Annotated in this window: 54 protein-coding genes, 1 pseudogene, 1 riboswitch and 2 other annotated features (2 of these 58 cut by a window edge); of the genes and pseudogenes, 33 read left to right on the top strand and 22 right to left on the bottom strand. The window is 31.6% G+C overall.

All coding sequences use genetic code 11. The features are described from left to right. Both ACJDU8_RS07500 and ACJDU8_RS07495 read right to left on the bottom strand, forming a co-directional pair. Window positions 1-56: the beginning of a YibE/F family protein gene (locus tag ACJDU8_RS07500; protein ID WP_406791528.1), read on the bottom strand. It extends 439 nt beyond the left edge of the window; the window shows 56 of its 495 coding nt (coding positions 1-56); the start codon lies at window positions 54-56; the stop codon falls past the left edge of the window. Window positions 57-467: 411 nt separating this feature from the next. Continuing rightward, window positions 468-1211, bottom strand: coding sequence for a hypothetical protein (locus ACJDU8_RS07495; protein ID WP_406791527.1), 744 nt, complete (start codon window positions 1209-1211; stop codon window positions 468-470). A gap of 285 nt (window positions 1212-1496) precedes the next feature. On the opposite strand from ACJDU8_RS07495, the gene ACJDU8_RS07490 reads away from it, so the two are divergent. Further along, entirely contained in the window at window positions 1497-2360 is an 864-nt protein-coding gene (locus tag ACJDU8_RS07490) for a polysaccharide deacetylase family protein (RefSeq protein WP_406791526.1), read from the top strand. Between the two features lie 154 nt (window positions 2361-2514). Beyond that, window positions 2515-3525: a glycerophosphodiester phosphodiesterase gene (locus ACJDU8_RS07485; protein ID WP_406791525.1), complete on the top strand. Its 1011-nt coding sequence runs from the start codon at window positions 2515-2517 to the stop codon at window positions 3523-3525. 127 nt (window positions 3526-3652) lie between these two features. Here the strand turns inward: ACJDU8_RS07485 and ACJDU8_RS07480 are convergent. The 4 genes and pseudogenes from ACJDU8_RS07480 to ACJDU8_RS07465 form a co-directional block, all read right to left on the bottom strand. After that, a pseudogene (locus ACJDU8_RS07480) lies at window positions 3653-4200 on the bottom strand (YhfC family glutamic-type intramembrane protease). Between the two features lie 260 nt (window positions 4201-4460). Continuing rightward, window positions 4461-5309 (bottom strand): hypothetical protein, encoded by an 849-nt coding sequence (locus ACJDU8_RS07475; protein WP_406791524.1) that lies wholly within the window; start codon window positions 5307-5309, stop codon window positions 4461-4463. Between the two features lie 61 nt (window positions 5310-5370). Further along, entirely contained in the window at window positions 5371-6210 is an 840-nt protein-coding gene (locus tag ACJDU8_RS07470) for a cell wall-binding repeat-containing protein (protein ID WP_406791541.1), read from the bottom strand. Between the two features lie 700 nt (window positions 6211-6910). Continuing rightward, on the bottom strand, window positions 6911-8017 hold the full coding sequence (locus ACJDU8_RS07465) for an AI-2E family transporter (RefSeq protein ID WP_406791523.1): 1107 nt from the start codon (window positions 8015-8017) through the stop codon (window positions 6911-6913). Between the two features lie 335 nt (window positions 8018-8352). Between ACJDU8_RS07465 and ACJDU8_RS07460 the strand changes: the two genes are divergently transcribed. Together ACJDU8_RS07460 and ACJDU8_RS07455 are read left to right on the top strand one after the other, a co-directional pair. Beyond that, on the top strand, window positions 8353-9549 hold the full coding sequence (locus tag ACJDU8_RS07460) for a DNA polymerase IV (protein WP_406791522.1): 1197 nt from the start codon (window positions 8353-8355) through the stop codon (window positions 9547-9549). A 653-nt stretch (window positions 9550-10202) separates the two neighbouring features. Next, window positions 10203-10574 (top strand): hypothetical protein, encoded by a 372-nt coding sequence (locus tag ACJDU8_RS07455; protein WP_406791521.1) that lies wholly within the window; start codon window positions 10203-10205, stop codon window positions 10572-10574. 101 nt (window positions 10575-10675) lie between these two features. Here ACJDU8_RS07455 and ACJDU8_RS07450 read toward each other — a convergent pair whose 3' ends face one another. Then, entirely contained in the window at window positions 10676-10867 is a 192-nt protein-coding gene (locus ACJDU8_RS07450) for a hypothetical protein (RefSeq protein WP_406791520.1), read from the bottom strand. Between the two features lie 83 nt (window positions 10868-10950). On the opposite strand from ACJDU8_RS07450, the gene ACJDU8_RS07445 reads away from it, so the two are divergent. The 6 genes from ACJDU8_RS07445 to ACJDU8_RS07420 all read left to right on the top strand — a co-directional run bounded on the left by ACJDU8_RS07445 (window position 10951) and on the right by ACJDU8_RS07420 (window position 16350). Beyond that, window positions 10951-11094 (top strand): hypothetical protein, encoded by a 144-nt coding sequence (locus ACJDU8_RS07445; protein ID WP_406791519.1) that lies wholly within the window; start codon window positions 10951-10953, stop codon window positions 11092-11094. A 354-nt stretch (window positions 11095-11448) separates the two neighbouring features. Further along, complete coding sequence (locus ACJDU8_RS07440; RefSeq protein ID WP_406791518.1) at window positions 11449-11640, top strand: hypothetical protein; 192 nt, start codon at window positions 11449-11451, stop codon at window positions 11638-11640. 185 nt (window positions 11641-11825) lie between these two features. After that, on the top strand, window positions 11826-12170 hold the full coding sequence (locus ACJDU8_RS07435; protein ID WP_406791517.1) for a hypothetical protein: 345 nt from the start codon (window positions 11826-11828) through the stop codon (window positions 12168-12170). 72 nt (window positions 12171-12242) lie between these two features. Then, on the top strand, window positions 12243-14120 hold the full coding sequence (locus tag ACJDU8_RS07430) for a cell wall-binding repeat-containing protein (protein ID WP_406791516.1): 1878 nt from the start codon (window positions 12243-12245) through the stop codon (window positions 14118-14120). Between the two features lie 297 nt (window positions 14121-14417). Beyond that, window positions 14418-15857 carry a hypothetical protein gene (locus ACJDU8_RS07425; protein ID WP_406791515.1) on the top strand — a complete coding sequence of 480 codons (1440 nt, stop codon included), beginning with the start codon at window positions 14418-14420 and terminating at the stop codon, window positions 15855-15857. A gap of 295 nt (window positions 15858-16152) precedes the next feature. Further along, a complete protein-coding gene (locus ACJDU8_RS07420; RefSeq protein WP_406791514.1) occupies window positions 16153-16350 on the top strand; it encodes an alpha/beta-type small acid-soluble spore protein in 198 nt (65 codons plus the stop codon). 83 nt (window positions 16351-16433) lie between these two features. Here the strand turns inward: ACJDU8_RS07420 and ACJDU8_RS07415 are convergent, their stop codons facing one another. Both ACJDU8_RS07415 and ACJDU8_RS07410 read right to left on the bottom strand, forming a co-directional pair. Next, entirely contained in the window at window positions 16434-16871 is a 438-nt protein-coding gene (locus ACJDU8_RS07415) for a DUF6442 family protein (RefSeq protein ID WP_406791513.1), read from the bottom strand. Next, window positions 16868-17071 carry a helix-turn-helix transcriptional regulator gene (locus ACJDU8_RS07410; protein ID WP_406791512.1) on the bottom strand — a complete coding sequence of 68 codons (204 nt, stop codon included), beginning with the start codon at window positions 17069-17071 and terminating at the stop codon, window positions 16868-16870. The genes ACJDU8_RS07415 and ACJDU8_RS07410 overlap by 4 nt, the downstream gene beginning before the upstream one ends. A 388-nt stretch (window positions 17072-17459) precedes the next feature. Between ACJDU8_RS07410 and ACJDU8_RS07405 the strand changes: the two genes are divergently transcribed. After that, window positions 17460-18218, top strand: coding sequence for an ABC transporter ATP-binding protein (locus ACJDU8_RS07405; protein ID WP_406791511.1), 759 nt, complete (start codon window positions 17460-17462; stop codon window positions 18216-18218). Next, entirely contained in the window at window positions 18208-20121 is a 1914-nt protein-coding gene (locus ACJDU8_RS07400; protein WP_406791510.1) for an FtsX-like permease family protein, read from the top strand. The genes ACJDU8_RS07405 and ACJDU8_RS07400 overlap by 11 nt, the downstream gene beginning before the upstream one ends. 135 nt (window positions 20122-20256) lie before the next feature. On the opposite strand, the gene ACJDU8_RS07395 is transcribed toward ACJDU8_RS07400, so the two are convergent. Next, window positions 20257-21861, bottom strand: coding sequence for a PocR ligand-binding domain-containing protein (locus tag ACJDU8_RS07395; protein ID WP_406791509.1), 1605 nt, complete (start codon window positions 21859-21861; stop codon window positions 20257-20259). A 523-nt stretch (window positions 21862-22384) separates the two neighbouring features. On the opposite strand from ACJDU8_RS07395, the gene ACJDU8_RS07390 reads away from it, so the two are divergent. The 3 genes from ACJDU8_RS07390 to ACJDU8_RS07380 all read left to right on the top strand — a co-directional run bounded on the left by ACJDU8_RS07390 (window position 22385) and on the right by ACJDU8_RS07380 (window position 26136). Further along, window positions 22385-24274, top strand: a complete 1890-nt coding sequence (locus ACJDU8_RS07390) for an endonuclease MutS2 (RefSeq protein ID WP_406791508.1) — start codon at window positions 22385-22387, stop codon at window positions 24272-24274. A 244-nt stretch (window positions 24275-24518) separates the two neighbouring features. Then, window positions 24519-25088 carry a nitroreductase family protein gene (locus tag ACJDU8_RS07385; protein ID WP_406791507.1) on the top strand — a complete coding sequence of 190 codons (570 nt, stop codon included), beginning with the start codon at window positions 24519-24521 and terminating at the stop codon, window positions 25086-25088. A 118-nt stretch (window positions 25089-25206) separates the two neighbouring features. Next, complete coding sequence (locus ACJDU8_RS07380) at window positions 25207-26136, top strand: aminoglycoside phosphotransferase family protein (protein ID WP_406791506.1); 930 nt, start codon at window positions 25207-25209, stop codon at window positions 26134-26136. Between the two features lie 219 nt (window positions 26137-26355). Here ACJDU8_RS07380 and ACJDU8_RS07375 read toward each other — a convergent pair whose 3' ends face one another. After that, complete coding sequence (locus ACJDU8_RS07375) at window positions 26356-26967, bottom strand: TetR/AcrR family transcriptional regulator (RefSeq protein WP_406791505.1); 612 nt, start codon at window positions 26965-26967, stop codon at window positions 26356-26358. Between the two features lie 155 nt (window positions 26968-27122). On the opposite strand from ACJDU8_RS07375, the gene ACJDU8_RS07370 reads away from it, so the two are divergent. After that, window positions 27123-28592, top strand: a complete 1470-nt coding sequence (locus tag ACJDU8_RS07370) for an MDR family MFS transporter (RefSeq protein ID WP_406791504.1) — start codon at window positions 27123-27125, stop codon at window positions 28590-28592. Window positions 28593-28853: 261 nt separating this feature from the next. Here ACJDU8_RS07370 and ACJDU8_RS07365 read toward each other — a convergent pair whose 3' ends face one another. Both ACJDU8_RS07365 and ACJDU8_RS07360 read right to left on the bottom strand, forming a co-directional pair. Further along, the gene (locus ACJDU8_RS07365; protein WP_406791503.1) at window positions 28854-29033 is read right to left on the bottom strand and encodes a hypothetical protein; all 180 of its coding nucleotides are present in this window, start codon (window positions 29031-29033) and stop codon (window positions 28854-28856) included. Window positions 29034-29072: 39 nt separating this feature from the next. After that, entirely contained in the window at window positions 29073-29408 is a 336-nt protein-coding gene (locus tag ACJDU8_RS07360) for a thermonuclease family protein (protein WP_406791540.1), read from the bottom strand. 459 nt (window positions 29409-29867) lie between these two features. On the opposite strand from ACJDU8_RS07360, the gene ACJDU8_RS07355 reads away from it, so the two are divergent. Beyond that, window positions 29868-31244 carry a leucine-rich repeat domain-containing protein gene (locus tag ACJDU8_RS07355; protein ID WP_406791502.1) on the top strand — a complete coding sequence of 459 codons (1377 nt, stop codon included), beginning with the start codon at window positions 29868-29870 and terminating at the stop codon, window positions 31242-31244. Between the two features lie 275 nt (window positions 31245-31519). Here ACJDU8_RS07355 and ACJDU8_RS07350 read toward each other — a convergent pair whose 3' ends face one another. Beyond that, window positions 31520-31765 (bottom strand): hypothetical protein, encoded by a 246-nt coding sequence (locus ACJDU8_RS07350; protein WP_406791501.1) that lies wholly within the window; start codon window positions 31763-31765, stop codon window positions 31520-31522. 194 nt (window positions 31766-31959) lie between these two features. On the opposite strand from ACJDU8_RS07350, the gene ACJDU8_RS07345 reads away from it, so the two are divergent. Both ACJDU8_RS07345 and ppsA read left to right on the top strand, forming a co-directional pair. Continuing rightward, window positions 31960-32574: a TetR/AcrR family transcriptional regulator gene (locus tag ACJDU8_RS07345; protein WP_406791500.1), complete on the top strand. Its 615-nt coding sequence runs from the start codon at window positions 31960-31962 to the stop codon at window positions 32572-32574. Next, on the top strand, window positions 32571-35195 hold the full coding sequence (ppsA, locus tag ACJDU8_RS07340; protein ID WP_406791499.1) for a phosphoenolpyruvate synthase: 2625 nt from the start codon (window positions 32571-32573) through the stop codon (window positions 35193-35195). The genes ACJDU8_RS07345 and ppsA overlap by 4 nt, the downstream gene beginning before the upstream one ends. 232 nt (window positions 35196-35427) lie before the next feature. Here the strand turns inward: ppsA and ACJDU8_RS07335 are convergent, their stop codons facing one another. Then, the gene (locus tag ACJDU8_RS07335; RefSeq protein ID WP_406791498.1) at window positions 35428-35640 is read right to left on the bottom strand and encodes a zinc ribbon domain-containing protein; all 213 of its coding nucleotides are present in this window, start codon (window positions 35638-35640) and stop codon (window positions 35428-35430) included. Between the two features lie 409 nt (window positions 35641-36049). Between ACJDU8_RS07335 and ACJDU8_RS07330 the strand changes: the two genes are divergently transcribed. Continuing rightward, complete coding sequence (locus tag ACJDU8_RS07330; protein WP_406791497.1) at window positions 36050-37246, top strand: sensor domain-containing diguanylate cyclase; 1197 nt, start codon at window positions 36050-36052, stop codon at window positions 37244-37246. Between the two features lie 8 nt (window positions 37247-37254). On the opposite strand, the gene ACJDU8_RS07325 is transcribed toward ACJDU8_RS07330, so the two are convergent. The 3 genes from ACJDU8_RS07325 to ACJDU8_RS07315 form a co-directional block, all read right to left on the bottom strand. Then, window positions 37255-38547: a methyl-accepting chemotaxis protein gene (locus ACJDU8_RS07325; RefSeq protein ID WP_406791496.1), complete on the bottom strand. Its 1293-nt coding sequence runs from the start codon at window positions 38545-38547 to the stop codon at window positions 37255-37257. 324 nt (window positions 38548-38871) lie between these two features. Beyond that, window positions 38872-39054: a hypothetical protein gene (locus ACJDU8_RS07320; protein WP_406791495.1), complete on the bottom strand. Its 183-nt coding sequence runs from the start codon at window positions 39052-39054 to the stop codon at window positions 38872-38874. A 272-nt stretch (window positions 39055-39326) separates the two neighbouring features. Further along, a complete protein-coding gene (locus tag ACJDU8_RS07315; protein WP_406791494.1) occupies window positions 39327-39758 on the bottom strand; it encodes a hypothetical protein in 432 nt (143 codons plus the stop codon). 182 nt (window positions 39759-39940) lie between these two features. On the opposite strand from ACJDU8_RS07315, the gene ACJDU8_RS07310 reads away from it, so the two are divergent. The 8 genes from ACJDU8_RS07310 to ACJDU8_RS07275 all read left to right on the top strand — a co-directional run bounded on the left by ACJDU8_RS07310 (window position 39941) and on the right by ACJDU8_RS07275 (window position 46503). Beyond that, a complete protein-coding gene (locus tag ACJDU8_RS07310; protein WP_406791493.1) occupies window positions 39941-40138 on the top strand; it encodes an alpha/beta-type small acid-soluble spore protein in 198 nt (65 codons plus the stop codon). Between the two features lie 343 nt (window positions 40139-40481). Beyond that, window positions 40482-40850, top strand: a complete 369-nt coding sequence (locus ACJDU8_RS07305; RefSeq protein ID WP_406791492.1) for a hypothetical protein — start codon at window positions 40482-40484, stop codon at window positions 40848-40850. A 101-nt stretch (window positions 40851-40951) separates the two neighbouring features. Then, window positions 40952-41233: a binding site (T-box leader), on the top strand. A 78-nt stretch (window positions 41234-41311) separates the two neighbouring features. Beyond that, the gene (locus ACJDU8_RS07300) at window positions 41312-41887 is read left to right on the top strand and encodes a 2-oxoacid:acceptor oxidoreductase family protein (RefSeq protein ID WP_406791491.1); all 576 of its coding nucleotides are present in this window, start codon (window positions 41312-41314) and stop codon (window positions 41885-41887) included. Continuing rightward, the gene (locus ACJDU8_RS07295; protein WP_406791490.1) at window positions 41887-42186 is read left to right on the top strand and encodes a 4Fe-4S binding protein; all 300 of its coding nucleotides are present in this window, start codon (window positions 41887-41889) and stop codon (window positions 42184-42186) included. Before ACJDU8_RS07300 ends, ACJDU8_RS07295 begins: the two co-directional genes overlap by 1 nt. Window positions 42187-42197: 11 nt before the next feature. Further along, window positions 42198-43379 carry a pyruvate ferredoxin oxidoreductase gene (porA, locus tag ACJDU8_RS07290; RefSeq protein WP_406791489.1) on the top strand — a complete coding sequence of 394 codons (1182 nt, stop codon included), beginning with the start codon at window positions 42198-42200 and terminating at the stop codon, window positions 43377-43379. Between the two features lie 13 nt (window positions 43380-43392). After that, window positions 43393-44337 (top strand): thiamine pyrophosphate-dependent enzyme, encoded by a 945-nt coding sequence (locus ACJDU8_RS07285; RefSeq protein ID WP_406791488.1) that lies wholly within the window; start codon window positions 43393-43395, stop codon window positions 44335-44337. Window positions 44338-44567: 230 nt separating this feature from the next. Then, on the top strand, window positions 44568-45740 hold the full coding sequence (locus ACJDU8_RS07280; RefSeq protein WP_406791487.1) for an iron-containing alcohol dehydrogenase: 1173 nt from the start codon (window positions 44568-44570) through the stop codon (window positions 45738-45740). Window positions 45741-45879: 139 nt separating this feature from the next. After that, window positions 45880-46503: an HAD family hydrolase gene (locus ACJDU8_RS07275; RefSeq protein ID WP_406791486.1), complete on the top strand. Its 624-nt coding sequence runs from the start codon at window positions 45880-45882 to the stop codon at window positions 46501-46503. A 45-nt stretch (window positions 46504-46548) separates the two neighbouring features. Here ACJDU8_RS07275 and ACJDU8_RS07270 read toward each other — a convergent pair whose 3' ends face one another. The 3 genes from ACJDU8_RS07270 to lysS all read right to left on the bottom strand — a co-directional run bounded on the left by ACJDU8_RS07270 (window position 46549) and on the right by lysS (window position 50196). Further along, on the bottom strand, window positions 46549-47796 hold the full coding sequence (locus ACJDU8_RS07270; RefSeq protein WP_406791485.1) for a radical SAM protein: 1248 nt from the start codon (window positions 47794-47796) through the stop codon (window positions 46549-46551). 27 nt (window positions 47797-47823) lie between these two features. Continuing rightward, window positions 47824-48273 (bottom strand): helix-turn-helix transcriptional regulator, encoded by a 450-nt coding sequence (locus tag ACJDU8_RS07265; protein ID WP_406791484.1) that lies wholly within the window; start codon window positions 48271-48273, stop codon window positions 47824-47826. Window positions 48274-48675: 402 nt separating this feature from the next. Continuing rightward, entirely contained in the window at window positions 48676-50196 is a 1521-nt protein-coding gene (lysS, locus tag ACJDU8_RS07260) for a lysine--tRNA ligase (protein ID WP_406791483.1), read from the bottom strand. A gap of 84 nt (window positions 50197-50280) precedes the next feature. Next, window positions 50281-50536 (bottom strand) — a binding site (T-box leader). 315 nt (window positions 50537-50851) lie between these two features. On the opposite strand from lysS, the gene ACJDU8_RS07255 reads away from it, so the two are divergent. Continuing rightward, a complete protein-coding gene (locus tag ACJDU8_RS07255; protein WP_406791482.1) occupies window positions 50852-52078 on the top strand; it encodes a macrolide family glycosyltransferase in 1227 nt (408 codons plus the stop codon). Between the two features lie 181 nt (window positions 52079-52259). On the opposite strand, the gene ACJDU8_RS07250 is transcribed toward ACJDU8_RS07255, so the two are convergent. Beyond that, entirely contained in the window at window positions 52260-52814 is a 555-nt protein-coding gene (locus ACJDU8_RS07250; protein ID WP_406791481.1) for a flavin reductase family protein, read from the bottom strand. A 636-nt stretch (window positions 52815-53450) separates the two neighbouring features. Between ACJDU8_RS07250 and ACJDU8_RS07245 the strand changes: the two genes are divergently transcribed. The 4 genes from ACJDU8_RS07245 to eno all read left to right on the top strand — a co-directional run. After that, window positions 53451-54641, top strand: coding sequence for an aminotransferase-like domain-containing protein (locus ACJDU8_RS07245; RefSeq protein ID WP_406791480.1), 1191 nt, complete (start codon window positions 53451-53453; stop codon window positions 54639-54641). 193 nt (window positions 54642-54834) lie between these two features. Next, a complete protein-coding gene (locus ACJDU8_RS07240; protein ID WP_406791479.1) occupies window positions 54835-55395 on the top strand; it encodes a DNA-3-methyladenine glycosylase I in 561 nt (186 codons plus the stop codon). Between the two features lie 254 nt (window positions 55396-55649). Continuing rightward, window positions 55650-55829 carry a small, acid-soluble spore protein, alpha/beta type gene (locus ACJDU8_RS07235; protein WP_406791478.1) on the top strand — a complete coding sequence of 60 codons (180 nt, stop codon included), beginning with the start codon at window positions 55650-55652 and terminating at the stop codon, window positions 55827-55829. Between the two features lie 651 nt (window positions 55830-56480). Further along, a riboswitch (Fluoride riboswitch) is annotated at window positions 56481-56540 on the top strand. 150 nt (window positions 56541-56690) lie between these two features. After that, on the top strand, window positions 56691-57671 hold the 5' portion of the coding sequence (gene eno / locus ACJDU8_RS07230; protein WP_406791477.1) for a phosphopyruvate hydratase. It continues 285 nt past the right edge of the window; the window shows 981 of its 1266 coding nt (coding positions 1-981); its start codon is at window positions 56691-56693; its stop codon lies beyond the right edge, outside the window.

Here is a 57671-nt window from a genome sequence, read left to right as displayed (position 1 = left end):
TCACCTTCATGTTTTCCACTTAAAATTTGTATTTTTAATGTCTGTTCTTCTACCACAATATTTTTATCACCTGCATTAACATTCTCTTTTTTAATAGATACTATTTGTACAACTTTAGCTCTAATAGAATCTGTATTTATGGCTTTTCAATCATCATCTGCAAATACTTTTGAAGGAATTATGCTTTGTATAATAAAAAAGAAAAAAATCACCAGGTAAAAGAAGGCTTTCTTACTTTCTTTGGCAAACAATTTTAACATCTCCTTTTACTATTGTAATTTACTTAACTATTTATATGAGAAAATTAAATTGTTTATTACCTGATTTTTAACTTGAAAGAAGATTATAAGCTTAGACTTAACTTCTATAGGAATCGGAGAATGTCATAATTTTCCGAGGTATTTGTCAAAGATTTTATCATTTGTTATAAACCGGATTGTAGTAACTAAAATTTTTTCAAGTAAGTATTAAGTTAATGTCATCAATCTAATTGGAATATAGCCATCCTTTATGAGGTTACTTTTAAGCCGTATATCTCTCCTTGCTGTGGGAACAGATATAAAAGGAACTATAGTTTGTATGTTTTGTTCATACACATTTAATTCATTGCTATTTTTTTGGTTTGTATTAATATACATTATAATATGTCCTTTGCCTTTACCATTATCAACCAACAGGGCATCTCCAGGTTTTAAATCTTGCCACGAAATCTCATTTATGGTTTTTCCATCAATTTTATTATGATATTTAACAGCATCAAGTAAGGAAAGGGTAGTTTGTCTATGTATTTCCCAGCATGCACTTACGAAACCAGCACAATCATTTCCGTATATAATTTTAGAATTGCTTATTTTTGATAAAAAATCACCAATAGAAGTTGTTTGATAATAGGACATACTGTATGGTATTCCATAGTATATTTTGCCCTTTATGAAAGTGTAGTGGCCGTATTTATCAAATAGATTATATTTAGGGCTCCATCTAACTTTAGTCATCTCATATGCTTTATCCAGTACTTTTTTACGGGTAATACTATAGGTGGAAATACTATGTTTATCGTATTTTATATCATTGTTACTTAAATTAAAGTTAGGTATGTTAATGTTGGGATTATTTCTTCTAATACTGGCAGATGTTGTAGATATAAATATAACTGTTATAAGTAAAAAAATGAGGAAAATACTTATCAATAATTTAATATATTTAATCATAATTTAAAATCTCCTATTCTTATGTATATATTATAGTTAAAGAGAATCTAGGATATATACTATAACTAAAATACAGAATCCTCACTATCCTTATCGTGATTTTTTTGATAAATTTAATTCTTACTTTTGTAGAATTCAGCAGGAATATAAAAATTTATGGAGAACTATTACTTAGGTAAGGGGAATATGGTGTAAAATTCGCTATTAATTGTCAGAAATTTAATGAGCTGCATAAGTTGTATATTTCATAATTCCCACTAGTAAAAATCGAAGGGATGATATATTGTGCCACAATACAAAATGTATAGGAGAACTAAAAGAAGAAGGACTAAAAAAAATAAGAAAAATATATTAATACTTGTATCAGCATTTTTGTTTTTATCTTTGGTGGGATTCATTTCAGGTGACAGAATATCTAGTACAAAGTCATATAAAATAAAGGCTGATACTATGGCAACTACTAAAATAAAAGCTGGAAAATATATGGATAATAAGAAAACTAAAGTACAAGCTGCTAATATAAAGGGTACGGATACAAGTGAATTTAATCCATATAAACCGGACGGAAGGAAGGTAGTTTATTTAACATTTGATGATGGGCCTTCACCTAACAATACTCCGCAAATACTAAAGATATTAAAGGATTATAACATAAAAGCTACATTTTTTTTAATTGGGAAAAATGCAGAAAAAAATAAAGATATTGTAAAAGAGGAAGTAGCAGAAGGTCATACGGTTGCCAATCATACCTATTCTCATGACATGAATTACATATACTCAGATCCAAAAGTTTTTATAAACGATGTAAATAAATGTAATGATATATTAAAGTCTATTCTAGGCAATAATTATAATTCAAAACTTATAAGATTTCCTGGAGGTTCTTTTGGAAAAAAATTAGAACCATTTAGAGAAGAAGCCAAAGAAAACGGATATAGTTATGTTGATTGGAATGATTTAACGGGTGATGCTGAATATAATAGAGTACCTGTAGATAAACTAGTTAGTACTGTAGAGCGATATTCTAATCAGGAACATCTAGTTGTGCTAATGCATGATGCATCTACTAAAGCTACCACAGTACAAGCACTTCCTGAAGTAATAGAATATTTTAGATCAAAAGGATATATATTTGAAACATTAAAGTAAAGTATAACATCAATACATTTGTAGTTGAGTATATAATCAGTTTGGAGACTAATAGGATGTTTTCAATAGATTTTTCCGACAAAATATTTAATTTTTGATATATGTTAATGTATAATAAGAGTATGGTTGCAATTATATTTATGGGGATGATACTATGTATAAGAAAATAATAGCAACAATTATTATTTCACTAGTCATATTAACTCTAGGAACAAATATCGCAGTATCAAATCATGGTAATACTTACAAGGATTTTTCAAAAGTTTCCCATGTAATGACAAATGGGAAGTTAAAATTAGTTAGTAACAAAGATACTTATAATAGTTTAGCAGATGTAAGAATAAAACAAAGGTATAATTTTGTAAATTTGAGTAAACCAACTTTAGTGGCTCACCGTGGTGCAAGTAGTATTGCACCAGAAAATTCTATTCCTGCAATTGACGAAGCAGCTAAGATAGGCTATTGGGGTGTAGAATTAGATATATGCTCATCATCTGATGGTACACTGTATTTATTGCATGATGGAATGCTTGATAGAACCACAAATGGACATGGCCTAATAACAACAAAGAGTTCGCATCAAATAGATAGGCTTATAGTTAACAAAGGAGCTAATATATCCTCCTATCCTGACTTGAGATTGCCTAGATTTAAAGATGCACTTGTAGAGTGTAGAAAGGATAATCTCATACCAGTATTTGATATTAAGTATCTTAGTGAAGAAAATAGGGACTTGAATACATTTTTAAAAATTATATATAAATATGGTGATGAGAAAAAGTTGTTAGTTCATGCATTTAACTATAAATATTTAGAGTATTTGCGCAGTAAAGATAAACAAATTATCTTAATGCCCATGGTAGATCCACAAAGTATAATATATGGTTATAATTATATAAAATCATTTGGCTTTACAGGAGTTGATTCTAATATTGACTATCTAAATAAAAAAATTGTACAGCAGGCACATAGAGATGGCCTAAAAGTGTTCTGTTGGACAGTTGATACCCCTTTAGAATTAAATAAGGCCTTAAATTTAGGTGTAGATTTTATATATTCTGATACTTTCTATCCCAATGATATAAAATCTTTAAAAAAGACATTTAATTCAAATCAGCATATCAAACCAGTGCATAAGGCAAGTAATAGGACATACAAATTATAGAAGGCTAACTACCTAGAAGGTGCTAAATTCTGCCTTGAAATAGTGTTTGCACACATAATAACTATACAAAATTTTCATTTTGTATAGTTATTACTATGAAACTACATCCTTACTTATTTTTAACTATTTAAGATCTACCTTGAAAAATATTCTTTTTGATTTTACTATTTGCAAATAGATAAGATGGAGAAGTTAATGAAACCTTCAATGATTTGACTTGAGCAGCAGATAACCTTCCAGCAAATGAACTTTCCAAAGTGCCTGAGTTTAGCATACTTGCATATATTATATACTGCACATTGCTCACCAGTCCTATTAGTAGGGCTTCAAATCCACCATGTCCAATTCCAAAGCCATGCCATTCTTCCATTCTCTCTTATTCTTGAGAAAAATCTTAAATGCAGTAAATCTTCCAACTTCCTCAAAGATACCTGCTGTTAAAGCGCCATATATGGAAAATAAAAGAGGGTATTTAATAAGCATTGTATTCATAACAAATATATGTAGAGTTTTTTCTAACATTTGGGTAAACGCAAACCAAATTAATGCTCCTACAATAACGGGTCTAAAAGATATTTTCTCCCTTTTCCTGTAATATATTAGTAATATTGCAGGGAATGCTACTGACAATGCAGCAGAAAAAACTAGTAGCACTATAGATAAATTGCTGACCATAATTTATACCTCCATTTGGCGTTTAATTGTAAAGTTGGATGTTTTTTATCCTCACGATTTTTCCTTTAACAATCGTATAGTAGAACAATTATTTGAGGATAGGTCTTAAGCACCTAAAAAGAGAACTCTCATTGGTGTAACCCTTCTCTCCTAAACTAAATTCATATGTATTATGTTAGACATATTTTCATGTATACAATTAAAATATCTTCCTTTCAAGACATAAATTTAATGATCATTACTATACTTTTTTATCTTTATTAATTATTTTTAAACTTATAAAAGTTACTATCCATTTCATCAAAATCCCAATAACCAGTATTATTAAAATTATATTTGGCATAGGCATTATAATCGTCTAAACTAATATTGTAAGTTTGTATACTAGGGTATATCGGATTGTTCAGATTATAATTTTTGTAATCACTTAACATTTTATCTATGCAGTTATTAATTGACCACTGCATTTCGCACCAATAACATTGAGGAGAGACAAAATTACAATATTTATTAAAAATTGAATAAGGTATGTCTTGATGATAACTTGCTATAGGGAAAGTGGTATAACCTATAATAGCATTAGGATGTTTACTCCTTACAAGTTCACATATTTCTTCTGTCTGACTTGTTTTACCTGCAACATCACTTTCCGCATCAAAGATATAATAATCACTATTGTCAAGAGCTTCATTTATCAAACTAGCTTCATCTTCAACATAATTAAAGTAATTGTAACCCCATGTACCTACTTTAAATCCTGCATCTTTAAAATTTTTTACATATTTTAGAAATGAGTCTCTATAGTTTACACCTCCTCCTATGGGACTTGAACCTTCATGGTATTTAATACATACATTTGTTATTCCTAGAGATTTTAATTTTGATATTAAGTTATCTATACTTCCATAGTTATTTACATCATCTTGAAGCTCCCATATCCATGTAAAATTCGCATCCGTTCCCATAAATACTGGATTATTAGCTTGTCCTGTTGTTGTGCTAGGTGTTGGTGTACTGGATGCTGCTGTGCTAGGTGTTGTTGTATTGGATGCTGTTGTGCTAGGTGTTGGTGTACCACTAGATGTTGTACACAAAAAAAGACTTTGCACTAAAGTATCTGGTATAACAGCGCTACCACCAAATATATTGACTGTAGATATAGCATTTAAATTAGACTATAGGCTCCTTAGTGTTAGAAGAACCATTTACTAAAATAATAGGAGAAGACGTTATTGCTGCAGCCGCAGAACCAGATAAAGCATCCGCAAAACCTTCCCCATTTGCTAAATATGTATTAGTAAAATGTATGCTATCTGAAAATTCATTTATTATTGCGGAATTTGTGCCGTACCTATCATCTCCACTTAATCTTTTACAGTTATTAAGAGCATTTATAGAACTGTCACTTATAGCAGAAGTTCCTCCAACTACATAATATTTACTAATATTATTGTTATTAATAAAGTTTTTAACACTATCTGGTAAGTTATCAGATGTTGTGAGAAGTATAGGCATCTGCTTTGCCGCAGTAATAGGCGCTACAGATACCGCATCCGGGAAATTTTCTCCTGATGCAATCACTATGCCATTGCTTGTACCTATAATTTGAGCTACTTTTACACTAGTTTCATATTTGTCTTGCCCCTGGATCCTAGTACAACTTATATTAAGACTACTTAATTGATTTTGAACACTTTGGTGTACTACACTAGTTTCCTCTATTATAAATGCATTTTTAGCATTCAATCTTTGTATTTCTTGTTGTGCACTATCGCTTACGCTATTACTCTGTGTTAATAAAATAGGTGCATTATATTTCTTTGCTAGAGGTGCTGCACAAAGGGCATCAGGAAAATTTTCTCCCGACACTATTACAACATAATCTGATCGTTTCCAATTACTTTGGGAAATCTGTATTGAAGTCTCATACCTATCATTCCTCCAAACCTCTGAGTTGCTGGAGCAGCTGCAACCCTGAATGTAGATACAAAAAGCAAGGATAGAAAACAACAAATAAATAGTATAAAGTTTTTTCTATTAAACAATATATTCATTTCCTTAACAAGTTTGTCCACTACATCTTACCATGAAATTTGATATATTTCTCATAATTTACGCTTTCTTAACATTTTTCCACAACAAAGTCAAGGCTTATCCGCAAACAATTTCTTATATTACTCAATTCAGTGGGGATTAAAAAAACTGGCTCCTGCTCAATACAGAAACCAGCGTATAATTGCCTAGCTTTTTTCAAAATGTCCTTGACATAGGGCCCATTTCATTGGGGTTGTGGGCTTTTTTATATACTTTTTTTATCTCTAATTTTTCATCTTCAGTGTATTCCTTTTGAAGTCTTCCTATTTTTTTTATAATTTAGACACTCCTAAAATGTAGAAACTCCGATAACTAAATAGTATGGCAAGAAGTAAATTTGCCATACTATTGCCATACTAAGATAAAAAACCTTATGTCTACATATTTTTATTTTATAGAACGTATATAACTGCAACCGTAGGTATATCAATGTTTATCAAAGATTTGTTTGAATTTAATTTTATATATTTTTACTACATAAATATAATACAGAACTCGGCTTATGGACTTACCCATACTACTCAGCTATATTTATCAAACCAACATCATTTAAGATATTTGGACTGCCCTCCATTTTTTTCAGTTATTAATATTACCAAGTGTATATTGATAATTATTATTGCATACTTTTAACTTTTTCAATCCTTTGTGTAGTCTTCTGCAGCTTAATATTAAATATGTCCAGTACAAACATAAATAACGGTATACCAAGTAAAAGCCCCCACAAACCCATGTATTTTTCTGATAATATTAAAACAACAAACACTAAAAATTTCGGAATTTTTGTACTATCTGACATGAGCTTGGGTATTAATACATAATTCTCAATTAAATGGAGTATCACCACCATCATTAATACTTGAAATATTTTTACAAAACCACCTATTTGAAAAGCAATTAAAGAAAGTGGTGCAAGTGCAATCATTATGCCAACTACAGGAATTTGCACTAAAACAAATATCATTAGACCTAAGCCTAATACTTGTGGAAAGCCGAGTATTACCAGACCAATTGCTGAAAGTGTGGCATCAAAAAGTCCTATGATTAGTTGAGTCCTTATGACTTTACCAAATGAATCTGTAAAACTTTTTCCATAGGATTTAAGATATTTAAATATGCTTAGGTTACTGCTCTCCTCTGCATTATTAAATGCTTCTCCCAGATTTCCCCTTTCCATGTTAAAGACTATACTTAATACTAATGCGAGAATTACGTTTAAGCTAAATTGGCCTATATCGGAAATTGTACTTAGTAGTGTATTACTGTATTTTTGAATTATTTGAGGTATATTCCAATTTTCAATATATGATTTAATAAATTCTATAACTTTATTATTACTATTTAAATTTAGATTTATATTTGTTATTTGTATAACTAATGTAGCAACCTGATCTATAGCTTTAGGAATATAATTATACAGTAATAAAATAATGGATAATATTAAAGTAATATATATCATCACAGAAAATAACTTTCGTATTAGCGGGGTTAACTTACATAATAATCTGCCAACAACTTTATTCATGGTATATATTAAATAAGAAAATAGAAAAGTGAATAATATTAAGTGTATAGAACTACGAAGAAAGTACAAAATTATAATGATAAATGATATGGCTATAATTTTTTGAGTAGTTTCAAGTTTAAAGATGCTTTTTAGGCTATTAATAAACAAATATATTTGCCTCCTTTTGTATAATGTAATTGTAATATTTCTCAGCATATAGAAAATACATGTTTTTCTAATTTCATTAATGGTATAAGCGTGTTTCTCTATAAAAACTCTAGAATTAGGTGAATTTATACAATTTATATCTAGATTATAACCAGAAACTCTAAACAAAGCAAAAACATTTGTAACTCCTTAATTTTAAAAATGCAATGTATTATAAAGAACTTGTCAGCTGGTTGGGTCTTTCAGATAACCCCTGAAAATAAGGAGTTAAGACTAAGATATGCTATCTAAATTTATTTAACTGATTTATAATAAATATAAGTGTAAATAATGTGTATATACATAAATTTGAAAATAGATTTTTGAAACAAGTAGGTGTAACTATGAGTAGAATAATTTTTCTTGTAGACATGAATGCTTTTTTCATAAGCTGTGAATCTACACGGCATCCTGAAATTGTTGATAAACCTGCTGCTGTAGCGGGAGATCCTGAAAATCGGAGAGGTATTATTTTAACTGCAAATTATGAAGCTAGGAAATTTGGAGTTAAGACAACTATGGTATTGCATCAAGCTTTGAAACTTTGTCCAGACATGATAATTATTCCTCCAGATCATAAGTTTTATAAATATAAATCCAGGCAGGTTATGAATATACTTTCAGGATATACCCCTGCTATTGAGCAAAATAGTATTGATGAAGCATGGATTGACATGACTGGATGTGAAAGAATATTTGGAAAACCATATGAATGTGCAAAACGGGTTATGGAACATATTAATAATGAACTAGGATTGAAATGTTCTATAGGTATATCTGAAAACAAGTTCTTGGCAAAGATGGCTTCTGAAATGAAAAAGCCATTAGGCATTACGGAGCTGTGGAAAAAAGATATTGAACATAAGTTATGGCCATTACCAATCCAATTTATGTATGGAGTAGGAAAACAGACCGCACAAAAGCTTGAAAAAATGAAAATTAAAACTATAGGTGAGCTTGCACATTTTGATAGAAGTTATATTATAAAAAAACTTGGTAAAACAGGAGGTGAAATTCACCAACTTGCTAATGGAATTGATATTTCACAGATAAAGCCTCACTTACAGGATGACATAAAATCAATTGGAAAATCAGTCACATTACCTCATGATATCTCAGATATAGAGAGTGCAAAAATTATTTTGATGAAGCTTTCTGATGAAGTTGGGATGACTGCCCGCAGGCATAATAAAAAAGGACGTACAGTACAAGTTAGTATTAAATATTCTAACTTTCAATCCATTACCCGTCAAACAACTATACCTACAACTTGTTTGGTAAAAGAAATTTATTCTGCTGGAATTGAAATGCTTCAAAAAAACTGGAATACGCAATTGCCAGTACGGTTATTAGGAATAAGCCTTAGCGGGTTTGCCAAGGATAATGATAGTGAACAGATATCAATATTTAACATGTTAGAAGTAGAACATGAAAGAAATGGCGTAGACAAAATAGATAAGCTGGAAACCGCTATTAATGATATACGTCAAAAATATGGTTCTTCAATAATTAATCGTGCAATATTGATGAAGAAAAAATGACTCCAGTTTAGTTTTAAACTGGAGTATGTTTTGCCGTCAAAAATTCGTCAAAAATAAGTTATAAAATATTATATATCCTTGTGGTTATTATTTTTTCTGTGCTGTTATAAATGGTTTAACCATAATATTTTATATGATTTTATATAGTATGTGGAAAGCCATATTTATATTATTATAATATGCAGTTTGAAGGGCTTAATGCTTGAAAAATCAACATTTTATTTTGTAATTCTTATAATTTTCCTCCTTTTGGGGAGGATTTATTTGTTTTTGAAAAAGTATTAATCTAATATATATGGAATAATAGTTTTAGTAGTAAAAAACGTAAATATACATATAGAAAATTGACTTTAATTCCAGTGATAGTTTTAATTACACTTTTATCATTATTTGCTCTAGGATTTGCTTATAATAAGTTTGTTTGGTCAGGTGTTGTTATAATAACTAGAAATGAAAAACAAGATTTCTCGAATTTTTACACACCTCTCTAGGAATTTTATAATATAATACAAAAAAATAAAACAATAAATCTATTAGAAACAAAACAGTTAACCAAATTCCCTATACGTATACCTGACGCTATAGATGGATGGAATAGAATAAAAGGAATAGGTATTATTTCTAAATGTAACGTATATATAGAAAATGATGATATGAAAGTTGTAGATATGCCACCTGTATATTATGAACTTTTTATAAATAAAAAAGGTGATAAATTAGTTGTCAGGCAGTCATTTGATGAAGATATGACAAGACTAGTACAGCCAAACTTTAGATCAAGTTATTCATTATTAGATAAATATCTTTCATCAGGATTTACGTCAAGCTATCCAAAAGGAACAAAGAGACTTGAGGGTTTTGGAGAAGACTTAGCTCTATTAATAGACTTACAAAAAGGGCGTAAACAACTTAAGCTCTATCATAAAGAAAAAAATAATCAAGTTACACTTATTGAAATTTTTGGTTGTGTTGATAACTCTATTCTCAAATCTATTGCACATAGTTATCTTAATTCATGGAACTAGTACAATTATCCATGTGCATAATGTTCTCCTTTCTCCATTGATGATTTAGATAAAAAAGAGGCTGCTCTTGAATAGCAAGTTCAAGAACAGTTAATATCTGGCTAATGTTTATGTCTATGACTGTGATGATGGCTTGATTCTGATGTTCTTCGAGTAAGAGTGCTATCTGCGAGAGAACCATTAAATATTTTTGAAAGAATTTCAGAAAATTGTTCTTTAGTTAAGTCAGATATTCTTTCAAAGTCATAAGAGTTGAGTACGGAATCTATGATTTTATCAGTTTTGGAAGACATAACGCAACCACCTTTCATAAATGATAGTAGCCATATAAAAAAATATGCTCTTAATTCTAGGATATACAAATAGGTGGTACAAAGTGATAGAAATTATTTCAAGTAAAAAGGTAGGGAAAATAATCGATACCAGAAGACCATATGGATTACTCTTACTATTGAGTAAAGACGACACTTTTACTGGAATTGATAACAGTAGTGGTCAGGCTTTCACAGAAGATTTATGATATAATTACATTAGTTAAGATAGAATAGATAAATGGTTTATATTGATAATCCCCTAACTTAATGTAGAAACTTAAAAATCAAACAATTTATGAAGCACCGTATTATTCAATTTTACGGTGTTTTTATGTTCGAAAAACGGAGAATTCAAAAAATAAAATAAGTTGATTCGGCTCTGGCTTCTGGGCTCAACCTATGGACCTTAACATCTGGTGTTCTGACCGCTGGCTTCTGGCTCGTAAAATCAACTTATTAAATATAGTTTAGCAGTAATGATTAATAATATAAACATTTCATATGTTATCAAAAAGTAAAGAATTGTAAAGAAATTTAGAACGGAATAGGCAGGTGATTAAATGCAGGTTCAATATAGATTCTCAGATTCGGAAATTGCTAACATTTTATATTACGGAGTAATGGAAGCATTTCGTAGAAATAGTAGCGTAATAATGATTTCGAGAGATAATAGTGAAGATGTGGAAGTGTATAATATATCAGTGCTAGATAAATTTACAGTAGGAAAACCAAGCTATTTTCCTAGTACATAGTAGTGTAATTTGGTTATTAGTTGTTATGGAAATAATTATTAATAATTCACTTTGTCTCTTGTTACAGAATTGCGGGTACTAGGCCCAGATGTGAAATATAATTACTAATAATATAAATTATGACATTATTTTCGTGAATTATCGTATATAATATAAAATATAAATTATATAAGGGTGGGAAGCTAATGAAAAAATTAGTATATTCATTAATTGTTGTTGTGCTAATTGTCGCATTGGTAATTTTTTTAGGATATAATAAAAAAATTAATCTTGGATTATATAATCAAAATAATTCAACCACACAAAATTCTAATAGTAGACCTCGAGACAGTAAAGATTTAATACCACTAGGATATGATAATATAGGACAACCTGTCACTGGATGGATACAAATCAAAGACAACAAGTATAAATACCTGGACAAGAATGGTAAGGTTGTAACGGGAGAATCTGTAACAGGGTGGCAAAAAATCAATGGGAACTATTACAATCTGGATAGCGATGGTAATATTCTAGATTGTAAAAATTAAATAATATGGAAATGTCTTTTCTCAATGGCTTTATTCCTTAAACTATGCATAAAAAACTAGGGAGGTAGTAAAATGCTTAAAAACAAATTAATACCTATGCTGTGTGCTATAGGTATAACTTTTTCTACGACAACTAAAGTATTGGCTTCAAATGACATCCAACGTATCTGGGGTAGTGATAGGTATGCTACTGCTATAGAAATTTCTAAAAATGGTTGGACTGATGGGTCAGAATATGCTGTGTTAGCTAATGGTGGAAACTTTCCTGATGCCCTTAGCGCAGCTCCTCTTGCCAAGAAATATAATGCACCCATACTGTTAAATTCAGGAAATTACCTAGATAGTAGAGTAGAAGGTGAGCTGAAAAGACTAAATGTAAAACAAATATTTATTATTGGTGGAACTGCTGTTATACCTACTAGTGTAGAAGAAAGACTTTCTGAGCTAAACATTAAAGCTACGCGTCTATTTGGACAAGACAGATATGAGACCGCAATTAAAGTTGCTGAGCAATTAGATTTTACTGGGCAAGTTTCAGTAGCAAATGGCGAAAATTTTCCTGATGCATTATCTATATGTCCTATTGCGGCCCAAAAGTCTATGCCAGTTATACTTACGCCACCAAACGCTTTACCTGATGCTGTAGCTAAGTACATAAAAAGTAATAAAATTACAAAGACATACGTTATAGGGGAAGATGATGTAGTAAGTGACGCTATTGCAAATAGCTTTCCTAACAGCGAAAGAATATGGGGGAGTAGTAAATATGATACTAATATCGCAGTGTTAGAGAAATTTGAAAATGAATTAAACTTTAATAAAATTTATATAGCTAATGGTGAGAATTTTCCTGATGCTTTAGCAGGTTCAGCTTTAGCTGCCAAGAATTCATCAGCAGTTATATTGGTAAGTGAATATGCAGGACAATCCACAAAAAACTTTATGCTTTCAAATGTAAATTCAAAATGTGAGACTTATATACTTGGTGGAAATGCAGTAATTCCAGATGAACAAATAGATAATTTAATGTACGCAGAAGGTAATACTAATGGTAACTTAATATTAGGCGGAATTGCAGCTAAGCAAGGTGAATGGGCTTATTATACGGATGGATATGGTCGCTTGTTTAAATCTAAGGAAGATGGAAGTTTAGTTACAAAGTTGCTTGATTCTCAAGAATATCATATAGACTCCAATATAAATGTTGTAGGCGATTGGGTTTATTGTAACTTAAACAATAGCATATATAAGATAAAAACTGATGGTTCTAGTAAAAGCAAAGTAGCTGACGGCAGCATCTTAACTGTAAAAGACAATACAATATATTTTGGTCAAAAATCTGATAAGGATGATTTAATTTATTTATGTAAAGCAAATACTGATGGTTTAGAAAAAACTACTTTAACTACTTTAAATGAAAAAAGTAGTATAAACATAGTTGGAGATTGGGTTTATTATATAGATAATTCTGATAATAATGAAATATATAAGATGAAACTTGATGGCTCAAGTAAAATGAAAGTGCGTGATGAAGCTGTTACTCAAATAATTGTTGACAAAGATTATATATATTACTCAACTCTTAGTGGTATCTATAGGATAAATACTGATAACTCAGATCCTGTTTGTATTGTTAATAGTTATGACATTGATGGATCATTTAATATTGCAGACAACTGGATTTATTACCCACTAAAAGATGGTGGATTGTATAAAGTTGAAACAGATGGTACTAGCAATGTTAAAATAGCAGATGCTAACACACTTGACCTTGGTTATACTGGAATGCGCAATATATTGTCTCCTACCATTATAGGAGATTGGGTTTATTATAAATGTGCTATTCATACTCCTGGTGACGATTATTATACTTATCTATGTAAAGTTAAAATAGATGGTTCTGAAAATACTCTTGTAAATTTAAATATAGATACTAACGAGACCAATTAATAAAAAGTGCCTCAACCACTGTGGCACTTTCTCTTATTCTGTTAAAATGTTCATTCCATATGGCAGGTATATTTGAATTTGTGAGTGTTACACTATTCTCACTTCTAAAGCAGGGGGAGAGCTCACTGATTATAAATGATCATGAAATTGTAACTAACTATTGTAGAGGAAAGATCTTTAACATTATCCCAATGCATGTTAACAAGAAATTAATTGTATCTGATGTGCAATTATGGTAGAATAAACAAAAATTAAAAAACTTACATATTTGATATATTGTTAGGGGAGACATAACACATGGTGGGAAATAGGAGATATAAAGGAGCTAAGAAAGTTAATCGAATTGCAGTGGCTGTATTTTCTATATTAATTTTAGTTGTAGCTATGCGTAGTTTAAAATCATATATGACTACAAAGTTAACTACAGCGGCTGTTGCTCAAAATAAGCATAAAAATAGTAATAAGAGAAAGACAGATGATGCTATCCCAAAAGATGTTTTAAATCATAAATATAAAGTTTCTAATTATCAGAATAATGACATCAGAAAGTTTCCATATCCGTATAGCTCCATGCTTTCATTATGTTCTGACATTGATGATACTACTTTGAAGGATTTTAAAACATATCATCAATTTTTAAATACAACAGAAAGAACATCTCACGGAGAAGGACTTGGGTTGGATGTAGGGGACAGTATGTGGCTTTACATGGGTGATAAGTATTCCAAGTCTACAAGTCAAGGACATGGTTCAGATGATGTGATGACCTATTATAAAGGAATTGACATAAATAAAAAGAATAATGCCGATGAGATAACTAAGTTTATCAAATGCGGATGGATAGACTGTATTCATACTTTTGGTGATTTTTCAACCGCCAATGAGAAAGGAACTTATTTTACAAGAGAACTTGCTGTAAATGGGTGGAAGACACTTAAGGATATAGGGTTTAGCCCAAAGGTATGGATAAATCATGGAAATAGGGCTAATAAGCAGAACTTCGGTGCTGCCACTACTAGTTCATTTATGAGTTACCAACAGGGAGACAACCCTAAAAGCATTTACTACCATACTGATATAACTATAGGAAATGGTATAAGATATGTGTGGAATTCTATGAACGATAATATTTTTGGACAAGACTATCCTTTATTTGAAATTTCTTTAAGAGATGGGAGAAGGGTTTGGGGATTCTATAGATATACAAATAACATATCGAGAGGTAAAATTGATTGGACATGGACTCCAAGCGAGATTCACCGTCAACTTACCCAAAGTAATTTAGATAAAATAGTCAAAAATAAACAATATTCTATTGTAGCCCAGCACCTTGGTGTATCAACACAGGATCTTTTTACAAAAGAAAATATACAGGCTTTAAGGCTTTTAAAACAGTATGAAGATAAGAAAAAAATACTAATTACTAAAACTTCCAGGCTTTTAGATTATGCCGATGTTTATAAATATGTAATGTATAACAAGTCAGTGGAAAATGGGATAACCTATATTGATATACTTGGTGTAAATGACCCTTTGTTTGGTAAATCTATTCCTCAGCTTGATGACTTGAGAGGACTTACATTTTACACAAATGACTCAAAAAATACAGTTATCCTCCTTAACGACAACGTAATAAATAAAAATGAAATTGAAGTAAATCCTAAAGATGAAACGGGGAAAGAAAGTGTATCAATAAAATGGTATAATCCTAATTATAAAGATTACAGTAAACAATAAGTATAGCTATAGATAAGGTCAGATCAAAAACTCTAAGCTGATTTTAAACTGCTTATAAGGAAAATATAAAAACTCCAACTGTATTTTAGCTGGAGTTTTCGCTTTACATAAAAATTGCCCCATAAACAGTAAAGATATTCAAAGGACTTTAGTTATGTATTAATATTATACCCAATTGAAGTTATTTTTATATTTGTTTTCCAAATATTCATTTAATTACTTAGGATATTTTTTATGAGAATGTACAAACTTTAAATATAAGTAGTAAAGATTACTATATAAAGGAGTGTTGATTATGGCACGTAACAGTAATAATTTAGTAGTTCCACAGGCCAGGGAAGCTTTAAACCAGTTTAAAATGGAATCGGCTCAGGAAGTTGGAGTAAATTTAAAGAATGGATATAATGGAGATTTAACTGCCAGAGAAGCTGGCTCTATAGGCGGAAATATGGTTAAGAAAATGGTTGAAGCTTATGAACAAGGTTTAAAGTAAGGTGTTATAAAAGGCTTAGAATAGTGTAGAGCTATTCTAAGCTCTATTTTTGTATAAAATATATACATACTTTACGGATAATTCTACATCTCTTTATCATATTTGCAGCGATAGTAAATGCAATATCCTGCAACAAAGATATAACCAAAAACTAAAAGAAGAACAACTGTTAAGTCAATGCCCATTAAAGCCAAAGCAAGTATCAAAGCACCAAATATAAAAATCATCATATCGTATCCCTTCGCTTTTGCTCGGTTTTTAATAGCGATATTACGTTCATCCTGCACATGGATTTCTATTTGTTTTTTAATCTCAGGATAATTTTTTATTGCTCTGCTGCTGATTATTTCGTCCATACCACGACCAAAAATGCCACATCCTAGAGCAATACAAATATATGGCAGAGCTTTCACTATTCCTTGTGGCTCAATAGGCTTAATAACTACTTTAACAATATATAATCCTATACCTAACAACAGCAAGCCTATTATAGTTGTAATGTAATGAATACTATTTTTCATTTTTTATCCCCCTCATAAATAAAAATCTCTTCAATGCTCATATTAAAATATTTTGCTATTTTAAATGCCAATATTATTGACGGGTTATATCTACCGTTTTCAAGTGAACCGATTGTTTGTCTTGATACTTCAAGTTCTCTTGCCAAGTCTTCCTGCTTTATGCCATGCTGTTTTCGTATTTCTTCCAGTCGGTTTTTCACATTTTTGCTCCTTTCTGTGGAAAGTAAACTTTCCATATTTTTAGTATATCATTAGGATTTAAAATGTCAAGTAAGCTTTCCTTAGAAAAAGCATAAAGCTTATTTCTGCTCTGCTTATGTTAAGAAGTTAAAACATTGAAATAGAAGAAATTAAATGCGTTGATGGGAAAGTAGAAATCCTCAGCAATGCATTTTATTTTTTAGTGTGTGCCATTAATTAGGATAAAATGAATATGTAAAACATTGACATGTTCACAGCTATTTTCTGTTCTATTACTATACAAACCCTAATTTCAAACTTTAATAAATTTTGGTATAATAAATATATTATTACAACTTTTGGCGTAAAAAAATGTTTGAATTAAAGTAAGTTAGGAGATGGATTTCTTTGACTGTTCTAAAAGTAAATAACTTAATGAAAGAATATAGAGGCAAAACTATTGCAACTAAAGCTATAGATGACATAAACCTTACAGTAGAAGAAAATGAATTTGTGGGCATAATGGGTGCGTCAGGCAGCGGAAAAACCACACTGCTCAATATGTTAAGTGGAATTGATAAACCTACTTCTGGATCAATTGAAATATCAGGAGAGGAAATTTATAAAATGAATAAAGATAAACTGGCTTTATTTAGAAGAAAGCACATAGGGTTTGTATTTCAAGATTTTAATTTAATTGATAGTTTATCTGTTAAAGATAATATAATGCTTCCACTTGTACTGGATGAAGTAGAGGAATATGAGATATATAAAAAAGTTAATGAACTATCTAAGGCTTTTGATATAGAAAAAACACTGGACAAGTATCCTTATGAAATATCAGGAGGGCAGCAGCAAAGGGCTGCTATTTGTAGAGCCATAGCAAATTCTCCAAGTATAATTTTTGCTGATGAGCCTACAGGAAATTTAGACTCAAAATCCTCTAAAAAAGTTATGACTTCCTTTGAAAAACTAAATGAGGTAAATAAAGCTACTATTGTAATGGTAACTCATGATTCTTTTGCAGCAAGCTATTGCAGCAGAGTAGTATTTATTAGGGATGGTAAGATAGATGGGGAAATAAGAAAAAATGGAAGCAGACATGAATTTGCCGATGAAATATTAAGCTGTGTATCTGCAATTGGAGGACAAGAAGATGGACTTTAATACAATAGTTTTTAGAATGTTTAAATCAAACTTCAAAAGGTATTTGTTGTTTTTCCTATGCAGTGCATTTACAATAACAATATTTTTTATGTATGCTACGCTTTTTACAAACAAACAATTTATGGACTCCAGAAAGATGTATTATAGTATATCAAGTTGTATAATTGCACCAAGTTGTGTTATTGGGATATTTTCTATTTTCTTTATTATCTATGCACAAAGATATTTTAATAAATTCAGAAAGTCTGAGTTTGGATTGTTAATGGTTTTAGGCTGTACAAATAAAGAAATAAGAAAAGTGATCTTAGTGGAAAATAGTCTTATAGCTATAATTTCATTAGCAATTGGGTTGGGTATAGGAAGTATGTTTTCTAAGCTATTTTACATAATTATAATTAAAATTACAGGACTTAAGGAAATTAATTTTACTCTAAATTTTGCTGCATATCTTTATACAATAGTAGTATTTATGGCAATATATGCAGTTGTTATTTTAATTACAATAATAAGTACTATGCATTCAGTAATACTTGATTTGATAAAAGGAATTAGAAAAGTAGATGAGGGAAGAAAAATTAGCCCTTTGTTTATTCTAGTGGGAATCTTAGCTGTAATAGGTTCTATGATGGATATAATATTTAATTACAGTCCTAAAAATTCTGTTCCATTATTTAGAAGCATAGGAGTGTGTTTTATTGGCACACATTTAGTAATATCAAATCTTGTTTGGATAAATGAAAAAGTAAGTAATTTTTCAAAGAAGCTTAGCTATAAAAACATGTTATTTAATTCAAATTTTAAAAGCAAATTTGGCAAATCGAAAAATGTACTTTTAATAAATACATGGATTATATTCGTTGCAATTTTTCTTGTTAGTTTCATGATAGTATTAATTTCTAATGCACGAAAGTCAGCAATAGCAGATACTCCATATCATATAGCATATATGCAGCAGTCTGTATATAATAATGTCCCTGAGGATATTGTTAGTAACATAGTTAAAAATGGACAGACTAAGTTAACTGAGCATAAAGATTTAAATTTTATACAGTATAGTGGATTATTTGTTTTGCTTTCTCAAGATGATCTTAATAAGACTTTGGGATATAAATTTAATATTAAGCCTGGTCATTTTATAAACTTAAATCAAATAGCAAATGATGGATATTATCATGAAATAAATGATTTTCCAGGAGTTAATATAGAACTGAAAAATAAGTCCATGAACTTCATTACGCAAGGCCATTATAATAATGTTATATTTAATACTGATGTGCCGATTTTTAGCAGCAAATTTATTGCACTTAATAATTCAGATTACTTAGAGATTTTAAGAAGTCTAGGTAAGAATGAAGTTGGAATAATAAGATTATTTAAATTTCAGGATTGGAAACAAACCCAGAACATTGTAGATAAATTAAATCTTGAATTACAAAAATACAATAATAAAAACTCAAGTAAAATTGGAACTGATTTAGATAGGCTTACAGTGTCTTCAAGGATTGACAGCTATAAAAGTAATATAAAAGTAGGTTCCTTTGCACTATTTTTAATGATATTTGTTATAGCAATATTTTTTATGGCGTCAAATGTGCTGTTACATTTTAAGCTGCTAATGGAATTTGAAGATGAGAAGCAAAAGTACAAGAAAATTTATAAAATAGGTATTACAAAGAAAGAAGTTTCTGCAGTAGTAAATAGAGAAATTAAGATTTTATTTTTTTTACCGGTTATAGCTGGGTTAGTTATAGCTGCATTCTATGTTTATATTATGTGTATTATATTCGGGCAGAGTAATGCCATGAGCTCATCACTTTTGGTGGGTATTACTTATATATGCTTACAAATCATAATTTATATTATTTATAAAAGATTTTACATAAATAAGTTATTAGATTATTGAGTTAATTAAGGCTTAATAATTATGGACTAAGAACGCATTTATTAGTCCATAATTATTTTTTGTGCATTGGGTAGGAAATTAGTGTTACAAATACAATAAGAGTGTCATCTAGTAGCCTTGATAGCTAACAATATTTTAACCAACTGGTTTATTTAATACTTTTTCAATAAATATCCTTATAAGTGCTGGATCAAATTGAATACCTGCATTTATTTTTAGTTCTTCTACAGCAACTTCTTCCGGTAAAGCATTATGATAATTTCTGTCACTAACCATAGCATCATAAGAATCAGCTATTGCAATAATTCTTGATGGAAGTGGTATTTCTTGTCCTTTTAAGCCTTTAGGATATCCACTTCCATCCCATTTTTCATGATGGGCTAGTACATACTGTGCTATTTGAGACATATCACTTACTGTACCAAGTATTCTAAATCCTATTTCTGGATGGCGCTTTATTTCTTCCCATTCATTATCTGTTAGTTTTTCCTGCTTATTAAGTATATTTTTTTCTATAGCTATTTTTCCTATGTCATGAAATAACCCAACAGTCTTAAGTTCCTTAATTTCGCCCTCAGATAAGCGGAGGACTGCACCCATACTTTGGCATAATGCTGAAACCCTATGAGAATGCTGCTTTTCTTTTTCGTCTTTTTCATAAAGAGTACTAATGATAGTGCCTATGGTTCTCTCTTTCATACTCAGGCTTTCAAAGATTTTGCTCTTATACATATTATCATCAGCCTTTTTGAAGATTTCCTCAATTTTTTCTTCTTCATCATTCTTAGTTCCATATCCAAAAGAAATATCTATATCAAAAGAGCCTACTTTTTCTTTTAAGGCTATATTCTTTATACGTCTAATAATTTCTTTTGTTCCATAGGCATCTGTTTTCGGTAACAAGATAACAAATTCATCACCTCCAAATCTAGCAACAATATCATCAGCCCTGCATCCTTTTGTTATTACTTCTGCTGCCTTCTTAAGAAGTTCATCTCCCATGGTATGACCGAAGGAATCATTGATAAGCTTTAATCCATTTACATCTGCCATAACAATAGTCAAAGGAAGGTTTCTTTGTACATCTAGTCGATGTAACTCTTTCTGGAAAAATCTCCGGTTATATAAACCTGTTAATTGATCATGATAACTTAAGTATTCCAAATGCTCTCGCTCATACCCCATTTTTGAGAGTGCATTTGCAATAATATATAATACTTCTGCAGCTGCTTTTATATTTTCTTCATTAGTAATTTTTATTTTATTTACAGCATTTAGATATCCAAATTCATCAACACCTATTTCCGCTGCAGTTCTTTTATATATTGATTCTTCCAGCTTAGAAGTTAAAATCTGGCCTCCTAAAATTGTTCCAATGTGTTTGTCTTCTACTATTATAGGTACAGCAAAATCTATTAATCCTGCATGACAGGTATAAACATAGGGTTTCCCACTTCTTACTGCCTCTATGCCCCCCCTTTTATGTGATTCAGCACATCGTCTAGTACCAATATCAGTGGATTGTGTGAAATTCATACAAAAACTTGTATAAAAGCTTGGCTTGGTTACGGGGTTTCCATCGGTATCCACAGTTACGCTGGCAATATTCATACTTTTTGCAAAGTTATCTTGAAACTTTTGAAGTAAATTGATGTCAATAACGTCCTCTATTTTAAGTAAACTTATATCACAATCAATATGATTATCTTTAGTTGTTCTTAACAAAGTTTTACCTCCCATGAATTTAAAGAATATATATGTATTTTCTAATATTATCTATAAATGCATACGTTTACATATAAAGCCTGAAATATTCCATAATAAATGCTCTCTTATAGACTTAAAACATAGTGCTATTTTTTATATTATCGAATATCTGAATTATATCTTCATAACTTTGCTTTATCTTAGTACATTAAATTGTCATATTAATAATTAAAGTTGATAAAGTATATATTTTGGTATATAATATTTAGCAATAGATAGATTTGAAAAAAAAGAGAGGTAATTTTGTGAGTGTTTAGTATCTAAAATAGGTAATTTAATATTGATTCCAAAATTGAGGGTGGAATACCTTTAATTGTTATGGAATTGATTACTATTTATAGATACAAGTCCACGAAACTACTTTGGGGTTTAGTACCCTTTATTAAGTTTGCAATTAAAGCTGTGGAGTATCCATGGCTTTTTTATTTTACAGTTAATACTATGAAATCTATCTAGGTTTCGTCGGCTTGAATAAAGTTGAGGAAGGAATTTTAAAATGGATAATATAACATTAGAAAAATTACATTATTATGAATTAAAGAAAATAGTAAAAGGATATTGCGCAAGCGGCTTGGGTAAATCCTTAATAGATAAACTAGAGCCGAGTACAAATATAGAGGTAGTAAATAGAAGATTAGATGAAACCTCTGAAGGAAGGGCACTTTTAGATGCTTCTTATCATATACCTTTCGATGGAATATTTAATGTAAATCCACTTGTAAAGAAAATGGAAAAGGGTGCAGCATTAGATCCAGAGGATTTAAGTACCATGGAAAACTTTTTAAGGGGATGCAGAAAGCTTAAATTATTCATGAAGGATAAGGAAGGTTATGCTCCTACTTTAAGTTCTTATAGCTTAAATATAACAGATTTAAGTTATATAGAAGAGGAAGTAAATATATCCATATCAGGAAATAGAGTAGATTCCAATGCTTCAAAGGAGCTAAAAAAAATAAGAAAGCAAATTGATGTATGTGAGGGTCAAATAAAAGGAAAGCTTGAAAAATTTCTAAAAAATCCTTCAAATAAAGAGTATATACAAGAATTTTTTGTAAGTCAAAGGAATGGAAAATATACGATACCTATAAAAGCTGCCTTTAAAAATCAAATTCAGGGTGAAATTGTGGAAACTTCAGTAAAGGGCAGTACTGTATTTATAGAGCCAAATGCAGTAGTGAAATACACTTCTGCGCTAGCAGCTTTAAAAGTTGAAGAGTCTATAGAGGAATATAAAATATTAGCTACTTTAACAGAAATGCTATATGATAGAATAAGAGAAATTAAAATGAATATTGATGTAATAGCTGAGTATGACATGGTTTTGGCAAAAGCAAAATATAGTAGTGACATAGAAGGAATAAAACCTAAACTAAATGAGCATGGTTATATAAAAATAGTTAAGGGAGGCTATCCTTTAATTAAAAATGGAGTACCCTTAGATTTTGAAATAGGAAAAGATTATAGAACATTAATAATCACAGGACCTAATGCGGGAGGAAAAACTATAGTATTAAAAACTTTAGGAATGTTAACTCTTGCAGTTCAAGCAGGGTTTCATATAAAGGCTAAAGAAGGTACAGAGATTGCTGTATTTAACAAAATATTTGTAGATATAGGTGATAATCAAAGTGTAGAAAATGCTTTAAGTACTTTTTCATCCCATGTGAAAAATTTAGCATATATAATAAAAGAAAGTAATAAGTCAACATTATTGTTGTTTGATGAAATTGGCGGTGGAACAGAACCGAATGAAGGTGCAGCTTTAGCAATAGCTATTTTAGAAGAAGTGTATTATAAGGGCTGTATAACAGTAGCAACAACCCATTATGGAGAGATCAAAAACTTTTCGGAGCAGCATCCAGACTTTGAAAATGCAGCTATGGAGTTTAGAAAGGACACATTAGAACCATTATATAAGCTTAATATAGGAAAGACAGGGGATAGTAATGCTCTTTATATATCAAAGAAAATGGGTATTTCAGATAATATAATTGAAAGAACTAGAAGGTATATAGAAAGTAAGAATTATAATTATGAATTAATAAGGGATAGCAAAATTATAAAGAAAAAAGATATTCAATCATATAAAGGTGAAAGTTATGAATTTGCTGTGGGAGATAAGGTTCTTTGGATGGACAAGAATGAAAGTGCCATTGTTTACAGAGAAATGGATATGGATAATAATGTAACTATTTTATTTAATAAAGAATTTGCTGATGTAAATTGCAAAAGATTAAAATTAGAAATTAAAGCTTCAGAGCTATATCCGGAAGGGTATGATTTAAATCAATTATTTGTTAGTTTCAAGGAAAGAAAGCTTGAAAGGGATATAGAAAGAGGATCTAAGAAGGCTTTAAAGAAACTTAAAAAAAATCATTTGAAATAATAGAGGTAATATAAAAACTCCAGCTTAAAACTAAGCTGGAGTTTTTAGTTTTGCCGTCAAAAATAATTAGAAGATTTCATTTAGTATTTTTCTAACAGTTATTCTTTTTTCAATAGGATGGGAGGATTTATTTGTTTTTTGAAGAAATATTAATTTAAATATATATTTTATAAATGTAGAATTTTTATAAATGTAGAATATTGTGAAGTAAAGATAATTTAAATAATTCATGGAGGAGAGGAATATGCAAAATATATTTACCAATGAAACTCTAAAAAATATTAAGCAACGCAGAAGCATAAGAAGTTTTAAAGATGAACAAATAAAAGATGAAGAATTACAGGTAGTGCTAGAAGCGGGGCTATATGCACCTAATGCTGGAAATCAACCATGGCATTTCACAGCCATTCAAAACAAGGAAATCCTTAACAAATTAAATATTTTGGCAAAGGAAGCAGCAAAGCAGATGGGCGGACCATTAGCAGCATTGGGTAACGATGAACAATTCCATTGTATGTATAACGCACCGACACTGATAATAGTGTCAGGTGATGAACAAAGCATATGTCCTGAAGTGGATTGTGCTGCTGCTACACAAAATCTGCTAATAGCCGCAGAATCCATCGGCTTAGGGTCGTGTTGGATTTTTTTTGTTACGCTTGCATTTGCCTCATCACAAGCTGCTGAATTGAGAAGAGAATTACAAATACAAGATGGCTACAAACCCTATTATGCGGCTGTATTTGGATATAAAAATGCTGCGGCAGTTAGTATACCAGAAAGAAATTCTAACCTCATTACATATATTAAATAACTTTATTTGTAAGTATATAAAAATAATATAATGGGTAGTTATTGAAGCTTCGTAACATTATTAACTTGTGTTACAAGCGTAAAAAAATGAGAGGTGAATATACTTTAGGAGGTGTATAATGAATTACAATTTTGATGATATAACAATTTCAAATACGTGGATAAAAATTAAAAAAATAGAATACGGTTGGTCATCTGATGAAAAATATTACATAGAAGATAATAAAAATATGAAATACTTACTTCGTATATCTACTGCTGATACTTATGAACAAAAAAAGAAAGAATTTGAGGTCATTAAGAAATTTAATACACTTGATTTTCAAATGTCCAGAGCCATAGGATTTGGGTATTTTAATGAGCATAAAAATGTTTATATGCTTTTAAGTTGGATAGAAGGTCATTCACTTGAAGAGAAGTTACATTCTTTACCTCAAATAGAACAATATCGACTTGGATTACATTCAGGTGAAATTTTAAAACAAATTCATAGTATTCCAGTTGAACCACAAGATGTTCCTTCGGTAAATAAAATTTCTAAAAAGTTATTACAGTTACAAAGGTATGAAGATTCATCTGTCCGAATTCCAAATGATGAAACTGCCATAGCATTTGTAAAAAACAATATTGATATGTTGTGCAAGTCATCGCCTGTTTATGAACACGGTGACTTTCATGTGGGAAATTTAATATATACACCTGATAAAACAATTGGAGTTATAGATTTTAACCGTTGGGAATGCGGTGATAAATATGAAGAGTTTTACAAGATTCAAAGTTTTGATGTAGAACATAGTATTGCGTTCTCAGTAGGAGAAATTCAAGGATACTTTGATGGAGACCCTACAATTGATTTTTGGAAAGTACAGGCGGTGTATGTGGCACATGCGTCTTTGTATTCAATTAAATGGGCAGAAAAATTTGGACAAAAAGAAGTTGATGGAATGACCAAACGTTGTCTTGAAGCGTTCACTCATTACGATAATTTCAACTTAATAATTCCAAAATGGTATTTACAAAATAAAGATAAATACAGATTTAAATTATAGGAGATTTAAGTGTAAATACTACCTTAACATAATTTTTTGCATATCAAAAAGATTCATGTATTTATAATTTTTTTCAAGGCATGAATTCTAATTTTATGTATACAGTTTATACATTCTCGTTAAAATTTTACAGTTCTTTTTAGTATTTTTAAAGACTTTTTTCTCCTTTGCTAAGCCTGATCTTTAGTAAGTTTATAGGCTACCAGACTTACTTTACTCTTATTGCTGTGTTGCATGTATAAGCGGCATAAAAATGTCGTCTACAATCTCTTCTATGGCCTCGTCGGATACGGGTTCCAGCTTTGTAATCAGCTCGCACTGCAGCAGAGCCAACGGCAATGAGATAATTCGGGGCGTTAGCTTCTCAGGGCTGATCTCACCGCGAAGTACCGCGTTTTTCAAAATTGCCGTCATAGCCGTCGTTATCTTACTCTCTGATCTCCGCTCTATGATTTGCGGCATGGATGCGATTATATTGCGCCACACCACTGGTTCCATCATAAGTCCCCTCATCGTCTCCGCGCCGATTGTTTTCAGCGGTTCAACACGTGAATGCAGATAGGTATACACATCGCTGCGCAGGTTTCCGGTATTTGGTATCTCATTTGTAATTTTGGGAAAATAATATTTACGCAGGGCGGCAATCACAAGCTCAGACTTATCGGACCAGCGGCGATAAAGGACGGATTTATTTGTCCCCGCCCGCGTTGCGATACTTTCCATCGTCATATTCGTATAGCCGGCTTCGGAGAGCTCCTCCCATGCGGCAAGCAGGATTGCCTCTTCCAGGATTTCTCCGCGGCGGCGCGTACCTTTCTTTCGTTCATCCATGTTTTATTTCCCTCCAAGCCTCAACAATAAATGTACCTCTGTCGTATGTACATAAAAAACTTCAAGTTTCCTATTGACAAAGATCTGTATTTATTATATCATAGCTTTAAAAGAAACACAACGTTTCTTATTATGGCTATGAAAGGAGTTTTCTCATGAGTACAGAGAATGTAAAACCAAAAAAAGAAAAGCTCGACCCGATGGTGCTCAGGGTTGCCATTATTCTTGTTGTCGGCGCGCTTGCGCCGCTGTTCGATTCGACCATGGTCAACGTAGCAATCCATACAATCGGGACCGATATGAAAGCAACCACTTCTGTAATACAGTGGCTCACCACGGGATACGTTCTTGCCATGGGACTGACCGTTCCGATTTCCGGCTGGGCCTCCAAACGATTTGGATGCAAACGTTCATATATTTTTTCATTGGTGATTTTTTTAATCGGCTCCGTGTGCTCTGTGCTGTCATGGAACATCGAAAGCCTGATTGTTTTTCGGGTCATTCAGGGTATCGGCGCCGGGTTGCTGATGCCGGTACTGCAAACGGAGCTTGTACAGGTTTCCGGCGGACGCAATCTTGGGCAGATCATGTCCATCATCAGCATTCCCGCGCTGCTCGGGCCGATTCTCGGCCCGGTGTTAGGAGGAATTATTGTCAACAGTTTGAATTGGCGTGCCATCTTCTGGGTTAATATTCCCATCTGCATCGTGGCGATTCCGTTAGCCATGTGGGGAATACCGCACGACAAGCTTTCGGAAAAGAAAGCATCCCTTGATGTGATCGGCATGCTTTTGCTTTCCCCCGCGTTTGCCCTTCTGATTTACGGAATTGCTCAGGTTGCTACGCACGGAGGATTGAGCCACAGCGCAGTCTATGTTCCTATTATCATCGGCGTCGTTTTGATGGCGGCTTATGTCGTCTATGCTCTGAATACGAAACGGGAACCGGCTCTGAATGTGCGGTTGTTTAAATCAGTCAATTTTTCCGCTTCCAATATCCTGCTGATTCTGTGCGGCATCATTACGAACGGGGCCATGCTTATGCTTCCGCTCTATTACCAGGAGGTATGTGGTGCAAGCGTCTTATATGCTGGGCTATGGCTGATTCCGCAGGGCGTAGGCATGCTGCTGACCAGAAGCTGGGTCGGCAAGATAGCCGACCGTGACGGCGCACGCAATATTGTGCTGATGAGCCTCGCTGCAATTGCCATCGGTACGCTGCCCTTTGCTTTTGCCAATGCGGATACGAATATGATTCTTCTGGCTATCGCCCTGTTGATCAGAGGGGCGGGACTTGGCGGCTTGCTGATTGCAATTATGATGTCCGCTTATATCGGACTTCAAAGAGAGCAGGTTCCTCACGCCAGCACCGCCACAAGGATCTTTCAGACTATCGGAGGGGCTTTCGGGTCGGCTATTCTTGCAACCGTTGCTCAGCAGAGGATGGCGGGCCACGTCGGCTCCGATCTTCATGCGATTGCTCATTCCTTCAACGTCTCTTTCTGGTGGGCAATTGGTTTTACTGTGGTTGCTGCGATCCCCACGCTGTTCTTGACAATGCGTAAAAAATCAGGACCGGAAGCGGCTCCACAGGAAACAGGTTCACAGGCAGACGGACAGCAGTAAAAGCAACATGAAACAATTTGGATTTTCTCGAAGTTATAGAAGTTCGAAAATTATTTTATTCAAATAAAGATAAATACCAAATGAAATAATGTGTACCGAATAAGCATAATATGAAGTTGCGTTTATATAAATATATATCGGGTGTGCCGTCAATATTTTCCAACAAAACCCACGTTATGGGATTAATTTGTTTAGCGTGGGATTTTGGCTGCACTCCTAAATGAAAAAACATCAGAGTACTGATGTTTTTTATTGCTATTTTTAATTATTATACTTATATTTCCAATTATCCAACCAAGCTGCATAAGACATTCCATCTCCTTCAGTGGTAAACTTTTTAATAAATGATTCTATTATTGGAGTTAAATAAGTTTTAACCACTGTACCATTACTATCAATTGTTGCATTGAATTTTATTATCCATGATTTATCATCTTTCACGTCATTTTGTTGTTGAGAGTCTTTTGTATTGGTTATATTTCATATCACCTTTTTATTTTCTTTGGCTTCAGTACAAAACTCTTTAAAATAATTAACATATTTTACATTAGATTGTTCTGTTTTTTGATCTATATAGCCGTTTGCAAGCAAAATTGCATTAAACATTTTAGTTTTAACTTCATCTTCATTTATTTCCGTAGGTAATGAAAGCCATACATACCTCAATAAATATCCTGAGTATCTGTCTGTATCTTCAACATCACTTTCAAGATATACAGTTTCACCCAATAATTGCGACTCTGTATAATTTGAAGATTCTGGTGCATATAACTGGTACATAATTGCTTTTTCAGTTCTAGGAGTAACTATCTCTATAAGGCTAACTGTTTTATATTCTCCATTTTGTAATGTTACACCTATGGTAGTACCGTCAATAGCACGAGTAACTGTAGCCTTTTCAAAATTTGATATAACTGATTTATAATTTTTTTATTTTTCAATTATAACCCCCCTGATACATTTTATTTGAGTATTAAACAAATTAAAGCATCAGTTATATTATACCGCAATATACTTATTTAATAAAAAAAGAGAATGGAAAGTCAGGCCTATGATTTCAATTACAGGAAGGACTATTTAAAGCGTTAATAAATCACTGGCTTGTAAGAGTGAGTCTAATGTTCATTAGGTCAATTAATCAATAAATCTAGATATACAAATGTTTGTTGACAGCTGAATAATGTGGTGTAAAGGTAAAAAAGTTTATCTTGCTTAGTGATTTGGTAGAATAATTTGAATTATATGATATAATTACCAAAAAGGGGGATGAATAAATTGAAAAACAAAATTTTAATAGTAATTTTTTTTAGCACTTTTTTATTGATTGCATCTAATGTACAAGCAGTAAGCTTTACTGACAATCAAACGGTAGAGGCTAATAAAACATGGACTATTAAATTTAATAGTGATGTTGAACTTGACGATGTATCTAAACAAGGGATAACTGTTACTAATAGTAAAGATAATACGGTAAATGTAGGTATTCAATTAGGAGATGATAGTAGAACAGTTATAGTAAATGCTCCAGATGGTGGATACACAGCAGGAGAAAGTTATACGTTAAATGTTGGAATTAAGGTACATTCCAGTAAAGGTAAGCTATTAAAGAATGAATACAAACTACATTTTAGTATTAAAAATAATACTAATGGTGGTGAGATAGTAACCTTTAAAGATAAAAACTTGGAGCAAGCCATAAGAAATACAATAAATAAATCAAATGGAGATATTTATGAAAGTGATGTTGAAAAAATAACAGAATTAAATGCGGAATATTACGGAGTTCAAGATATTAGCGGCATAGAGAAACTACTTAATTTACAACTACTTAATTTGGGTGGCAATGAAATTAGCAGCATAAATGTATTAAAAAACTTAACTAATTTAAAACAGCTTACTTTAGGTAACAATAAAATTAATGATATAAGTGTGTTAAACAGCTTAGTTAATTTACAAACGCTTGATTTAAGCTACAACCGAATAAGTGATATAAGTGTATTAAAAGATTTACCTGGTTTACAATGGCTTGCTTTGTTTAATAATCCAATTAGTGATACGGATATACAATCTTTAAAAGATGCCTTACCTGGGTGCGAGATTAATGAGATTTTAGTTAAAAAACCAAATATATATTTGTATCCAGAGAAAACTGAAGAAGTATCAGTAAATGTTATCCCTAAAGGTAAGATAACTAAATCAATTCCCCAATATAATGAAGTATGGAAAGTAACAGTTGACCCAAGTGGAAAGATTGATAATACTTATGATTTTTTATTTTATGAAGCTTCACTTAATTATCAATTTACATTAAACAAAGGTTGGATTATAAATAAAGGCAGCTTTAATGAACAAATGAATAGTATATTGGCTTCTATAGGTTTAAATTCAAAAGAAAAAGCTGATTTTATTGAATACTGGTCAAAAGAGTTGAAATGGAAAAGCAGCAGATATGCAGCCTATTATCTTGATCCTAAAGAAATAAATGAAGCAATTAAGCTTAATTTATCTAAAGAACCGGATTCAATTTTAAGAGCTTATTTTTATTTCGTACCTCTTAATGATAATGAAAATCTAGAAATTAAAAACCCAGAAATAAAAGCGTTTAAACGTAATGGATTTACTGTCGTAGAATGGGGCGGTATTTCAAATTAATCAAGGTAATCTTCATTTTGTATACCACTACAGTGTAAATATTTATTTAACCTGTACAAAATAATATTGTAACAATTAGTGAATATAATATACCTATAGTAAAGTATATATCCCCTGGCGTTGCAGATATGTAAGTATGTGTCTAAGGTCGCAGGGAATGTTAAATATGACTGTGACCACTAAAATCTAATGCTGAATCCAAAAATCCAACCAATGTGAAAAATAAGTGCCACACCTAACCGGCACTTATTTTCATGTTTAAAGTATTCGAAAACTTAACCATTATTAGTTAAATATTCCTCATATTTTAATGCATCTTCTCTATTACCTTCACTATCTTTGCTGTCAAATTTCTTTTCTAACATTTTTCCATAGAAAATTCCTCTATTTTCTCCTTTATGTTCTCCAAATGCAGTTACGGTATATTCCATTGTCTTTCCTAATTTATTGTATATTTTTAAATCATAGGCCTCACCTTTATTTTCTATTTTGTTTTGTTTGTATATATGTAAACTCGGCATTTTTTTCATCCTCCTTTTAATTGTTTATTCCATTATATCAAAATATTTACAGTTTGTCCATATATTTTTTGTATATTAAACCTTAAAATAACACAACTAAATAATGAAAAATTATATTGACTGCATCGGTTTATGGTAGTATACTTATGTCATCATAAACCAATTCGGTCGATAAACTTTAAGGGGTGAGTTCTATGGAAAAATTTTTTAATTTGTCTGTAAAAAAACAAAATACAATTATAGATGCTGCACTTAAATCTTTTGCTGCCAATGGTTACAAGAAGACCTCCGTAAGCGACATTGCTGCTGCTGCGGGAATTTCAAAAGCAATGGTATTTCATTACTTCGGTACAAAGAAAGCCTTATATCTTTATTTAATTGAGCTGTGCGGCAATATCATTATGAAGGAAGTTGATGAGAAGTTTGATTATACCATTACTGATTTCTTTGATAGGATTAAACTTTCATCAAGTATTGAAATTTCAGTCATAAAAAAACATAATGCAATTCCAGCCTTTTTAACAAGTATGTATTTTGAAAATGACGAGGAAGTAAAAGAAGATATAAAATCCATTTTGGCGAAAGGTGAGGGGTTCAGAAACAAAATTGCTTTTGATGGAATGGATTGTTCCAGATTTAAGGAAGGTATTGATCCAAAGTTGGTTATGAAGATGCTTCTTTGGCTTACTGATGGGTATATGAATCAGTTATCAAGTAAGACAGAAATTGATTATGAAAGTTTTTTTAAAGAATTTGAGGAATGCATGGATTTACTTAGAAACAATTTTTATAAGGAGGAATATGTATGAGTTCATATGTGTTAGGTTTTCAAGAAATTGATAAATCAAAGCTCCTGGTAGTTGGAGGCAAAGGCGCCAATCTTGGGGAATTGTCTAAAATTGAGGGAATAGGTGTTCCAGGTGGTTTTTGTATAACTACTGAAGCATATAAAAGAATTGTTGATAGCAATCCCAAATTTAATGTATTGATTGATGAATTAGCTCTTTTAAAGGCAGATGACAGAGGGAAAATCGGCCAGCTCAGCAAAAAAATTCGCGGGGTTATAGAAGGTATGGACATTTCAGGGGATATTACAGAAGAGGTATCGCAATATGTTTCAAAGTTTGGAGAAAAAAATGCTTATGCCGTGCGTTCAAGTGCTACAGCAGAGGATTTGCCCCTGGCTTCCTTTGCAGGTCAGCAGGATACCTATCTAAACATTATGGGAAAAGACAACATACTGGAGTATATTAAAAAGTGCTGGGCATCACTTTACACAGACAGGGCAGTGATTTATCGTATACAAAATGATTTTGATCACCGCAAAGTTTATCTATCTGTAGTAATACAGAAGATGGTTTTTCCACAAGCTTCAGGAATAATGTTTACTGCAGATCCTGTCACCGCAAACAGAAAGGTTATATCCATCGATGCAAGCTTTGGGCTTGGGGAGGCTCTTGTGTCCGGTCTAGTAAATCCAGATATCTATAAAGTACGGCAGGGCAGAATACTAGATAAAAAGATATCAACTAAGAAACTGGCAATCTATGCACTGGATACAGGGGGTACAAAGGAGCAAGGGATTGAAGCTGCACAGCAGAATAAGCAAACACTTTCGGATGATCAGATTTTACAACTGGAGAGTATGGGCAGAAAGATTGAGGCGTATTTTGGATGTCCACAAGATATAGAATGGTGCTTTTATGAAGGTAAATTCTATATTGTTCAGAGCCGGCCTATTACTACATTATATCCTATGCCTCCGGAAACTGAGGATGGGAAGAATCATGTGTATATTTCATTTGGACACCGCCAGATGATGACTGAAGCTATGAAGCCGCTGGGAATGTCGCTTTTCCAGACTTTATTCAAACAGATGATAAACAGCGTTATGAGTGAGATGGGTGGAAGACTTTATATAGATGTATCTCGTGAAATTTCTTCACCTTTTGGCAGGATGACATTTATAAAAGGTCTTGATACGGTGGATGTTCTAATGAAGAGTGCTATTATTAATCTGACGAAACGAAAGGATTTTATGAAAACTCTGTATAAGGGAAAGACAGCTATGCCATCAAAATCATTATGGGTGAAATGGTTAAACCTTACCATAAAAGACTATAGGGCAAACGACCCAGCCATAGTGGAAAGCCTAATGAATAATAATAAGGCTTTGATGCTGGAACTTGAGCAGGGGATTACTAAAGTTTCGGGAAATGAACTGTTCGATTTTATTCTAAAGTGCATGAAGGAAATAAAAAATACTATTTTCAATAGTTATGGAGTGGTTTTTGCGGGAGCCTATGCCTCTTATTGGATAAACAAAAATATTCAAAAATGGCTGGGTGAAAAAAATGTAGCTGACATCCTTGCTCAATCCGTATCTAATAATGTTACATCTGAAATGGGGCTTGAGCTTTTAGATGTAGCGGACGTTGTCAGGCAGTATTCGGAAGTGATTGAATATTTCCAGCAGCCGAAAGAAGCTACTTTTTTTGAAGATTTGAGCAAATTAGAAGGTGGCCTAGCGGTTACTAATTCAATTAAAGCATATCTTAAGAAATATGGTATGCGCTGCTCAGCGGAAATTGATATAACAAGAACCAGATGGAATGAAAGACCTACTATACTTGTTCCTGTTATTCTAAGTAATATCAAAGCTTTTGAACCAAATGCACACAGCATTAAATTTGAGCAGGGACTGAAGGAAGCAAAGCAGAAGGAGAAGGAAATCCTAAGTAGTCTTGAGAAATTGCCTGGAGGAAAAAGAAAAGCCAAGAAGACAAAAAAGGCAATCAGTGTTTTACGTAACTATGCCGGCTACAGGGAATTCAACAAATATGTCCTCATATGGTTTGATTGGATTATCAAACAGGCGTTAATGAAAGAAGCTGATATTTTAGTCCATAAGAATATAATAGAGAATAGAGAAGATATATATTACCTGACTTTTGATGAAATTAGGGATGTTGTTAAAATAAATAGGCTGGATTACAGTATTATAACTAAGAGGAAAGAAGAATATAAAATCTTTGAAAAACTTACACCTCCTCGTGTGATAACATCTGAAGGAGAGATTATATCTGGTGGATATGATACCAGTAAAATACCTGAAGGTGCCTTAGCAGGAGTACCTGTTTCCTCAGGTGTTGTGGAAGGACGTGCAAGAGTTGTTTTAAAAATGGAGGATGCCAATATAGAGGAAGGAGATATTTTAGTCACAACATTTACTGATCCTAGCTGGACTCCGCTATTTGTATCGATTAAGGGCTTGGTTACCGAAGTAGGGGGGATGATGACCCACGGGGCTGTTGTTGCAAGAGAATATGGCTTACCTGCAGTGGTAAGTGTTGAGAATGCTACAAAATTGATTAAAGACGGACAGAAAATAAGGATAAATGGAAAAGAAGGATATGTAGAAATTCTGTGATGAACAAGTTAAAAATATGAAATGCTAAGGGAGGTATGCCTTTAGGTGCGCTAATATATGGAATTGTCCTTAACAGGGTCTCTGTATATTGGACAATAATTACAGCCGTTTTGTTAATGATGTTAGTTCTATTTGTATTTCTGGTTCCAATCTTGAAAAATCATGAATTGTAATAAAAATGCCATAAAAATTATGGCATTTTAAATATAAATTGGTAATGTGTTCCAATGGATTAATTACCTATAAGAAAGTCTAAAATATTCCATCCAGCTGAAGACTGAGTTTTGTATAGTTCCGTATATCCACATCTTTTACAACTAATGGTAGTAAATTTCTTATTTTGTATATCAAATATTTTTGAAAGATTTCCTCCAGTAGCTTGAAATTGGTCTGATTCATATTCCATGCTGCCGCATTTTGGGCAGATATACTGTTTCTTTTCCATTTTCTATTTTCAACCTCCCCTTAATCTTTATATGCTTCTAAAATAATTATATCATGTAATAATAATATTATTCATCGCATTTTAAGTAGAAAAAATCAATAAAGTTTTTGTTGAAGTTTGTCGATATTAATATAAGATTAAAATGTAGAACATTCATATTAAGATAATTAAGTATAGCAATTTATTTATCCGAACGCTACCATTGCTAATACCACCATCTTTTTCAAAGTGGAGGATAAGCACTGCTACGCGCCTGGATAAGTTCTTCTAAGGTTAGATGGAGAAAAGCATTACTTATGGGCGAACTCCATCTGAACCTAAGAATCACTTGATAGAATAATACATTGATTTGATTTTGCAGGAATGAGATTAAGAGTATGAAAATAGTATATGGTAATGGAGGTATGTTATGCTTTTCCTAACAAGAAAAAAAGATCAGCTGATTTTGAAAATTAATGAAAAAGACAAATTTAAATATGAATGTATTAAAACATGTGCGATATATTTTATAGTAGGTTTTTTATGGATTTATATTTCCAATATAATTGTAAGTGAATTTACTACAAATAAAGATATGCAGCTAATTACAAGCACATCTAAAGGGTGGCTATATGTTGTTGTTACTTCAATTATTCTTTATTTATTGATGAATAATGTCCTAAAAAAAATTCATTTGACTGGAATAAAACTTAATAAAAGCTATGAAGAATTATCTGTGTCTAATAAGGCACTAAAAGTTCAATTTAATCAAATTATTGAAAGCCAGGAAAAGTACAAAGCTCTTGTAAATGAGATGCAGCAGGGATTAGCACTTTTTCAAAGTAGTGTTAATGAGAAGAGAGAAATTATAAATTTTAAATTTTTGGATATAAATAAGAGTTGTGAAAGATTAATGGGACTAAAAAAGAAAAATATCTTAGGGAAAAATATTTTTGAGATATTTCCTAGTATAGAAAAAACTTTAGGTGAAAAATTTAAATATGTAGCAGAAACAGGTGAATCTATACACTGTGAACAGTATATACAAGGCATAGGTAAATATTATGAAATAATAGCTTATAGGCTCCAAAAATCACAACTTGCAGTAATTACTACGGATATTACTGCAAGAAAACAAATGGAACATGAGTTGCATTACTTGCAGTATTTAAGCTACCATGACCAATTAACAGGTTTATATAACAGAAGATTTTTTGAAGAGGAGCTAAATCGACTGGATGTGCAGAGAAATCTTCCTTTGACTATTGTTATGGCAGATGTTAATAGGTTAAAGTTTATTAATGATTCCTTTGGTCATGTTATGGGAGATGAAGTTCTTAAAAAAGTATCGGAAGTAATGACAAAAGGATGCCGGACTGATGATATTATTGCTAGATTTGGCGGAGATGAATTTGTTATTTTATTACCAAAAACAAATGCCTATGAAACAGAAAAAATTATTAAGCGTATAGAGAATATAGCTTCAAAAGAAAAAATAGGTTCTGTTGATATAGATATTTCTTTTGGATATGAAACTAAGAAGAATGAAGGAGAAAAAACTGAGGTAATTTTGAAAAAAGCTGATGATAATATGTATAAGAGAAAGTATGAAGGAGCCAAGTTGTAACTTGGCTCCTAAGAATCACTTGATAATTTAAACACATTTGTAAGCTTGTTCATATCTTCAGACAGGATAACTAATTTGTCAGAGGTATTGTCAATTTTGTTAAAGAGTGTCTCTTGTGTATTAAGTTTTTCTTTAATGTTATTTGAAAGATTAATACCAGATTCAATAGTTAAGTTTATATCGTCTATGGTTGCAGTCATTTCTTCCAGGGAAGCTGCCTGATTTGTAACTCCGTCAGTTATGTCCTTCAACATGGTGAAGGTATTTTCCATACTGTCAATAATTTTATCTATATTTGTCTTTACTTCATTTGATTTGGTGACACCAAGTTCTACTTTTTCTTCCGTTGTTGCAACAGCGGAGACTACATTGTTAGTTTTTGTATTCATATCCTTAATAAGGTGACCAATATCCTGTAGGGATTTATTTGTATCCTCAGCAAGTTTTCTTATTTCTTCAGCTACTACAGAAAAACCTTTGCCTGCTTCTCCAGCTCTGGCAGCCTCAATAGCTGCATTTAAGGCTAAAAGATTTGTCTGTTCTGAAATTTGAGAAATAATATTGACAATTTCATTAATTTTGTTGCTCTGATCTTCAAGTCCAAGTACTTCACTGCTTACATTTTTTGAATTTGCTGCAAGTTCATTTATAGCTCCTACGATGGAATTAACAGAGTCTTTACCATCCTCGGCAGCATCTTTTACTGCTCTTGTATATTCTGCAATTTTTAAAGCAAGTTCTGCAGTTTCCTGTGAATTATCAGTAATTCCAGACAATGCAGCTGAAGCTTGTTTTATATTTTCACCATTTTGGTGGAAATCAGATATAAGGTTCTTTGCTCCTTCATTAATTTCACTTACCTGAGTGCTGGCTTGTACAATTACATTATTTAAATCTTCAGAGGATAGGGTAACCTTTTTAGAAGATTCTTGTATTGAAGATATAAGATTTTTTAAATTATTTTTTGCTTTTAAAAGGGATTGTATCATCTGACCTGCTTCTCCATATTGAATGGCTTCAACATTAATGGAAAGATCATTGTTGGCAATTGAATCTGCAAGCAAAATACCCTTTTTTAAAGGTCTTATAAGAAGAAATTCTGATAGTAATGCTGCAAGTACTTCAAAGATTATGAAGAATATTATAGCCTTAATAATAACCTGTCCAGATATTATGTGAAAAGGATTATGATAAAGGTTATAGGATAAGTTAAGTGTTATAGATATGTTTGAAATAAACATTGCAAAAAAAACCAGAAGCATAATACGAATACGGATTGAAACATTTTTAACTTTATTCATAATATCATCCACCTGTCTTATGTAATTATTTTAGATAAAAGTATAAAATTCTAATTAAGCTATCAAAATAAATAACAAGTAAAATCATATTAATTAGTTATTTATTTGAATATGTCTTATACCTAATTTCGAATATTATATATAAACACTTTACACTATTTTAGACCAAAATCATAGCTAAAAACTGTAATTTGAACAGGAAATTTCATATGGATAAAATAAGAATAAACGGAATAGAGGAATATATATACTGAAGGAGCCTGAACAGTTTAAAAAGTGTTGACATTATATGATATGTTTTGGTTAATTCTTAAAAAATAGCTGCTATTTAATGTCTACATTATCAAGAATTACATTATATAGGTTAGCTACATGTTTTCCAAGTCGTTTAGTTAATTGCTTATCTATATCAAATTTTATGTCTGTTTTATTTTTGACTTCTTCTAATAAATCAGAATGAACTATAGTTGCTACAGCTAAATGTAAAGCGATTTCTTCTTTAGTCAAAGTACCATCCCCTTTCTTTTTTGAAGCTTGTTCAGGCTTACTATATGTATATTCTGTGAAATGATTCAAAATTCTTTTTTAAGGAACATTATATGGTAAACATTTATTTAACGTATACAAAATAATATCATAACAATTGGTGGGTATAATAATACTTGTCACAATGATACTTAAATTTAAAGCATAGCAAAATTATATAAACCATATGCACCGCAAATAGGCAGTTAGCATTCTAACTGCTTATTCTCGGTGTATGAAACACCTGTCATGAACTAAAATATTAAATCTATTTTATGACTTTCCATAAATTTAACATATTCATCTTTACAATTACAACAATTAGAGCAATTACAAAGTTTGTTGTCAATGAATTTTTTTATATCTTGCTTTAAAGATTGAAATGAGGACTTCAGCTTGTTATACTGATTTAGTGAATACCACAAAACTGCAATGTTGATTAAAGCCAAGATAAATATTGTTAGATCAAAAAATTCTAACCCATATATTTTTTTATTGGAAGCGTTGAAGGCTGCTGAAGCATAGTTAAAATATCTCTGATTAAATAAAGTTACATATAATACAAGCATTCCTGTAAGTGCGTAGGGAAGCATAAGGCTACTCTTTTTATTATCCAATTTACTTTTTAAATCTAAAAGTTTTTCAGTTTTCTTTTTTACAACATAACTTAAATTTAAGTTTTCCAACTATATGTACCTCCAGAATAATACTATATTAATATTATTATATATATGTATGATGTATTCATATTTCACCTGTTTTTATAGCTGCTTCCAAATATCCATTCAATTTCCTGGTGTATTTTTTATAGAAATGCACAAACTTTAAGTGTAAGCAGTAAAGATTACTATAAAAAGGAGTGTTGATTATGGCACGTAACAGTAATAATTTAGTAGTCCCAGAAGCTAGAGAAGCTTTAAATAGGTTTAAAATGGAATCAGCTCAGGAAGTTGGCGTAAATTTAAAGAATGGCTATAATGGAGATTTAACTGCCAGAGAAGCTGGTTCTATAGGTGGAAATATGGTTAAGAAAATGGTTGAAGCTTATGAACAGGATTTAAAGTAAGATGTAATAAAAAGCCTGTAGCCTTAAATAAGGCTGCAGGCTTTGTTTTAATATATATCAAGTGATTCTTAGGTTCAGATGGAGTTTTCTTATAGGGACGACTCTCTCCAACTGAACCTTAGAAGAACTTATCCAGGCGCGTAGCAGTGCTTATCCCCCCACTTTGATAGAAGATGGGGTGTTAGCAATGGTAGCGATCGGATAAATCTCAGAATTTTCAGAGCATGGATTGTCCATATTTATACATAAGGTGTAAATGTATGTAATTAGGTAAAATGCGTATTTTTAGATAGTTTTTATGATAAAATTTATTCCAAATTACATTTTAGAGCGAGGATAATACATGATTACAAGATGTAGAAAATGCGTATTCAAAGATATGGAAGGAAATAAATATCCTTGTAATGATTGCAGTGAAATTATGGATATGAAGTGTACTAAATGTGTTAAAAATTATTTTAAACAAATGGCTGAATATGATGAAAATATTCAATCTAAAGAACGATTAAAGAAAAAATTAAATGAGATATTGACTCCTACAAATAATGAGATCCATGAGGAGTATAAAACTCTAGAGAATGGAAATGTTATGTTAACGGCTTTGTTAAATGATAATAAGGATATTGTAATATACCAGATATTAGATACGGGTAAAAAATTAATTAAAAATGTAGCCACACTGGATAAAAAGCTGTTATATAAATGGCTATAGCAAAATATTATTTAAGTTGAATTTGAAATAAATATAGAAAATGTATTGACAATTTTAATAAAAAATAATATACTTAATCAAAAGTTTGATAATGTAATAAAGTAAAGGCTGTGACGGAGATAAAAATATTCGATATATTAATTACAGAGAGCTGATATTAGGTGTAAGTCGGCATTAATATGAATATATAATGATCACTCTGGAGCCTCCAAGTTGAAAGGCTTTTGCCAAGTAAACAAGGACGTTTACCAGCGATATATGGTTAGGGTTCACGATGAAGACAGTTTTATTTGTTTTTCAAAGTTGATCTAATAATGAGTGACAATTGGTATATCTAATTGTAAATAAGGTGGTACCGCGGAAGTGTATCTCCCGTCCTTATGAGTATAAAATAAAATCATACTTATAAGGATGGGAGATTTTTTATTTATATTAAAATCTAAATAATGGAGGTATAGAACATGACACAACTAACAGAAATAAGATGGCATGGTCGAGGAGGACAAGGTGCTAAAACAGCTTCCCTGCTGTTGGCGGATGTTGCATTTAGCATAGGAAAATATGTACAGGGCTTTCCAGAGTATGGACCAGAAAGAATGGGAGCACCAATAACTGCATACAACAGGATTAGTGGAGAAAAAATACTTGTACATTCCAATATTTATGAACCTGATTATGTAGTAGTAGTAGATGATAGCCTTTTGGACGTGGTTGATGTTACAAAGGGTCTTAAAAAAGAGGGTGCAATTATAATAAACACAGAAAAGAGTCAGGAAGAAGTAAAAAAACACCTTAAGGGATATTCTGGTAACGTGTACATAATTAATGCTAGAGAAATATCGGAAGATTGTTTAGGTAAGTATTTTCCTAATACTCCTATGCTTGCAGCAGTAGTTAAGGTAAGTAAAGTAATGGATGAGAACACATTTATTGAACAAATGGGATCTTCTTTCAAACATAAATTTTCCTCAAAACCTGAGGTAATAGAAGGCAATATGAAGGCCTTAGAGAGGTCTTTGGAGGAGGTAAGAAAATAATGGGTAAAACAAAGATAAATGAAACAACTAAATGGAGAGAAATGACTAATGGGGGAAGTATATATTTAAGTGGTAATTCAAAAGAATTTATTACTGGCAGTTGGAGAGTAGACAAGCCTATATTTGTACAGGAAAAATGTAAGCAATGTTTATTATGTGCACCAGTTTGTCCGGACAGTTCTATACCCGTTAAGGAAGGTAAGAGATTAGATTTCGATTATGACCACTGCAAAGGCTGTGGAATATGCGCAAAGGCCTGTTCATTTGAAGCAATTAACATGGTAAAGGATGAAAAATAGGAGGGGAAAATATGAGTATAAAAGAAAGACTATCAGGAAATGAAGCCATAGCAATAGCTATGAGACAAATAGAACCGGATGTAATGCCTGCTTTTCCAATAACGCCTTCTACGGAAATTCCTCAATATTTCACAAAGTATGTAGCGGATGGAAAAGTAAGGACAGAATTTATACCAGTGGAAAGCGAACATAGTTCAATGGGCGCAGCTATTGGTGCTCAGGCGGCAGGTGCCAGGACAGTAACAGCAACTTCATCATGTGGACTTGCTTTAATGTGGGAGCTTCTGTATGTTGCTGCATCCAGCAGATTACCAATAACTATGGCAGTAGTAAACAGAGCGTTATCTGGTCCTATAAATATAAATGCAGATCACTCTGATACCATGGGAGCAAGGGATTCAGGCTGGATACAGATATATTCAGAAAATAATCAAGAGGCATATGATAATTTCATACAGGCTGTGAGAATTGGTGCACATAAAGATGTACAGTTACCAGTAATGGTTTGTCAGGACGGATTTATAACAAGCCATGCAGTTGAAAATATTGAATTAATAGAAGATGAAAAAGTAAAGGAATTTGTGGGAGAATATAATCCAGAGCATTATCTTATGAATCCAAATGAAACCATGGCTGTAGGTCCATATGATATATCTGCGTATTATATGGAACATAAAAGGCTTCAAGCACAGGCTATGATAAATGCAGAAAAGGTAATTTTAGACATAGCTGAAGAATTTGAAGAAATGACAGGAAGAAAATATGGATTTTTTGAAGAATATGAGCTTGAAGATGCAGAGTATGCAATTGTAGTAATTAACTCAACTGCAGGAACAGCAAAAGCAGCTGTAAATAAAATGAGACAAGCAGGAAAAAAGGTTGGATTACTTAAAATAAGAGTATTTAGGCCATTTCCAGCAAAAAAAATTGCAGAAGCATTAAAAAATACAAAGGCAATAGCTGTAATGGACAGAGCAGAAGGTTTTTCAGCCTGCGGAGGTCCTGTTTTTGCTGAGGTAAGATCTGCAATGTTTGATGTGGAAAATACTCCTAAGATAATAAACTATGTTTACGGATTGGGAGGAAGAGATATTGCCATAAATGATATAGAAAAAGTTTATAATAATTTAAGTGAAATAGCTGAATCTGGAACTTGTGGTGAAACATATAGATTTTTAGGAGTTAGAGAGTAGGAGGTGGAGTATAATGGAATATAAATTTAAAGAGGAAATGAATAAATCAGAAAGATTAGTGGGCGGTCATAGAATGTGTGCTGGATGTGGTGCTCCTATTGCGGTGAGAAGTGTACTTAGGGCCCTAGGCGAAAAAGATAAGGCAGTAATAGGTTCTGCAACAGGATGTTTGGAGGTTTCTACATTTATGTATCCATATACATCCTGGAAGGATTCTTTTGTACATAGTGCCTTTGAATGTGCGGGAGCAACTATGGGTGGTGTAGAGAGAGCATACACTGCTTTAAAAAAGAGAGGAAAGATTAAGGAAGATTATAAATTCATAACCTTCGGAGGAGATGGAGGAACATATGACATAGGATTTCAATCATTGTCCGGTGCTATGGAGAGAGGCCATGACATGGTATATGTATGCTATGATAACGGAGCATATATGAACACAGGAATCCAAAGATCATCAGCAACCCCTAAGTATGCAGATACTACAACAACACCAGTTGGAGCTGTATCATCAGGTAAACCACAGTTTAGAAAGAACCTGACAGAAATAATGGTAAGCCATAATATACCATATGTAGCTCAGACAACATTTTTGGGGAATTTTAAAGATATACATGAAAAAGCTCATAGGGCAATATACAAAAAGGGACCAGCGTTTCTAAATGTGTTATCTCCATGCCCAAGAGGTTGGAGATATGAGACTGCTGATCTGATGAATATATGTAAATTGGCGGTGGATACATGTTTCTGGCCTATTTTTGAGGTTGAAGATGGAAAGTGGAGACTAAATTATAAGCCAAAAAATAAGCTTCCAATAGAAGATTTCTTAAGACCACAGGGAAGATTTAAGCACTTATTTAAAAAAGGCAATGAGTATATGATTGCTGAATTACAGGAAGAGATAGATAGGCGTTGGGAAATTTTATTAAAAAAATGTGAGGAATCAAGTGATTCTTAGGTTCAGGTGGAGCTTGCTCATGAGAAATGCTTTTCTCCACCTGAACCTTAGAAGAACTTATCCAGGTGCGTAGCAGTGCTTATACCCCACTTTGGAGAAGCTGGGGTGTTAGCAATGGTAGCGTTCGGATAAATAGAAAAGCTGAAATTAATTTGTTTTATGTATAACCAGTCTGTTAAACAGAAAAGATAAACTTAGTTAATATGTATTTGAATTTTGGAGGGATCATATTGGAGAACACTCATGATTTTCGTTCACCTGTAGTAAATCTTATTGGCGTAGGTGCTCTTAAAGATTTACCACTGGAACTAATGCCATATAAATTAAGTAAAGCTTTAATTGTTACAGACAAAAATATAATAAGACTTGGTTATGTTGAAATAGTTGAAAAAATATTAAAAGACTTGTTTATTTCTTATGATATATTTGATGGTATCTTACATCCAAATTGTACAGTTCCATTTGTAGAAGATGCCCTTGCTTATTCAAAAAAAGGGTTGAATAAATTAAAAAGAGATTATCATCTTATTATATCCGTTGGAGGCGGGACTAATCATGATTGTGCCAAAGGTGTGGCTATTATAGCAACTAACGGTGGAGTTGTTTCAGATTATGAAGGATATAAGAAAATGACAAAGCCTAGCCTGCCGATTGTATTAATAAATACTACTTCCGGCTCAGGATCTGAAGTATCCAATTTTGCAGTTATAAAAGATGAAAGCAGGAAAATAAAAATGGTTATTGGAGATCCAAAAATGATGCCTACAATATCTGTAAACGATCCTAGGTTTATGACAACTATGCCTCCGGAAATAACTTCTAGTTCTGGTATAGATGTTTTAACCCATTCAATAGAGAGTTTTGTTTCTACGGAGACTTCACCTATTACAGATGCCTTGGCAATTAATGCCTTGAAGTTAGTTTTTGAATATCTAAAGAGAGCATATGAAAATAATGATGATTTGGCGGCTAAGGAAAAAATGATGTTTGCTAATGTTATGGCTGGAATGGCTTTTAATAATGCAGGGTTAGGATATGTTCACGCTATGTCTCATCAAATAGGTGGATTTTATAACCAAATTCATGGAGTTTGTAATGCAATTTTATTACCCCACGTATTAGAGTTTAATGCAGTGTCAATACCAGAGGAAAGAATCTTTAAGATCAGTGAAACCATAGGTGTAAAAACCACTGACAAGCGAGAGGCTATTAGCAAAATTAAACATAGTATTCAAAACCTATGTGAAGATATTGGTATTCCAACTCATCTCAGTTCCATTGGAGTTGATGAGGGTGATTTAGAGGTTCTCTCTAAAAATGCCGAAAAGGATGTTAGTTCCTTCACAAATCCAAGAAGGGGAACTTTGGTGGATATAATGAATATTTTTAAAGCTGCCATGTAAATACACTACAGAATTACTTGATGAATCTATGAACCTGATTTAATTCTTTTCACACTTAGAATTAAATCAGGTTCAAAAGTTTTATTCATGCACAATAAGTTCAAATACATCTTATTATAGTATAAAGGAGATTTTTATCATGCAGAACATAATATTTGATGTTGATGGTACATTATGGGATTCAACAGAAGTTGTAGCTAAAGCTTGGAATAGAGCAATTTCAGAGGTTGGCGGAACAGATATAATCATAACATCCTCTGTGCTTAAGAAAGAGTTTGGGAAGACCATGGAGGAAATAGCAGATGATTTGTTTCCTCATGCCGGTAAGGAAAAAAGAGAGTTAATATTGAAAAAATGCTGTAAATATGAGCATAGTGCGTTGGTAGAAAATACAGATAATCTGCTGTTTCCAGATGTAAAAGAAACTGTTATAAAACTTTCGGAAAGGTGTCGTTTATTTATTGTAAGTAACTGTCAGTCTGGTTATATTGAATTATTCATGAAAAAAGCAGGAATTGAAAAGTATATTACAGACTATGAATGTTTCGGAAACACCGGTAAGGGTAAGGGCGAAAATATCATGCTTGTTATGAAAAGGAATCATTTGGATCATGTGGTATATATAGGAGATACACAGGGAGACTATGAGGCTACGGTATTTGCAGGAGTTCCTTTTGTATTTGCCAAGTACGGCTTTGGCAGTGTTGAAAATTGTTATTTGGCTATAAATGATATAGCAGAATTATTGGACTTATACCATTGAATATTTTAAGAAGAATAAAGTCACTGAAACGTCAGGAGTGATGGTCTAATACAATTTTATCTTATCTGGCCATGCTTCCTGTCTTGCTATTCTCCAAGTCTTATCTATGTACTGATGAGTATAGATTTGTTCCACTAGATGATATTTATAGGTTCCTTTTTTAGTTAATTTATAACCTTCTTCTGTTTTGTGTATTAATCCCATAAGCATTCCAAGTCTCAATTCAAATTTAAATATGTAGTCTAAATCACTATTAAAAAGCTTTTTAAAATTTTCACTGTTAATTTTTAAGGTATAGGAATTCCAAAATAGCCAATAAAGTGCACGAGTTCTTTTAGTGAAATTTAGGGTAAGGGCAGTTGGAATATTTCTATTGTCTATACATTTTATATATTCTTCTACTGAAAAGGTATTAACTTTAAATAGATCCTTTAAAAGAGTAGTGGCACTTGGACCAAAGCCTATAAAGTTATCTCTTGTAACAGAAGAATATTTAGGAACATCTTTCTTGCCAAAAGTCCATACAGCAGTTCTAGTGCACTGAAGTTCTTCACTTACTGTTTCAAGATATTCAAGAAGCTTTTTTTTATCTTTTTTTCCTAAGGGTTTAGTTTTGTTGTTAGCATAGGAAAAATCAATAAAAGGATAGGTTGAAACTTGAGTTGCGCCTGACTTAAATGCAGTAGTAAAATCATTTTTTAAATCCTCCTTGGTTTGTCCCTCTATACCAAAGATAAGGTCAACATCGATAGTAGTAAAGCCGGCATCTGCTGCCATTTTCACTTTCTCGGCACCATTAATATAGTCTCTGGTCAAAACCTTTAAGCATTTTTCTTGAAAAGATTGAATACCTATACTAACCATGTCAAAACCAATACTTTTCAGCTTTAAAAGAGTTTCTTGATTAACATCCCTTGGATGAAGTTCTAAGCCTATATTTGATGTTATATTAAAATTATTTCTCAATGCGGCGAAAATATCAAAAAGCTCTTCAAGCATAAGTGCTGGTGAGCCACCACCAAAATATACACTAGTTATTTTATTCATTTTCTTATTTAGACTACTTACCATGAGGATTTCTTTTATTAAGGCATCCTTGTATGAAGCAGCTAGAGATTTATCATACTTTACCTTGTTATAAGGGCAGAAGGGACATAGGGTGTTACAAAATGGAATGTGGACATATATTCCAAGTTCCGGAACATCCATATTAAGCTCATAATTATTTTTGTTCGTAAAAACAAAGGGTTTAAGAGAGCTTGTAAAAAGTAGTCTTAAAAAATTTGTAATCATTAAATATTTCATCCTCCTTATTAAAAGCTATTGGTTCAGTCCATTGAGTCTTTTTCGTATATAGTCAAGCTCAAATGATGAACAGATTCTTCTATCTTTATCATTTAAAATTCTATAGTGTTTTGATATTATATTCTGTTGAATTTTATAAATGCCGTTAAATTCAATATCTCTCCACCATATATTTCCACCAAGGGTTTTTTCATAAGCTTTTTCATAACCATTAAAGGCTAAAGATAATATAATGTCTTCTGCCTCACCGCCAAAAGCCAGCTGCAAAATTTCACTGTCTTTAAAGATAGTACATGCAGCAATAGCTGTAGTCCAGCCTAAAGAACATCGTCCTTTTTCTATTTGTACTAAGGTTTTTTTTGATATTCCTAGAACATCTGACATTTTATCTTGTGTATAGCCTTTTTCATTTCTTATAAGTTTAACTTTTGAATCTACTATTTTTATAAACTCTTCTCTTGTCATAATGAACCTTTCTTTAATAATAGTATTTAGAGTATAATTATTTATATATGGTAATTTATTATATTATAGTGAAATTTGTTGAAAATAGAAAAGGAAAATACTTATTTTTATGTCAGAAATCCGAGTGTTTATTATTAAATCACATAATGTTTTGACAATTATTATATATAATTAATATATAATAATTGTGTAGGGATTAGGTTTAAATATGAAATACATCATTGTCAATAAGCACCAGTATTAGCTGGTGCTTATTTCCTATTTGACGTAACTATTTAATTTTTTTGTAACTAAAAATACATATAAAAAATTAAATAACATATAACAACAGAAGGACTTATATCAACACTTTTTATCAGTGATATGAGTCCTTTTTCTTATATTGTATATGTTATTTTATTATTATCTTTTAATTAGAGGAAATGCTATAACATCTTTTATGGTATAAGAACCAGTAAGAAACATTATCATTCTATCAATACCTATTCCTAATCCTCCAGTTGGTGGCATTGCAGTATCGATAGCAACAGCGAATTCCTCATCCATTGGGCTTGCTGTTTCAAGCCCAGCTCTTAGTTTTGTCGCTTGTTCATGCAAAAGTATTCTTTGCTTCAATGGGTCATTAAGTTCTGAATAAGCGTTCCCAAGCTCAACACCATAAGCATAAGGTTCAAACCTTTCAATTAAATCCGAGTTATGTCTATGAATCTTACATAACGGAGAAGATTCTTCAGGAAAGTCTATAACGAAAGTTGGTTGAATTAGTTTCTTTTCACAATACACTTCAAACAAAGTAACTATTAATTCTCCCTTTGAACATTCATCAATAACTAATCCCTCATTTTGACTTTCTATTAAGAGCCCATTGTCCTTAATACTTTTAATAATTTCTCCCCTAGTAAGTGTCTCAACATCAATTCCAGTATCCTTTTTTACAAGGTCACACATCTTCGCTCTCTTCCATGGAGCTTTAAAATCAATTTCTACGTCTCCATACTGAATCTTTGTTGTTCCATTAACTTTATTAAATACATGTTCATATATATTCTCCATAAGTTTCATCATGTCATTATAGTCAGCATAAGACATATAACATTCAAACAAGCTAAATTCTGGATAATGTGTTCTGTCGATTCCCTCATTTCTAAAAGCTTTTGCAAAGGTATAAACTCTTTCAATTCCTCCAACTATAAGTCTTTTTAAATATAATTCTGGAGAAACATTCATATATACATTACAATCCAATGCGTTAACAAGGGTTGTAAATGGCTTTGCTTCTCCTCCACCGTATTTAGTATCCAGAATAGGAGTATCTGCCTCAATAAAGTCTAAATTGTTTAAGTATTCTCTGATAGTTGTTATGGCTTTTGAACGTTTAATAAATCGTTCTTTAACACCCTCATTCATTATCATGTCTAATGAACGATGTCTTTGCCTTAAGTCAGCATCTTGTATACCGTGATATTTTTCTGGAAGTGTTCTAATGGACTTTGACAATAATTCAAACTGATTTACTCTAATAGTGATTTCACCTGTCTGTGTCTTAAATACAACTCCATCAACTCCAATAATATCTCCTACATCAATTAATTTTAAGATTTCGTAACTTTTAGCACCTATTAGCCTTTTACTTAAGAATATTTGTATATTTCCTTTTTCATCTATAATATTGGCAAATGTAGCATTTCCCATCCTTCTTATTAGCATAACTCTTCCTGCTAATGTGAATTCTTGTTCTTCTTTTATATTTTCAAAGTTATCAAAAATATCCTTAGTATGAGTTATATCTTTGTAGCTATAAGGATATGGATTAACCCCCAATTCATAAAGCTTATTTAACTTTTTAACTCTTTCCACTACAAATTCATTTGAATCTGGCATTATCTTTTCTAAGTTTTCTATACTTTCAAATTCCTTATACATTTTAGCCATACCACCTTTAAATATTTATTTATGATTTAATGGATTTTTAGACAAATAAAAAACCTTCACCTCCAAGATTTCAATCTTGAGGACGAAAGTTATATATTCGTGGTACCACCTCAGTTTATCCATATGTCGCCATATAGACCTCTTCAAGTACATAATTAATTGTATACTCTATAACTTATAACGGGTTATACCGTCACAGCCTACCCCTGAAACCAGATTCGGTGTGCAACTCTGAAACCTTCTTCAATAAAAAAATCCTTACTCATTCTCACCTTGATAGAGCTCTCTGTAAATTCATATGTTTATCTACTCTTCTCTTCATAGTCTTTAAAAAATTATAACATAAAAGAATTAAATATGTCCATACTTCAAATCACTACTATTTGTGTTAATAAATAGTAGTAATCATATTTATTTTGAAGAAAATCTAGAAAATATTGTCATATGGTTAATTTTTAAGGTAAATGCAGAATTCATTAGGTTTTGTCCAAAATAAAGCAGTCAATCTGCTTATTATTTGAATATACCTTGACACAAAATACTTATTAGACTATAATATATTTCATAATTAAAATGTTCGTAAGCGAAACATTTCTACAAGAACTATTTATGTATGAAATATATTTTAAGAGGGTGAGGAATAAAAATGTCAAAATTATTATTTGTAAATATGCTTGGTCATGGACACGTTAACCCTACTATAGGTTTAGTTAAAGAATTCATAAATAGAGGGAATCAGGTTACTTACATTGCCAGTGAAGAGTTCAGAACTAAAATAGAGAAAACAGGTGCTGAATTTAAAGGTTATAAGAATGTATTTGATATATCAAATGCATCAAATATCTCAAATTTTATTAATGGAAACCTAAATTTAGAAAATAACAAACTACTATTAAAAGGTATTGGTACCTTTAAGAAAATATTTGAAGGTACCTTTAACCAAATAATTGAAGTTGTGTTTAATTCAAAGGAAAAATTTGATTACATCATTTACGATTCATCATTTATAATAGGTCCTGAAGTAGGAAGAATATTAAAAATACCTGCAATTTGTTCTATTACTACTTTTGCATCAAATGAAAGAACAAATTTTTTATCATCACATCTTAGTCAATTTGGAACTCAAATTCAGCAAATTTTAAATAGTTCAGAGGATCCAAACTTTGCTAAAAATCTACAAGAAAAGTACGGTATAAAGTCTCCAGGTATATCTGCTGCATTAACTGGAAGTGGTAAGATTAATATTGTATATACTTCTAAATATTTTCAACCTTGTGGTGAAAGTTTTGATGAAAATTATAAGTTTATTGGCCCATCAATATCAGACAGAAAAGAAAATATAAATCTTTCTTTGGAAACTGATGATAAGAATAAAGTTATTTATATATCTTTAGGTACTATATTTAATAATTCAATTGAGTTTTATAAAAGTTGTTTTAAGGCTTTTGGTAATATGGATGTAAAAATTATTATGTCTGTGGGTAAAAACATAGATATTAATACATTTGGATCTATTCCATCAAATTTTATTGTTCGTAATTATGTACCTCAGCTTGAAATTTTAAAACATGCAGATGTGTTTATTACTCATGGTGGAATGAACAGTACAAATGAAGGTCTGTATTATAATGTTCCATTGATTTTTATTCCTCAATTCGCTGATCAGCCTTTTGTAGCTAATAGAGCAGCTGAATTAGGTGCAGGAATTGTTATTGAAAAAGACAGAGTTACTCAAGAGGTATTAAAACAATCAGTAGCTAAGATTCTTTCAGACAACACCTTTAAAATAAATAGTGAAAGAATTGGAAAATCCCTTAGGAAAGCAGGAGGGTATAAAAAAGGTGTTGATGAAATACTTAGTTTAGCTGGTTAAAAGATCACAGTAAACTTATTTTGCACTGTTAAACATAATGAAAATACAGACATTTCTGTAATAAAGAATCATAAAAACATCGTAGAATTCAGTTTTGAATAATACGATGTTTTATTAATATTTCATTTTAAGTCAGGTCATAAGATAATAAAATTCTGTATTATCCTTATATTAATACTTATTATTTAGGCTTAGCGGTACTTATGGTTTTAAATATTGAACCAACTCTATCCTTTAGATCAAAGTACCCTGAATCCATCATTATTGTTGGTTTAACTTTTAGAGCATTTGGCCTTCCATTTTCCAAGCAGTCTTCATTGGCATATACTGCAACAATTTCTCCAATAAACATGGTAAAATCAAATATAGGAATTGTCTGTATTACCTTACAAAGATAATTTACAGGACATTCTTTTATCATTGGCGCATTTCCTGCATCATCATAGAACGAATCAAAAACATTCGATTTATCTTCTTTATTACCAGAGACACACCCACAAAGATCAGTCTTATCAATAGATTCAGAGGATGGTATGTTTACACTAAAGAATCCATTTTTCACTATGCCTGAAGTTGTATAGTGGGAATTTTTCAATGAAATATACAATACAGGCTTCTGACTTACAACACCATATGCACCTAGTGTGGCATAGTTTGGCTTTCCATTAACCATGGCTCCTGCTAAAACTGTAATAAATGGTCCAAAAGGGATATTTGATATTTTCTTCTTTATCATATTCTTTCTCCAATCCAATTATTTATTTGTTGCAACAATAATAATTATATGGATAAATTAAAAAAAGTATAGACTGTTTCTTTTCTATGAGTTATCATATAGATAGATCACGCCCCAAAATAAATAATCTTAGCATCACAATATCTTTATTTTTTATATGTGTCTTAATTGAACATGGTAAGTATAATATTTAATTTTATCTTTCAACATTGACAAGCTAAAGTTAAAGTGCTATTCTTATTGGAATAAGTACTATCGCTTATAGATAACAAGTTATTGGCGGTGCGGAAGTTACAAATATGTTAATAATAATAATTATATAGTAAATCGTTGATGAGGAGATAAAACTGTACGTGCACTTAAAGAGAGTTGGTGGTGCTGGGAAGCTAACAGAACGCAGTATAGAAAAGTAGCCTTTGAGAGTGTGGGTCAAAAGGATTTGGTAAAATTCTGAGTAATTCACAACATTGGGATTATGTTATAAATCCGGAATGTGTTTGCATTCTTTAAATGAGTGGATGTTTTACATCAATTAAGGTGGTACCGCAGGAAGATGAATTTAAATCCTGTCCTTTGTATTTATACAAAGGACAGGATTTTTTATTTTATATATTATTTGAAAAAGGAGAGATAAACATGAATTTTAAATATGCTCATAGAATGGATAATTTAAAAGCATCTGAAATTAGAGAACTATTAAAGCTCACTCAGCACCCGGAGGTTATATCATTTGCAGGAGGACTCCCTGCAGCTGAACTCTTTCCAATTGATGAAATAAAAGAGGTTAATAGGCTTGTACTTGAAGAGGATGGAAAAAATGCGCTTCAATATTCAACTACAGAGGGTTATGATCCTTTGAGAAAATGGGCTGCAAATAGAATGAATACAATGTTAGGAACTTCTTTTGAGTATGAAAATGTATTAATTACACATGGTTCACAACAAGCTCTTGATCTTTCAGGAAAGGTTTTTTTAGACGAAGGAGATATTGTACTATGTGAAAGCCCTACATATCTTGCAGCGATTAGTGCCTTTAAAGCATATAGCTGTAAATTTGTTGAAGTGCCTACAGATGAAGATGGTATGATCGTAGGCGAACTTGAGAAGATACTCAAAACTACTGAAAGAATTAAATTGATTTATGTTATTCCTGATTTTCAAAATCCTACGGGGAGAACATGGAGTATTGATAGACGTAAAAGATTATCAGAACTTGCTACAAAGTATAACATAATCGTTATTGAGGACAATCCTTATGGTGAACTTCGTTATGAAGGTGATAAACTGCCATCTGTAAAATCGTTTGATAAGAGTGGAAATGTTTTATGTCTGGGTACTTTTTCAAAAATATTTTGCCCAGGTTATAGAATTGGATGGATTGCAGGAGAGAAAGAGATTATACAAAAGTATGTGCTGGTAAAACAATCTACTGATCTTCAATGTAATACAATGGCTCAGAGGGATATAGCGAAGTATCTTGAATTATATGATATTGATAAACATATAGCTAAAATTCTTAAAGTTTATAAGAAAAGACGTGATTTAGCTATAAAAACAATGGAAGTAGAATTCCCAAAAGGAGTTACATTTACAAGGCCTCATGGTGGATTATTTATGTGGGTTCAACTTCCAGCGGAGATAAATGCAAGAGATGTACTTGGAAAATGTCTTGAAAGAAACGTTGCATTTGTTCCAGGCGGTTCCTTCTTTGCAAATGGTGGAAAAGAAAATAATTTTAGAATTAACTACTCAAATATGCCAGAGGATAAAATTGTTATAGGAATAAAGTGCATCGGTCAAGTGCTGAAAGAATTTATCAATTGTTAATCCCTTAGAAGATTTTCAATTCTAAAAGTATTGATATATTTTAATTTTAAGTTTTGTGGGAGTAGTGTTAGTTCAACCAGGACAAGCTGTCAAAAAAGGTGGTAAATTAGATCAATTCATAATGAAACATGACATAGTGTCGTCATATTATATCAGGTATAATAAAAAACGTAAATGCTGGGGAGGGATTTTTATGAATTCTTGTTTATGGCCAGGAAAAAATCTAATGATGCTGCAGTATCATGACAGCGAGTGGTGCGTACCAAGCCGTGATGATTCATACATATTTGAAATGCTTACATTAGAAGGCGCTCAATCTGGATTATCATGGAATATGGTACTTTCAAAAAGAGAAGATTATAGAAGAGCTTTTCACAATTTTGATGTTGTATATTGTTCAAAGTTAAGTGATGAAAAAATAGGAGATATCAGAACAAGATTTAATGTTATTAAAAATTTATCAAAATTAAAATCTGTAAGAAATAATGCTTTAGCAATTATTAAAATACAGTTAGAGTATGGAACCTTTTCTGATTTTTTATGGAATTATGTGAATTTTAAACCGTTGATAAACAATTGGAAATCTGATAGTGATATTCCTAATAAAAGTAGTTTATCAGAGCAAATTAGCAAAGATCTGAAAAAAAGGAACTTTAAATTTGTGGGACCGATTACTATCTATTCATTTATGCAAGCAATTGGTATGGTGGATGACCATATAAGAACATGTCCTCATCATTCCACAAACAGGTAATATATGAAATTTTATAGACTAGGTTATTATATATACAAAAGTCCTTAATAATGCCGTATATACCTAAAACATTATTGCTGAATTACAGGCAAAACGGGTAGTGAAAAATGATATATTCAGTTATAAATTTATAAATTTAAACTTATTTTTATATCTATTTCCTTATATCCATTCAATTACCTAGAGTATTTTTTATAGAAATACACAAACTTTAAGTGTAGCATTTAAAATTGCTCTAGAAAGAGGTGTTTCTTATGGCACGTAACAATAGTAATTTAGTAGTAACAGGCAAAGTAGCTAAGTTTAAAAGAGAACCGGATGAAGAAATTGGAATAGGCTCAAAGAAAATCTATAATGGAGATTTAATTGCTAGAAAAGCTGGAACAGTAGGTGGCAATAAAACGGCTAAGGCTTATGAGGAGGACTTAAGGTAAAATATGATATAGAGCTTAGAGCAGCTTTACTACTCTAAGCTTTATTTTTGCAAAATATTGGGATGATATAATAACAAACATAGAATATACACCTAACATGTATTGTGTAAGGCATCTAGTCAAAAGCTAAGTGCCTTTATTGTAAAAAATCAGAGCAATTATTAGGAATTTATCCAATTAGGTTTTCTCCATCCTTAAATGCTCTCAAAGATAACTCCTCAAATCATGTCACAAAAGGTATTAAGTGAAGCACTAATACCTACTTTATATGCAATAGCAATGGCAGTAGACGGAGCGTTTGCTATCTTTATTGGCAAATATTACGATAAAATAGGATTGATTTCTTTAGTATCGATACCTTTATTAAGTATTCCAGTAGCATTATTGGAGTTCTCGCCAAACTCTATATTTGCAATTATTAACGCAATATCTCCAGTTAAATGCTTAGCGTAGATTTCTGTGCAAGGGATTTTATATTTATCTGCTAGGGTTCTATACTCATCTTCACTGTTTAAAATTAAATTACCATTCAATAGAATAATTTTTAGTATTTTGCATAATATATAAATACATTTAAAAATCTCGAAAATTATTATAATTAAATATTAGTGGTATTCATTTTTATCATTTATTCAACTTTATAGTATGATATTATAAATAGGTGATGGAGTTCGCCTTTAAATGCTTTATGCTGATGACTCCTACTTTGAATTCAAAGTAGGAGTCATCTATTTTTTTCAGCAGAAGTGAAATTACAAGAAATACTTACTATTGGGAATTAATGTTTTATTGCCATTTGTTTGGGATTAGTTATATTTAGTTATGTAAATTTATTATAATTTGTTTTAGGAGGAAAGATTTATGAGTAAAAAAATTCAGATGATAACTGCAAGAGAAATTTTTGATTCGAGAGGAAACCCCACAATTGAAGTTGATGTTCTACTGAATGATGAAAGCTTAGGGCGAGCAAGCGTTCCTTCAGGTGCTTCAACAGGTGATAAAGAAGCAGTTGAATTGAGGGATGGTGGAAAAAGGCTAGGCGGTAAAGGTGTCTTAAAAGCTATTAAAAATGTAAATAGTTCTATAAGAGAAGCACTTGTTGGATTATCTCCTTTTAATCAAGATATGATTGATCAGATACTTATTGATTTAGATGGAACAACTACTAAAATGAATTTGGGTGCAAATGCCATTTTGGGTACATCCATGGCTGTTTGTCGTGCGGCTGCTCAATCAGAAAGGATTCCAATTTACCGTTATCTAGGAGGTATTAATATAGAATTACCACTTCCTTTCTTTAATGTTATTAATGGTGGTAAGCATGCTGATTCTGGAATTAATATTCAAGAATTTTTAATCACACCTATAGGATTTTCAAGTTTTCATGAAGGAATTGAAAGTATTGCTGAAACATATCATACGTTAAAAAGTTTGTTAAGTGAAAGAGGACTGGTAACTTCAGTTGGAGATGAAGGTGGATTTGCTCCTCATCTAAAATCAAGTGAAGAAGCTATAGAATTACTTATTCAAGCAATTGAAAAGGCAGGATATACACCTGAAAAAGATATCGCTATTGCTTTAGATCCAGCTGCTAGTGAGTTTTATAAAAATGGAATATACAATTTTGAAGGAAAAGAATTATCATTCGAAGAAATGACTTTATATTATGAAAAGCTAATAGATAAATACCCTATTATATCAATAGAGGATGGACTTTCTGAGCATGACTGGAACGGTTGGGAATTCCTAACTAAAAAATTAGGAAATAGAATTCAATTAATAGGAGATGATATTTTCGTTACGAATCCTTCCATTTTAAAAAAAGGTATTGAAAAACACATT

It is taken from the genome of Candidatus Clostridium eludens (genome assembly GCF_045310515.1).
Taxonomy (GTDB): domain Bacteria; phylum Bacillota; class Clostridia; order Clostridiales; family Clostridiaceae; genus Clostridium_B; species Clostridium_B eludens.
Note: the sequence above shows the minus strand (reverse complement) of the source record. Positions and strands in the feature narration are given on the sequence as shown.

What these genes read in the sequence shown, in the direction of transcription:
- ppsA (WP_406791499.1), top strand. Translation starts at nt 32,571, where the DNA reads ATGAGTTCATATGTGTTAGGTTTTCAAGAAATTGATAAATCAAAGCTC.
- ACJDU8_RS07335 (WP_406791498.1), bottom strand. Translation starts at nt 35,640, where the DNA reads ATGGAAAAGAAACAGTATATCTGCCCAAAATGCGGCAGCATGGAATAT.
- ACJDU8_RS07300 (WP_406791491.1), top strand. Translation starts at nt 41,312, where the DNA reads ATGACACAACTAACAGAAATAAGATGGCATGGTCGAGGAGGACAAGGT.
- ACJDU8_RS07375 (WP_406791505.1), bottom strand. Translation starts at nt 26,967, where the DNA reads ATGGATGAACGAAAGAAAGGTACGCGCCGCCGCGGAGAAATCCTGGAA.
- ACJDU8_RS07235 (WP_406791478.1), top strand. Translation starts at nt 55,650, where the DNA reads ATGGCACGTAACAATAGTAATTTAGTAGTAACAGGCAAAGTAGCTAAG.
- ACJDU8_RS07425 (WP_406791515.1), top strand. Translation starts at nt 14,418, where the DNA reads ATGGTGGGAAATAGGAGATATAAAGGAGCTAAGAAAGTTAATCGAATT.
- ACJDU8_RS07485 (WP_406791525.1), top strand. Translation starts at nt 2,515, where the DNA reads ATGTATAAGAAAATAATAGCAACAATTATTATTTCACTAGTCATATTA.
- ACJDU8_RS07250 (WP_406791481.1), bottom strand. Translation starts at nt 52,814, where the DNA reads ATGATAAAGAAGAAAATATCAAATATCCCTTTTGGACCATTTATTACA.
- ACJDU8_RS07325 (WP_406791496.1), bottom strand. Translation starts at nt 38,547, where the DNA reads ATGAATAAAGTTAAAAATGTTTCAATCCGTATTCGTATTATGCTTCTG.
- ACJDU8_RS07465 (WP_406791523.1), bottom strand. Translation starts at nt 8,017, where the DNA reads ATGCTGAGAAATATTACAATTACATTATACAAAAGGAGGCAAATATAT.
- porA (WP_406791489.1), top strand. Translation starts at nt 42,198, where the DNA reads ATGAGTATAAAAGAAAGACTATCAGGAAATGAAGCCATAGCAATAGCT.
- ACJDU8_RS07395 (WP_406791509.1), bottom strand. Translation starts at nt 21,861, where the DNA reads ATGGGAGGTAAAACTTTGTTAAGAACAACTAAAGATAATCATATTGAT.
- ACJDU8_RS07330 (WP_406791497.1), top strand. Translation starts at nt 36,050, where the DNA reads ATGCTTTTCCTAACAAGAAAAAAAGATCAGCTGATTTTGAAAATTAAT.
- ACJDU8_RS07460 (WP_406791522.1), top strand. Translation starts at nt 8,353, where the DNA reads ATGAGTAGAATAATTTTTCTTGTAGACATGAATGCTTTTTTCATAAGC.
- ACJDU8_RS07245 (WP_406791480.1), top strand. Translation starts at nt 53,451, where the DNA reads ATGAATTTTAAATATGCTCATAGAATGGATAATTTAAAAGCATCTGAA.
- ACJDU8_RS07350 (WP_406791501.1), bottom strand. Translation starts at nt 31,765, where the DNA reads ATGCCGAGTTTACATATATACAAACAAAACAAAATAGAAAATAAAGGT.
- ACJDU8_RS07275 (WP_406791486.1), top strand. Translation starts at nt 45,880, where the DNA reads ATGCAGAACATAATATTTGATGTTGATGGTACATTATGGGATTCAACA.
- ACJDU8_RS07295 (WP_406791490.1), top strand. Translation starts at nt 41,887, where the DNA reads ATGGGTAAAACAAAGATAAATGAAACAACTAAATGGAGAGAAATGACT.
- ACJDU8_RS07345 (WP_406791500.1), top strand. Translation starts at nt 31,960, where the DNA reads ATGGAAAAATTTTTTAATTTGTCTGTAAAAAAACAAAATACAATTATA.
- ACJDU8_RS07495 (WP_406791527.1), bottom strand. Translation starts at nt 1,211, where the DNA reads ATGATTAAATATATTAAATTATTGATAAGTATTTTCCTCATTTTTTTA.
- lysS (WP_406791483.1), bottom strand. Translation starts at nt 50,196, where the DNA reads ATGTATAAGGAATTTGAAAGTATAGAAAACTTAGAAAAGATAATGCCA.
- ACJDU8_RS07370 (WP_406791504.1), top strand. Translation starts at nt 27,123, where the DNA reads ATGAGTACAGAGAATGTAAAACCAAAAAAAGAAAAGCTCGACCCGATG.
- ACJDU8_RS07310 (WP_406791493.1), top strand. Translation starts at nt 39,941, where the DNA reads ATGGCACGTAACAGTAATAATTTAGTAGTCCCAGAAGCTAGAGAAGCT.
- ACJDU8_RS07265 (WP_406791484.1), bottom strand. Translation starts at nt 48,273, where the DNA reads ATGACAAGAGAAGAGTTTATAAAAATAGTAGATTCAAAAGTTAAACTT.
- ACJDU8_RS07255 (WP_406791482.1), top strand. Translation starts at nt 50,852, where the DNA reads ATGTCAAAATTATTATTTGTAAATATGCTTGGTCATGGACACGTTAAC.
- ACJDU8_RS07415 (WP_406791513.1), bottom strand. Translation starts at nt 16,871, where the DNA reads ATGAAAAATAGTATTCATTACATTACAACTATAATAGGCTTGCTGTTG.
- ACJDU8_RS07270 (WP_406791485.1), bottom strand. Translation starts at nt 47,796, where the DNA reads ATGATTACAAATTTTTTAAGACTACTTTTTACAAGCTCTCTTAAACCC.
- ACJDU8_RS07285 (WP_406791488.1), top strand. Translation starts at nt 43,393, where the DNA reads ATGGAATATAAATTTAAAGAGGAAATGAATAAATCAGAAAGATTAGTG.
- ACJDU8_RS07305 (WP_406791492.1), top strand. Translation starts at nt 40,482, where the DNA reads ATGATTACAAGATGTAGAAAATGCGTATTCAAAGATATGGAAGGAAAT.
- ACJDU8_RS07385 (WP_406791507.1), top strand. Translation starts at nt 24,519, where the DNA reads ATGCAAAATATATTTACCAATGAAACTCTAAAAAATATTAAGCAACGC.
- ACJDU8_RS07390 (WP_406791508.1), top strand. Translation starts at nt 22,385, where the DNA reads ATGGATAATATAACATTAGAAAAATTACATTATTATGAATTAAAGAAA.
- ACJDU8_RS07420 (WP_406791514.1), top strand. Translation starts at nt 16,153, where the DNA reads ATGGCACGTAACAGTAATAATTTAGTAGTTCCACAGGCCAGGGAAGCT.
- ACJDU8_RS07435 (WP_406791517.1), top strand. Translation starts at nt 11,826, where the DNA reads ATGAAAAAATTAGTATATTCATTAATTGTTGTTGTGCTAATTGTCGCA.
- ACJDU8_RS07400 (WP_406791510.1), top strand. Translation starts at nt 18,208, where the DNA reads ATGGACTTTAATACAATAGTTTTTAGAATGTTTAAATCAAACTTCAAA.
- ACJDU8_RS07240 (WP_406791479.1), top strand. Translation starts at nt 54,835, where the DNA reads ATGAATTCTTGTTTATGGCCAGGAAAAAATCTAATGATGCTGCAGTAT.
- ACJDU8_RS07380 (WP_406791506.1), top strand. Translation starts at nt 25,207, where the DNA reads ATGAATTACAATTTTGATGATATAACAATTTCAAATACGTGGATAAAA.
- ACJDU8_RS07440 (WP_406791518.1), top strand. Translation starts at nt 11,449, where the DNA reads ATGCAGGTTCAATATAGATTCTCAGATTCGGAAATTGCTAACATTTTA.
- ACJDU8_RS07430 (WP_406791516.1), top strand. Translation starts at nt 12,243, where the DNA reads ATGCTTAAAAACAAATTAATACCTATGCTGTGTGCTATAGGTATAACT.
- ACJDU8_RS07455 (WP_406791521.1), top strand. Translation starts at nt 10,203, where the DNA reads ATGAAAGTTGTAGATATGCCACCTGTATATTATGAACTTTTTATAAAT.
- ACJDU8_RS07450 (WP_406791520.1), bottom strand. Translation starts at nt 10,867, where the DNA reads ATGTCTTCCAAAACTGATAAAATCATAGATTCCGTACTCAACTCTTAT.